Raw genomic sequence first — 57,671 nt, 5'->3', positions numbered from 1 at the left:
CGCGCATGGCGACGAGAACATCCGAATACCGAGCAGCCAGGTTGAGGTCGTGCAGCACCATGATGATGGTGGTGCCTCGGCGTTGATTGAGATCAGTTAGTAGATCCAGGACTTCTAGTTGATGTTTTAGATCTAGGTAGGTTGTAGGTTCGTCGAGAAGCAGCACATCGGTTTGTTGTGCGAGTGCCATTGCAATCCACACACGTTGACGCTGGCCGCCGGAGAGCTCTTCGACGCACCGCCCTGCGAGGTCTGCGACTCGGGTAGCTTCCATAGCTTCGGCGACGATGTCGTAGTCGGCTGAACTCCAGCGACCCAGAATTCCCTGGTAGGGGGTTCGACCACGGCCGACTAAGTCTGCGACAGTGATGCCGTCAGGAGCGATAGGGGTCTGCGGAAGCAGCCCGAGCCGCTTTGCCAATTCGCGGGAAGAATAGGAACCTAGCTCCTTGCCGTCCAGCTCGACGGATCCAGCTGATGGCCGAATCAAACGAGCTAGCGTACGTAGAAACGTTGATTTGCCACAACCATTTGGTCCGACAATCGAAGTAATCTTGCCTGCTTCGAATGACAAAGTCAGGTCTTTCACAATGGGTTTTTCCCCATATCCAGAAGTAAGGGACTGAGCATTCAGTTGTGCGGACACGGTGAGTGACTCCTTGGTTTGATGAACAAAGCGCAGCTATCGAGATGTTCTGACGAGCAGATAGATCAAAAAGGGTGCTCCGAGCGCGCCGGTAATAACTCCGACGGGATAACGCGTGCCGAAGAGGTATTGGCCGGCTAAATCTGCGACAAGCACCAAGAATGCTCCAACCAATCCAGATGGCACTATGAGGTTCGCGCCGGGCCTAAAGATTCGCATCGCGATCGGGCCTGCCATGAATGCGACAAATGAGATTGGTCCGGTTGCGGATGTCGCCACTGCGATGAGCATGACGGCGCCGACAATAAGAGCTCCGCGAAGCAGGTTCACGCGCAGTCCGAGTGAGGTGGCGATGTCGTCGCCAAGCTCCAAGATTGATAGCCTGTGCGCGCCAATCAAGAGCAGCGGTGTTACGACAAGAACGGTAATAACCAGCGGTAATCCGCGCTCCCACGAGATGTTATTCAGCGATCCAGTCAACCAACGTGTGGCCGTCGGCAGATCCCACGCGGAAGCCTTCGACAGCACGTAGGTGGTCCATGCCTGCAGCATCGCCGCAATGCCGATTCCCGTCAGGATCAGGCGAGTGCCGGCAAATCCCGATTTCAACGCCAGCAGGTAGGTCAGAGCGGCCACGCTTAACGACGCCATCAGCGCCACCGTTGACACGGCAGTCTGAGAGGCCTGAAACAGCACAATCATGGTCGAACCAGCAGCGGCCGCACCAGCGGAAATACCGATAATGTCCGGTGAGGCTAACTGGTTTCGCAGCATCGTTTGGAAGATTGTTCCTGATACGCCAAACGCGAAGCCGGCGACAATTGCAATCGTGGCGCGTGGTAGGCGTAGCTCTCCCACTGTGAAAGATGCCCCGGGGACGGTGTCACCGCGAATGACGCCGATGACATCGGCAAGGGAATAGAAGGAATCTCCAAGCATGAGACTCAGCAGCCACAGTACGGCCGTAATCGCTGCTAGAACCAATAATGTGAGCGTAAAACGAATTCGGGCGTGACCGCGTTGTTCTTGGATAGCGGTCGCTAATTCGCTGGCCCTATTCTGCGGGCGCGTTTCGGGGGCGAGGTTTGTCATAGTTCCCGCATCCTTGTCTGTCGCACGATCCAAATAAACAGTGGAGCTCCGAGGAAGGGCATGATGATGCCGACAGCAATCTCGGATTGGTCACCGACGAGGCGCCCGACGGTGTCAGCAAGCGTGAGCAATACTGCTCCTGCCAGAGCGCTTGCTGGGATGAGAACGCGGTGGTCGGTTCCAAGGATCATCCGGAGTACGTGGGGGACGATGAGACCGACGAAGGCAATCGGACCGGTGACGGCAGTGGTGGTCCCGCAGAGCAGCACCGCGCCGAGTGTTGCCAGGACTCGCGTGCGGGTTAAGTTGATGCCGAGGCTGGTGGCGACATCATCGCCAAGGGAGAGTGCGTTGAGGCCGCTGCTGGTTAAAAAGACGATGACGAACCCGAGCCCAAGTAACGGGAAAGCGACCGTCAGTGATTCCTACTGCGCACCGCTGACGGAGCCGATTTGCCAGTTGCGGAATTCGTCCATGACATCGGCGCGCGGCAACAAGATGGCGCTGGTCAAGCTAGATAGGGCGGCGGCCGTGGCAGCTCCAGCAAGAGCTAGCTTGAGTGGAGTGGCTCCGCCGTGGCCGATTGATCCCACGCAGTAGACAAACACTGCAGCTGCGAAGGCGCCCATTGACGCAACTAGCATTGTCGGCAGTGTGCGACTGATGTTGAAAAAGGTGATACCGATAACAACTGTTAGAGAAGCGCCAGCAAGAACGCCGAATATTCCGGGGTCCGCAAGCGGGTTTCGAGTAACAGCTTGAAAGGCTACGCCCGAGGTGGCGAGCGCTGCACCCGCGCACAGTGCCAGCACGGTACGCGGAATGCGTGTCCACGCTGCAGCTTCTCCCGCGGTGTCGGTAGCTCCACCTAAGGCGGAAAGCGCCTCGGTGAACGTAATACTGCGTATGCCGAACATAACCGACAGGACCACCGATACCAGTCCAAGTATCAGCAAGAGAACAAATACAGCTGACTTGGTGGTCGTCGAAGGAGGGGGAGTGGACTTTGTTGAAGCAGCATGGACTGAGGTTGGCACTATTACTTCTTCAATCCTTCGTTAAGCGCTGCGAAGTAACGGTCGATGCCCCAAGGGATGGAGAGCGGTGAGGGGTTCGAGGCGGCTCCTAGCGGGCCATCTTCAAGGAAGGCAATGTTGCCGTTCTTCACCGCCGGAATCTTGGAAAGCAGTGGATCCGCCTGCATATCCTTGACGTTTTTTCATCCTCGGCTTTATCGCCCGAGGAGTAGGAGATGATGACATCGACGTCATCGAATTGCTCCGGGTTCTCAGTGGAGACTTCAACCCAGAACTTGTCAGCAGTCTTGGACTGTTCCTCGACGATCTTCGGTGCTGCAAGACCGTGGTTTACAAGGAATCCCATGCGTGGATCTTCGGTGGAGTAGAAACCAAGCTTTGATGGGTTGGAGCTGCCACCGAAGGAGGTAAAGAGTGCTTTCTTGCCCTTGAGGTTCGGGTACTTCTCAAGAGCGTCGGCAATAGTGGTGTCCAAGTTCTCGGACAGCTTCTTGCCCTCATCGGCCTTGCCGATCGCCTTGGAGCTAATCAGAATCATGTCTTCCAATGATGTGCCCCATGCCATGTCGGGGTAGGCAATGACAGGCGCAATCTTGGAGAGCGTGTCGTAGTCCTCCTGAGAAATTCCGGAGTAAGTAGCAAGAATAATGTCAGGCTTTGTGTCTGCGACCTTTTCAAACGGGATGCCGTCGGTTTCATCGAAGAGCACCGGCTTCTTGTCGCCGGAATCTGCGCCGAGTTCCTTCAGCTTGTCTTCAACCCACGGGAGGATGCCATCGCCGTCATCGTCACCGTAGGTGGCCTTGCTCATGCCAACGGGCACTTGTCCCAGAGCAAGCGGTACTTCATGGTTCGCTCAGCCGACAGTCGCGATTCGCTGCGGTGCCTCTTTGATAGTGGTCTCGCCGAACGCGTGCTTGATGGTCACAGGGAGCTGTGTGTTGGCGTCCGAGGCGCTGACACTACTGGCGTTGTTTTCACTGCTCGTGTCGCTGCTTCCGCAGGCTGCCATGGTGAATGCGATGGCTCCGCTGGCCACCGCGATTGTCAGGGTCCTGAAGGTTTTGTTCATGTAGGTCCTTTGTTTGTGCGAAGAGTCTCGTTGAGTACTCCCGAGCCCAGCATTCTACCGAATGTCGGAAACAGTAACAAAGGGCAGGCTATCCTAAAAGCAGGGGTGGTATTGGGGGGCTAGGGTGACGGTTTGCGTTCAGGGGCTCTAAAGGCTTCCTCTATGAACCCCCTACCGCTTCCGCAGCACCAGCACCAGGTTCGACACCGCGAACTCGCGGAGCCCCGGCACGTGCACCATCCACCAGGCCCACCATGGGTGGTAGCGCGGGAAAGCGGCCAGCAGCTCGCAGTCGCCGGCCTCCGCGGCAGCGCGCGCCCACTTCAACCCTTCACCGCAACCGACCTTGAACAGGGACTCGCCAAAGTAGTTCTTCGGCCGCTTGCCATGCTTCTTCTCATACATGCGCCGCGCGCGGTCACCTCCCAGGTAATGCGTCATCCCCATCTCGTGGCCGCCGAACGGGCCGTACCAAATGGTGTACGAGTAAACGACCAAACCACCCGGCTTGGTCACACGCAGCATTTCCTCGCCCATCGTCCACGGCTCGGGCACGTGCTCGGCAACGTTCGACGAGTACGTTAGGTCAAAAGCATCATCGCGAAATGGCAGCTCCAGCCCCGATCCGCGTACCGACGACTCCAGCTTGATCCCCGCCGCCGCCATCTCACCCACATCGGGCTCGCAGGTGTAATACTCCACGCCACGCTGGGCAAATGCGCGGCCAAAGTACCCAGGGCCGCCGCCGACATCAAGGATGCGCTTGCCACGCAGTGCGGTATTCGTCGTAACGCTTGACGACGTGCCCCCTGTGTCCGTCGACCCCGCCGCACCATCCGCCCCAGCTGCGATGCCTTCCAACAGGCCGATGGTGTCCTCAGCCAGGTGCCCGTAGAAGATATCGGGATCGGTTTGCTCGTATTTGAAGTCGTTGAGCAGCCCGAATGAGCGCGACAGCGTAGCAAAGCTGCGCAGCTCTTTCAGAGCGGGCGGGACGATAAAAGCGGGAAAGCGAAAGCTGGTCACGTCAAACAATCTAATGGACTGGTTGGGTTTGGGAGTATGGATTTGAGCTAAAGCGGCAACGAAAGCCGCGCCGAGCGTTAGGCTCATATTGTTATGAAAATCTTACTGTTGTGTTGGCGCGACACTGGTCATCCCGAAGGTGGAGGTAGTGAGCGCTATTTGGAGCGCGTCGCAGGTTACCTTGCCGACCAAGGTCACACCGTGGTGTTCCGCACGGCCAGTTACCCAGACGCACCAGCCCTTTCGCGTCGTGATGGCGTGACGTTCTCCCGCGCTGGTGGAAACTTCTCCGTCTATGTGCGCTCCTGGACCGCGATGCTGGGTGCGCGATTTGGCGTGGGCCCAATTGCCAAGGTGCTCGGCGGCAAGCCGGATGTCGTGGTCGACACCCAAAACGGTGTCCCCTTTTTCGCGCGGATTTTCTCCGGCGCACCGACGGTGCTGCTAACACATCACTGCCACCGCGAACAGTGGCCAGTGGCAGGGCCGATTATTAGCAAGCTTGGGTGGTTCATCGAGTCGCGTCTGTCGCCGATGATTCACCGCCGCTGCCGCTACATCACAGTTTCCGAGCCAAGTGCCGCTGAACTGGTAGAACTTGGAGTGTCGCCGGGGCGCATCGCGGTAATCCGCAATGGTGTGGACCCGATTCCGGAGGAGTTGCAGTCGACCGAAATCATGGCGGACCTATCCGAGTGCGACGGTCCAGCACCGCATTTGGTGACGCTGTCGCGATTGGTTCCGCATAAGCAGATTGAGCACGCCATCGATGTGCTTGCAGATCTTGTACAAGATCGTCCAGGTGCGATTCTCGATGTTATTGGCTCGGGGTGGTGGCACGACAACCTCGTGGAATATGCCCGTGACAAGGGCGTTTCGGGCCACGTCGTCTTCCACGGGCAGGTCACCGAGGCGGACAAACACCGCATCCTCTCCAAGGCGTGTCTGCACCTGATGCCTTCTCGCAAGGAGGGTTGGGGGCTCGCCGTCATCGAATCAGCGCAGCACGGCGTGCCGACGGTCGGTTACCGCTCCTCGGCGGGCTTGCGCGATTCGGTCAACGACGGCGAAACTGGCCTGCTGGCCAGTGATGAAGCTGACCTGATTGCCAAGACACGACAGATTCTCGATAACGACGAACTGCATCGCGCAATGTCCAAGGCCTGCGTCGCCCGTGCCGCGGAATTTGGCTGGGACAAGACCGGTGAGGCAGTTCTGAATGTCTTGGAAAACCCAACACTGGATAAGTTGCTACCTGCGGCGGGGCAGTAGCGCTTCCATTACTCCAGTCAGTAGCCCCGCCAGCAGCCCAGCGAGTAGGCAAAGAGTCCAGATTCCAAAGGCTGTCCACGCAGCTGCATAGGCCCCCTGGCTTGGTTGTGTGGCCGGCTCGATAACGCCGGGGACATGGTATAGCTGCAGGTCAGGTGTTTCATAGACGGGGTCTAACGCTGCCACAATGTCAGCGGAGTCGCCGAAGTTGCCGGGCGAATTCTCCACTAGGACCCAGCCAACGCCTTGGTCTCGAAGCCTCTGGAGCGCAGACTCAAGCTCCTCGTGTCTCTTCGCACCACCGAGTAGCGTGCGCTCAACGGTTGTGGCTCCCTCGCCAGACACCGACTGCCCAGAGACAATCAGTTCGCCAGAGCTCACCACCGGAGCGGGCAAAATCTTCGTAGCCGGGTCGAGGACAGGACGCCCATTAATAATGCGGTAAGAACCGGCAGGTAGAACCGCAACGCGATCGTCGTCAAGCGCGACCACACCGGAAACCGCCGACCAGCCCTCCCATGACGGAATGGGGCGGAGCGGCGCGACATCGGCGGGCAGCGTGGGGACAGCGGCGATGATGATGAGCGCGCTGACGCCAGTAGCCAGCCACTGGCCGATATTGGCGGTGGCCCCGCGAGCGCGGCGTGCCAGGTACTCCGCACCGCTGGCGGCGAGGATGACATAGGCGGGGACAGCGAGAGCGATCCACTTCTGCGCATCACGAAGCAGGCCCGCGCCCGGGATGTGCTCCAGCGCCCAACCCATCATCAAAATGCCCGGCGTTGTTGCGGCGAGAGCCACGAGCATGATGGCCGTGGCGCCGGTGATAATCAGCCCCCGCCAGCGCTCTTGCGAATGCCAGACACGACGGAATCCCAGACCCATAAGCACCAGGAGTGCCAGCACCATAATCGCCGAAAAACCAACCTCGCGGGTCAGCGGCACAGCCTGCTTATTCCAGATGCCACCCAACCCCAACAGGCTGCCGAGCGTGCCGACGTGTGCCTCTGCTCTGGCCGCAAATGCGGCAGCGCCAGCCACATCGGAGGACCCAGCTGCACTCGGGTTCAGCAAAGATGCCACTAGCCACGGTGAACTGACCGCTACTGTTGTGGCCACAATCCAAGCGCGGTCGCGGTTATTGCGAGCGGTAACAATGCCGGTGATACCAGCCAAAAGGGCACCGGTCGGCGTGAGACCCGCAGCGGCAATTGCGCTGGTGCGCCACAAGGCACTACCCATCTGCGTTGCCAGAACAACTGCCGGAAGCAGCAATACGGCGATGACCAGTGACCACTGTCCCTGGAGCAAACGCTCGACCACAAACGGGTTCCAGAGCAGCATCGTCGGTGCAATCAGCTGGCTGGCTAAGCTCGGAGTCATGGGTACAAGGCCCGCACCGGATGCGCTACTGGTGCCCGAGCCGTGGCGAGTGAATCTGCGGGCGAGCTCAGCAGCTGCAAGACCACCAATCAAACAGGCGCCCACCATGCCGAAGCGCACCCAATGGCTGGCATCCACAAAGTAGCCCAGTGCCCACAGTGCGGTGTCCTGCGGAACAGCTCGTGCCGCAGCGGGGCCGAGTCCCAGGGCTGCGTCGGTAAGCGGTGGGTGATTGGGGATGACCATGTCGCGCAGCAGAAACATCGGTGCCCCAAAGCGACCATCGGCCGGGGCCTTGTGGGGCACAAAGAGCGGCCAGCACACGGCAGCGGTCAGCAGGAGAATCCACGACAACACAAAAACCCAGGCGACTCGCTCCGAATGAGAGCGAGCCGACTGGGTCAGAGTAGTGCGGAAACGTTGTGTCACGTGCCCTATATTAAATTATTTTTCGCTTTCCTCAGTGAAACTTAGGGTAAGCGAGAGCCTTGAGGCACCGTAGTTCGGCGTCTTAGGCAGACTTGCTGCGAACACGGAAGCCAATCACGATGAGAACCAGGCCGAGGATACCGAGGATCCACGGTGCGACAGTGCCACCGATAGTCAGCGACTTACGGGCTTCCTTAGCACGGTCCATCTGGCGGCCCTTGGAGCCTTCGTCCCACTGAGCGGTGTACTTCATCGCGGTACGGTTCTGCTCCTTGGCTTCCTTTTCACGGCCAGCCTTGGAAGCAATTTCTTCAGCTTCCTTGTCGTCCTTGGCGTAGAACATGAACATCTCTTCAGTACCGTTGACGATCACGCCAGAAGTCGGCTCGACGCGGACAGTACGGACGTTGGTGTAGTAACGATCCAGCTCGACGTCGTCGTCACCCTCCAGACCCCACTTGTGAGCCGGGAAGCTCAGGCGCATGGAAGCCAGCGAGGACTTGTCAGCCTCGGTGAGCTTGCGGCCGTCGCGAGTGAAGTGCTCGGTCAGGGACTCGTAGAGGTTCTGCGGCGGAATGGTCATGGAGTACTTGTAGACCTTGACGCCATCCTGAGTTTCCTCACCGACGAAGTCAATCTCGAAGTTACGCATCGCCTGGACGTCGTAGTACGGGTAGGACTTCTTCTCAGCACCAAACGGGAACTGGTACTGGATGCCCGGACGGGTGAACGTCGGCGGCTTGGTGTCCGAACCACCCTGCGGTGCGTTAATAGCAACGCTGGAGATCGGGTCATCTACCGGGTACGCAGTGCTGCGGTCGACGGTGATGCGGTCGAGGGTCGCATTGATGAGGTTCTTCGGCTCTTCGCGGTCATCGCGCAGCAGAGTGGTACCGACCTGGAGAGTTGCAATCTTGTCGTCAGCCGGCTCCTCGATCTCAACGTGGCGCTTCGACTGCATCGGAGTCTTGTCGTTGATGAAGCAGTGGACCGGGAGATCGCGCTTCTCTTCGTCCGTCTCTGCCTTGCAGCGCGGGTCATTCTTGCGGTTTGGCGTTGGCTCATTCTTGCCCAGCTGGCTGGAGTCCAACAGAGTGCCGTCGCGCACCTCCGTGATGGTATCGCTCACAGTGTCAAGTGGGATGACCCGGAGGCGAGGCACCAGGAAGGTTGGCAGAAGGACGGCAATGACAATCAATGCAGCACCGATGATAATCAGTGCATGTCCGAGAGTTCTCTTCATCAGCGGATAGTCCTTTAACTGTACGTAACTTTCTGCTGCAAAACCTAGCAGGAAGTTAGGAGTTATGTGGTGTGTTTTTTAAAAATAACTTGTCGGGAAAACAAAAGAGTTTTGGAAAAACCGGCCTGAACAGGACTTATTTCATAATAAAATACAAGTGATTTTACTCATTCCGGTATCCGTGTAAGAAAGTACTATGACGTCCAAGGCATATGCGGCAGCGCCAAACGCTGGGCAAGACACAGTGTCGAGCTCTGTGCCGAACTCTACGCCGAACACTGTATCCAGCTCGGGATCCAGCACTGCATCGAGCTCTGCCACCACATTCCGCCCAGGCTTCCTGCCTTCGCTGGAGGGCCTGCGAGCTGTGGCTTCGATGGGCATCATCGGCACGCACGTCGCATTCCAGACCGGGCATGATGTGGGAGCCCTGTGGGAGCGCATCCTCGGCCGCTTCGACTTCTTCGTGGCCGTATTCTTCGTGCTGTCCGGATTCCTGTTGTGGCGTTCTCACCGCTCGGGTTACGGCGGAATTCCCCGTCGTAAAGCATTGTCCGATGCCGACGGCGGACGGAAGAAGAGCTGGGCGAAGTACTACAAGAAGCGCGTCGCGCGCATTATGCCCGCGTACTGGGTGCTAGTGCTTATTGTGCTCATCGCACTGCCGGTGGGGCGCGGCGCGGATCTCAAGATTTGGCTAACAAATCTGACGCTGACACAGGTGTATTTCTCCGGCTCGCTGCACGGTGGGTTGACGCACCTGTGGTCGTTGTCGGTGGAGGTCGCGTTCTACATCTCGCTGCCGCTGTTTGCCATTGGGCTTAGCCGGTTGGACCCGCATCGCCAGCAGGGGCGCCGCATAGTGGCAATTTCCCTGCTTGCGATCTTGAGCTTCGGCTGGCCCTACCTGCCACTGCCGTACCCAGAAGGCGTTAACCCGCATATTCAGCCGATTGCCTACTTTTCCTGGTTCGCAGCTGGCATGATTCTCGCCGAGCTGGAATCGCTCCAGGGCGTCGATACCGATGCCGCCCGCGCGAAGGTGGAGACCATGCAGCGCTGGGCACGCCGCCGTTCGCTGTGGCTGGCGATCGCCGTTGGTGCGCTGGTTCTGGCTTCCTACCTGGGTCCCGAAGGGCTAGTCGAGCTCACCAACTGGGAATTCACCCGCCGCCTGCTGTGCGGTCTGGTCTTCGGTGCCGCCATCATCGGCCCCTGGACGATAGCGCCGGAGTCTCGCTTCCTTGAACACCCCATCATGCAGGCGCTAGGGCGCTGGTCGTACGGTATCTTCCTCTGGCACGTGGCGATGCTCTCCATTGCATTCCCGCTGCTTGGCGTGAAGCTGTTCACCGGACATCTGCTCAGTGTCACCATTGTCACGGTCGCACTGTCGATTCCGGTGGCCGCCGCCTCCTACGCGCTCGTCGAGGAACCTGCCCGCCGCTTCTTCGCACGCGTCTGGGTCAACCGCTAACGGCTTTTAATCAGCGGTGTTGTCGGTGTCGCTAGCATCTCTGTCGGTGTCGTCATCAGCACCGCCACCGGAAAGCATCGAGCAGCACGCCACGATTGTCAGCGCCGCCGTCAGCAGTAACTGAAGCGGCCAGCCGGCACCGGCGTAGTCATCCTTTGGCCATGGGTTCGCCGCCAGCACCAAGCCCGCAATCGACATCATCGCAGCAAGCGCCACAATTAGTGCATTTCGCACGTTCAGCCATGGCTTGACGACGTCCCCACGCTTCCGTGCCCAGAAAACCGCACCAAGGGTAGCGGCAACCACCACGAGGGCAACGACCACGCCAGGCCAGCTGGATACCAGGGTCACTGTCGCGGCAGCCGCAATGCCAAAAGCCGCCCGCGGCAAGTCATTGCCCAGCGAAGATGCGGAAATCGGGGCGGTGAGAGCGAATCGTCGCCAAGCGAAAGCCAGCCCCACAGCGACCAGTGCGTACACAGCTGCGAGTGCGCCGCCTGCGAGGATTCCAGTACGCCAGGTCTGCTGCGGTGGATAGGTCAGCTCGACTGCACCACCAATTCCAGCCGGAATCGTCCAACCCTGCTGCCAACCAGAGACCGTTACCGGCTTCATGGCGGCACCTCCGACACGAAGTTCGTGGCCAGCATTGACAGAGATTGGCAGCCACACGATGCGATCGTGGTCGGCAGCCTCAATGGGATTGTTCAGGTCGATTGGCGTGGCTTTCTGCTGCTCAGCTGACGGTGCGAAGTAGTCAGTCGAGGTGAGCGATACCCAATCGGACTTGGCATCGATGCGCCATGGCCCCGGCGAGAGCTCAATCTCTTCACCACAGGTCAGCCCGCGGTGATCAGAACCGTCACCGCGCTGGAGGCTGGCCCACGGGTCTCCGATGCTGCTGCGGCAGGTATCAGCATCGACCTTCACCTTTACCGGCTTCGGAACGGTGAACAGGCGCACCAGCGTGCCCTCGTGAATCTCCTGGCCAAAGACCCAACGCTGAGCCAGCGACGAGGAATTCGGTACCACCGGGACACGAACCGGCGTGAGGTCCTCCGCTATATCCTCGGCGGAAAGCTCCGCTTCTTCATCGGAATCGGGGTTGCTGGATTCGAATGCGTCGAAGCCAGTGTCCCGCTTTGGAATCACCAGTCCTAGCTCGGAGATAGCAAACCCCACAGGAGCAATCTTTGCTGTGATGAGCACAGATGTGGTCTTGCCGCCGGGCAGCGGAATGCGGGTCGTCTCACCCGGGACCAACTGTACGGAGCTGGAAGCTGTATCGGTCTGGATGCGCAGTTGCGCCGGAACGCGAGCACCGGTCAGGCTGAGCACTGCGTTATCGGTCGGTTCCTTCCACGACAGCTTGACCCACTCAGCCTGACTCTTGCCCGCCAGGGGTTCCCACCAGGTGGAGGTGTCGCCGTCGAGCATTGCGTTGACCGAGTGGTCAGCCGATGCACCACCGACGTTGTATGGCTCAGAGGCCGACGATGAAACCTCAATTGTGGCGCGACCCGTTGCTGTCTGCGTCAGTGGCAGTCCCGCGACGGGGTAGTCCGGAACGAGGTTGCGGACATATGAGTCCTCGTCTTCGGCCAGGATTGCCGACTCCGCTCCGACGACTTCACCATAGTTGCGGCCGCGGCGTGCGGGAGTGTCGGTGACAGTGCCGGCGTTCTTACCGGACAGGATGCGCACCGGGGCATCGGAATCGACCTCATCAAGCCGCGGGAGCACTTCAGGACCACCGGCGACCAGCGGTACCTGTGTAGTGTCCACCAACCGCGGCGAAAGGGCCCGATTGCGCAGCTCCTTCGGGCCCGCGCCCCAGATCTGGATAGCGGTATGGCCGTCCTCGTCCGTGAACTCCGCCACCTTTTCCATGGTCGGGGAGTCCTGCAGCGTGGAGGTGATGGCACGCAGTGAATCGCCCCTCGAGGTAACTCTCAAGTCGTGGCGGACCAGCACATAGCCGATGCCATTGTTGCGCAGGGTGGCATCCAGCGCCGGTACCTCACGGCCCCGAGTCAGCGAATTGCGCAGACCATCGAGGCCGCGAATCGCCTCTGGGGGCACTAGTGGCACGGTATCGCGGACGGCCCAGGGCACGTCGGCAAGCGGCTGGAGCGGTTCGTCGCGAGTATTGCCCCATGTCTGATCAGCAAACGGAGATGACGGCATCACCAGCGTGCGGGTGTCCTCGCCCTGCTCATTCAGCCAGTCGGCAGCTTCGTGCCAGTAGCCCGGAACCTCGGAAAAACCGCCTGCCGGAGCGAGGCGGGCGCTCCACGCAGGGGCGGTGGCACTGGCGATAACCACCAGAACCAGCATCGATGCGATAGCGCGCGGGTGCTTCTCAGGGTGCAGCCACTGCTGCCAGCCAGTGGCTGCTGAATCGCTCGCCGGCTCGTTCTTGTGCTCGTTCGCCGACTCTCGCCACGGCCATGGCAGCTGGGCTGTCGCATGAGCGAAGCCGATAACAAGTGGCAGGCGCACAATTGTGTCGAATTTGTGCAGGTTGCGTACTGCTGCGAGCGTGGAATCGAGCACCTCTCGAGCCGATTCCCACACCAGCCCGAATGGCTCCGTCCAGGCCGCCACGATGACAAGCCCGATGAGCAGCATCATCAGCCACATCCGACGCAGCGGCAGTGAGCGCATGACCAAGCCAAGCAGACCAATCGCCGCCACAGCCAGAGTGGCGTAAATGAGGATGGGCTCCGCGACCAGCGCATTTCCGCCGACTCGCTCGAAAGAGACAAACGGGGTCCACGAAGTGGAGCCGCGGAGCGTCTCGCCGAGACTCAACCAACGAGTGGTCACGCCGGAGGACTCGATGTAGTCCGTAAACGGTGGCGAGTACTTGCCCAGCAGTAGTAGCGGCACGATCCACCACATGCTGACCGCTGCACACGCAGCCAGCCAACCGCCGAGCATCGCCCACGCACGCCCGCGGCGAGGCCCCGTAAAAGCGAAGAAGAGCAGCATCAGACCTGCGGGGATGCAAGCCGCAGCTGTACTGACCGCATTGACCGCGCCAGTGCACAGTACCGCTAGACCGGACAGCAATACGGCGCGGGCAGTCGCGCGCCAGGGCAGTTCCTCGCGCCGGGCCGCGACCCGTAGGAGCGGAAGCAGAATCCACGGTGCCAGCGCTACGGGCCAGGTCTCGGACGAAATCGCGCCCAACGTCGTAATCACACGCGGCGACAACGCGTACAATAACGCCGCCAGTACGCGAGAGGTATGCGTGCCGACGCCTATAGCTTCGGCCACGCGATATGCGCCGGTAAAAGCCAAGCAGAGAGTAAGGCTCCACCACAGCGCCTGGATCAGCCAGCCGGGCGCTAGGACATCGGGCAGCAAGCTGAACAGCGCGAAGAATGCGCCCTGCGGAAAGAGATAGCCATATGCCTGGTTTTGGAGCTGTCCCAGTGTCATGGTGTCTGACCACATGTTGAGCGAGGCGGACAAAAACCCGATGGGGTCTTCTGTCAGGTCGTGCTTTGTGTCAGCGACAGTCTTGCCGGGGGACTGGATGAATGCCAGCAGGCACAGCAAAACCCACCAAGGTACAAGCACGCGCTTACGCGCTCGAACAAAGGTGGGCATAGCGTTAAAGGAGGGTTAGCGTTAAGGGCTTAACGCTGACCGTACTCGACACCGCCAAGCAGAGCGTCATCGGTGGAAACAGCCTGTGCTTCCGGAATTCGGTCTTCGGTCAGAGCCTGGCCGATGCCGAAGATAGCGGCACCACCGAGAAGGGCGCCAATGAGCGCCGAGGCCAGGGCAGGGCCAACGCTACGACGCTGCTCGGAATCAGTTTCGTATGCCATGTTGAGGACTCCTCGTGTGCATTAAGTCAATACTGTTTATAAAACTACACTCTGTGACATCTGTAAACCAGTGGAACAGCTGGGAATCTCTCCCTGCCTTGAATTTTGGGTGGTTTCAGCGGTCATTGAGTTTTCTTAGTTGAGAGATTAACCCATTTTCTATCAGCTAAGTAAGTTTTTAAAAATTTTCTAGAAATTATTCCTTTTCCCCCGGAACGACAAGGACCGGGCGGCCAGCATTCTTCAGCAACGCGTCAGAGGTCGAGGCGGTAAACAGACCACGCAAACCAGTCACACCGCGAGTGCCGGAGATAATCACGCCCGCATCGAGGTCGTGAGCTGCATCGACGATGGCCGACCAGATAGTAGTTTCGGTCTCTACCAAGTAAGGCTCGGCGACGAAGCCGGCCTCAGCGGCAATCTGCACACCCTCACGGCAAATACGAACAGCCTCGTCGTGTGCCGGATCGCCGTCTTCAGTAGTGGCATCCCAGTCGGGCTGCATCATGCCGGAGGCGCCAGCAGTGCGAGCAGCAGCACGCTGTAGAGGCTCCCAGGCAGTCAGAATGTAGGCCTTCTTAACGCGCAGCAGTTTTCCGGCGTAGGCCAGCGCCCGCTTGGCTTCGTCGGAGCCGTCATAGGCAATGAGCATGGAATCAGAAATCGGTTCAACCATTTTCAGTTCAATCCTTACGTCAGAGATAGCCGAAAGACTGTCAATAGATACAGAAAAAGAGATGTCGCTGTAGTCCAGGATAGGACAACAGCGACATCGAGTACGTCAATCTTTAAAGCTACTCCGAACGAGCGGCTTGAATCAGATAGAGAGTCATTAACAGAAAGCGGTAACGTCCACTGTTATGGCAGCAGAACAAAATCCAGGGCAACCTCAATCAAAAGTTCCTGGGTCCTCGAAGAACGCCATTGCACTCGGCGTCCCCGTCCTTGTCATAGCCGTAATCGTTGCGGCGCTGAACTTGCGACCGAGTATCGCGTCGATCGGTCCGGTGCTCGATCAGCTCCTCTCCGACCTCGGCGCATCCTCCGCCTTTGGTGGTCTGATTACGGCCATTCCGGGGCTCGCGTTTTTCGCGATTGGGTTGTCCGCGGTGTCCGTCGGCAAGCGGATGGGCTTAAGCGGCGCGCTTACACTGTCTGCGACGTTGCTATTTGTCGGCCTTGCGGTGCGCCCGTGGGTGAGCAGCATCTGGCTATTCCTGTTGTTTACCGCGTTATCGGTTGCTGGCATTGCGCTGGGAAATGTACTGCTACCTGCGTGGATTAAGGTGCACGGCGGTCGCCATACGGTCGTGCTGATGATGCTGTACTCCAGCATGCTCGCCCTCGGCGGTGGACTGGGGCCGGCGACGGCATTTTTGATTAGCGATTCTCCCGAGACATCTGCAGGTGGTATCGAAATGTGGCGCTGGGCGCTTGCCGCATGGGCAATCACCGCCCTGGTGCAGCTCGTCGTGTGGTTGCCGCTGCGTGCACGCATCGGATTCGACTACCCGAAGGCGCCGGTCAGTGCCTCGGCAAGCACACCAATCTGGAAGTCACCGACAGCCATTGCACTGGCAGTTTTCTTCGGCGTGCAGTCGATGAACGCCTACGTGCTCATGGGCTGGATGCCGAAAATGCTTATCGACGCAGGTATCAGCGTAAACATAGCCACTGCAGCGTCCATGATTGTTCAAGGGTTGGGCATCATCGGCGGACTGCTGATGCCGCCGCTGATTACACGGCTCCGCACCATGTCCTACGTTGCCTTTGTTCTCGGCTGCCTTTTCTTCCTCGGGTATGCGTTGATGATTCTGATCGACCAGCGGGGAGCGGCGGAAACTGGTGTGGGGTATGCGATTGGCGCTGCCTTCCTGCTGGGTGTGGGTGGTTTTTGTTTCCCCATGGCCATCGCACTGATTCCGGGCCGCACGCGCAGCCACGAGCTGACCGCGCGACTGTCCGGCTTCGTGCAGCCAATCGGCTACATCTTCTCCGCAGTCGGGCCATTCCTGGTGGGTGTGGCCGCTGGAACGACGGAAGCGTGGACGCCGATTCTGGTCGTGCTGCTTGGCACCACGGTGGTGCTAGCAGTGCTTGGGTTGATTGTCGGTCGGCCAACGTACATTGATGACGAACTGGCCGATCGAGGTATCGGCGAAAAGAAGCCGGGACGTATTCAGCTCGACTGAATTTAGGGGAGTTAGCTCCACTGTATTTGGACACGGGCCAACTTAGCTTTGAACCTATGACAAAGAAAACGAATTTAATCGCGCTGGCCTGGAGTTTTATTCTCGGACTGCTGTTCATTCCGGGATTGATTGTCTCCGCTTTTCTTCTGCCCTGGATTCCGCTCATTGGCCGCGGTGCCGATTGGCTCTCCCGCTGGGCAGCATCGTGGTCCGGCACCCCAATCGCCAACCGCGTGACCAATCGCTGGTTCGACATCCGCAACTTCGTCAACCTGCTTGTCCAGTTGGCCATTGGCTTTGTCACCTTCATAGCGTGGGTCGGCGGCGGGTTCACTGTTGGTGTACTTTTTGGCGCACCATTCCTGGTTGATGAAGTGGAGTTTTTCAGCTGGACTCTGACAGACCCCACACAGAAAATCGGTGTTGCCTGGGTTTTCGCCATCGTCTTTTTGGTGCTGACCATCGCCATCAACCTCGGTGCCGGCCTGCTGTCCATTTGGCTCTCTCGCGTCATCCTCGCACCATCCAGTGAGGAAGTCAGCCAGTCCCGCGATGTGCTCATCGACTCTTTCTCAGGCGAGCGCCGTCGCATTGAGCGCGAGCTTCACGACGGTCCGCAGCAGCACCTGACCGCCTTGAAACTCAACATTGCCGCTGCTCGCATGGGTAAGACTGAGGAAAAGGTAGCCGAGGCACTCTCTGCCGCCGACCGCAATGCAACGCAGGCTCTTGCGCAGCTGCGCTCCGTGGTGCTTGGCATCGCCCCGCCAGTGCTTTTCGAAAATGGCCTAGTCGCAGCAGTAGAGGAATTGGCAGCGCACTCTGGCATGGAGGTTTCTGTTCGTGAGGACGGTGTCTCCGACTTCGGCCCGATTGATGAAACCACAGCGCTGCTCGCTTACCACTGCGCAGCGGAGGGGCTGACCAACGCCACCAAGCATGGCCATGCCGATCGAGCTGATATCACTCTCGCGGTTCAGGCTCCGAAGAAGGCGCTCGTGTCCCATCTGGGTACGCTTACGGTCACTGTGCACGACAATGGCGAAGGCCTGGAAAAACCATCGAGTGCGGACGCTGTAGACGTCGTAAAGCATGACAGTGGAACCGGCATTGCGGGCCTGCGCGAACGGGCGGCGGCGCTCGGTGGAACCGTGGAACTCACCAACGCCGACGGTGGAGCCCAATTGCTGCTGGAACTGCCGATTCGCCAAGGAAGGACGCGATGAAAGTACTGCTGGCAGAGGACTCCGTACTCCTGCGCGAGGGGCTGACCGGCCTGCTGCGGGCACTGGGGCACGAGGTCGTCGCCGTCGGCGATGCAGATCAGCTGCTCGCCACCGCCGAAGAGCAGGCGTTCGATGTCATCGTCACCGATGTCCGGATGCCGCCGAACATGCGTGACGACGGACTGCTCGCGGTCTCCACACTTCGCCAGGTCAACCCCGACCAGCCGGTTGTCGTGCTCAGCCAATACGTGGCGGCCAGCTACCTGGATTGCCTGCTGCAGCATGGTGGCTTTGGGTACTTGCTGAAAGAACGTGTCTCAGATGTCGAGCACTTCGTCGCAGTACTGGAAGAGGTCCGCGGCGGCGGTACCGTGGTCGATCCTGAAGTGGTTTCGACGCTACTGGCCGCAAAGCAGGACGGCATCGCCGAGCTGACTCCACGTGAGCGCGAAGTGCTCGACCTGATGGCGCAGGGGCTCAGTAATAAGGAAATGGAAAAACGCCTGGTACTAACCGCAGGCGCTGTGAGTAAACATGTGGCGAATGTGTTTTTAAAGCTCGGCTTCCAACCGGAAGATAACAACCGTCGTGTCAAAGCAGTGTTGCGGTGGCTGAGATATACCGCGCCATCGACTTAGGCTTTGCCGTTGTCTTTGGTATAAACCGTGCCCGCGCAAAAGCCCCGCACGTAGGCAAAAGCCCCGCACCGACTCCTCCGAAACTGGAGTCGAGGCGGGGCTTATGGCTGTCTAGCTGGTGCTACTTGGCTTCAGTAGCTACCTCAGTTGTAGTGGTCACCTCAGCATTTCCGAACTGCTTATTGAGGTTCTCACCCTCCACATCCACGGATGGGAGGATCTTGTCCAACCAGCGCGGAATCTTCCAGGCGCGCTCGCCGAGCAGGAACATCATGGCCGGGATGAATGTCATGCGGACGATGAAGGCATCGAAGAGAACTGCGGCTGCCAGGGCAAAGCCCATGACCTTAATGAACGGTTCATCCATCAGGATGAAGGCGGCGAACACCGAAATCATAATCAGTGCCGCAGCGGTGACCACGCGAGCACCGTGTTTGAAACCGTTGGACGTTGCATTAGCAGCTGTCTTGCCGTGCGCCCAGCCCTCACGCATACGGGTAACCAGGAACACCTGGTAGTCCATGGCCAGGCCGAAGACGATACCAATCAGCATGATCGGCAGGAAGGAAATCAGCGGCTGCGGGTCATCGATGATGCCCAGGGCGCCCTCCTGCCACAGAGCCACCGTGACACCAAAGGTTGCGGCCACAGACAGTGCGAAGCCGAGAGCTGCCACCAGTGGTACCCAGATGGAGCGGAAGACGAGCATCAACAGCAGGAAGGCCAGGACCAGCACGATGCCGATGTAGGGCAACAGCACGTCGGAAAGCCGCTGCGAGATGTCCTCGTACATGGGCGAAACACCGGTGATGGAGTAGCGGGCGCCCGTGTCCTCGTTGTACTTGTCCTCTGTATCGCGGATGGACTGCAGCAGGTCAGCAGCGCGGTCATCGGTCGCGCTGTACGCCGGGGTGATTAGAACCTGGGCGGCATCACCGAGATCGCTCGGATCCTGCGGATTGCCATTGGTGGCGATGACCTGAGCATTTACCACACCATCGACGCTCTGCAGCTCCGTCAGGGCAGCCATCATGGCGTTCTGCTTTTCCGGTGCGGCGAGATCCTTGTAGTCCACCAGCGCAATCATCGGGGAGTTGCGGCCGGGGCCGAAAGCGTCTTCGGTCATTTCGTAGGCCGTGCGGTTAGGAGTGCCCTTGGCCATCATGCCGTCAGAAGGCATGGCCAAACGGAGGTTGGTAGCCGGGATGGCCAGCAGGATTAGGACAACTGCCGTGCCCAGGACGAACGCCAGCGGACGCTTGCGCACGATGCGGACCCACTTCAGGCCCATGGTCGGGGTGTCGTTCTCCGGGTCCGGTGCCTTCACAAATGGCGCGCGACCGGCGAAAACCTTGGTGCCGAACAGGCCGAGAATAGCCGGCAGCAACGTGATGGCAACGAGCACCGCCATAGCGACGGTAAATGCTGCGGCCAGCGCCATTGCGGTCAGGAACGGGATGTTGATGATCGACAGTGCCGCAAGAGCAATCAGCACGGTGAGGCCTGCGAATACCACTGCGGAACCAGCCTTGCCGACGGCCAGGCCCGCCAGATGTGCACGCTCCTCGCGTGGGATTTTCTTGAGCTCGGCGGCCAGTTCCTTCGGCTCAAGGTTCGAGCCATCGACGTGTGCAACCAGCTCGTTGCGGAAGCGAGCCACGATAAACAGCGCGTAGTCGATGCCGACAGCCAGACCAATCATCGACGCCAGCGTCGGTGTCATGGTGGAGATGGTGTCGGTGAAAGCGGTGGCGGCGAAGATGCCCGCCATGCCAATTCCCAGGCCGATGACAGCCGACAGCAGCGGCAGTCCAGCGGCGACGAAGCTTCCGAAGGCAACAATGAGCACGATTGCGGCCACGATGATGCCGATAATCTCCGCAGTGGCGGAAATCTCGCTCATTTGGAACGCGTTACCGGACCAGGCGACGTTCAGATCGCCCTTGTGCTTTTCGACGGTTTCCGTGAACGCATCCCGGACTCCACTTTCGATATCCATGCTGGTCGCAGCATCGAAAGTCACGGAAATGGTGCCGGTGGTCTTATCGGCACTCAGTGGGGAGACGGCCTCCAGGTTCGAATTGATCTGCTCCTCAGGGAATCCCTGAGCTTGCATTGCCGGGATGGCCTGCTGCTTCATCCCCTCAGCCGCCATGATGGGCGGGACAATTTCTTCGGTCTTCGTCAGCCCTTCGGTGCTCCGCATTGCGGCGACGAGCTCATCGACCTCGCCTGCAATAGCTGGGTCCTCGAGGGTCTTGCCTTCTGGAGCTTGAATGACCACAGTGCCCGTGGGTGCGCTTAGCTGATCTTCATCGGTGGCAAAGCGCTGCTGAATCTCTTCTTGAGTTTCAACTGACTCAAGGCCGGGAAAGGTGAAGTTCTCAGACGTGCCGCTGTACAGCGTTGCCGTCGCGGTACCCATGCCCGCGATGAGCAGCAGCCATACAATGAGGAATCGCCAGCGGTGAAGATAAGCGGATCTACCGATTTTGTACAAAAAGGAAGCCATAGCAGTAACACTTACATGATTTCAGAAGTAGTTTCTAATGGGTTTGTGCTGTGCAAGAGTGTTACTCGGATGTGCTAATCGGAGTTGTTTGGTTGTTGTGGTACCGCGGGATGTAGCTGAAAACAGCGGAAACAAAAATGAGGCTCAGCTTGACGCTGAGCCTCATTGGGCGGAGCCGATGACGGGAATCGAACCCGCGCCGCCTGCTTGGGAAGCAGGAGTTCTACCATTGAACTACATCGGCACACAGTAGGCGGAATGATTAAAAGCACGCCACGGGATTGGCACAGTAGGTGTGGCATGCAGGCAATCAGTCGCCCTCTGTAACTTCAATGTAGCACTCTCGATTCGTGTCGAAAAAATTGGTCTTGAAGACCCTCTGTCCGTCTTTTCGGGTTAATCGCTGATCTCCTTGTAGGACCTTATCCAGTCCTTCCCGGGGGATTCAGTGCGGGCATATCCTGTAACCCGCACACGCTGTGTATTACAGAGCGGTTAAGCTGGTCTATGTGTTGCTCTCAGATCGTGATATTCGTGCCGCTATCGATGCCGAAGGCTCCGGCCATCTCGGCATTGATCCTTTTGACCCGAAGATGATTCAGCCTTCGTCCATCGACGTGCGTCTGGACAAGTTCTTCCGAGTTTTTAACAACTCGCAGTACACGCACATCGATCCGAAGTTGCCGCAGGAAGAACTGACGTCCCCGCACGAGGTTCCAGAAGGGCAGCCCTTCATTCTTCACCCGGGCGAATTCGTCCTGGCATCGACCCTGGAGTACTTCACTATTCCTCCGCACCTAGCAGGCCGCCTGGAAGGTAAGTCTTCGCTGGGGCGTCTGGGCCTGGCAACGCACTCGACCGCCGGCTTTATTGACCCAGGGTTTTCAGGCCACATCACGCTGGAGCTATCCAATGTGGCGAACTTGCCTATCGCACTGTGGCCGAACATGAAGGTCGGCCAGCTGGCACTGTTCAAGATGTCCTCGCCGGCAGAGGTGCCTTACGGTTCCGGCAAGCTCGGTTCGAAGTATCAGGGGCAGCGCGGCCCGACGCCGTCGCGTGCGTACCTGAACTTCCGCGATGAGGAATAAGGCACCTGAAACTCGGGATATGAACTCGGAATATAAATGAATTGTGAATAGCCCCGAGTGAATTCTCGGTGAAGAAATGGAAACAATTGTTCAATAAAGAGTTTTCGCAGGTGAAAAGCCTAAATATGGGCCTTTAGTTCACACCATTTAAGGGTTAAATCGGCTTGATGGCCTTTTATCTTTCGATAAATAATAGCCCTTATGCGTATTACGGTTATTGGTACGGGTTACCTAGGCGCCACTCATGCCGCGGCGATGGCGGAGTTAGGCCACGAGGTTCTCGGCGTAGATGTTGATCCCGCCAAGATTGAGGCATTGTCCGCAGGCCAAGTTCCTTTCTTTGAGCCTGGCTTGCCCGAACTGCTAAAGAAGCACGTTGAGTCGGGGCGACTACGTTTCACCACTAACTACGACGAAGCCGTTGAATTTGCGAACGTCCACTTCGTAGGTGTCGGAACTCCGCAGGTTAAGGGCTCGTACGCCGCCGATGTTCGCTATGTGGACGCCGCCATTACCGAATTGGCTAAGCGCGTCGTCGGCAAGCATTTAGTGTTTGGTAAGTCCACTGTGCCCGTCGGTACCGCACCGCGCCTGCAGGAGCTGGCTGCGAAAATGATTGGTGAGCGCGCCGAAGCCGGTGATGAGCAGTTGAAGAACACCAGCCTCGAAATCGCCTGGAACCCGGAGTTCCTGCGCGAGGGCTTCGCGGTAAAGGACACCCTGGAGCCGGACCGTGTGGTGCTGGGCACCCAGAAGCCGGGCATGATCCTCAATGGTGCGGGTCAGGAGGTCGAATCGATTGCCGAGGCCAGTTTGCGCGAGTGCTTCGGCCCTATCTTCGAGCGCGAGACTCCGCTTATCGTCGCGGACACCGCCACCGCAGAGCTGGTGAAGGTGTCGGCAAACGCATTCCTCGCCACCAAGATTTCCTTCATCAACGCGGTCTCCGAAATCTGTGAGGTCACAGGTGCGGATATCACTACGCTTGCCGACGCTATCGGTATGGACGCCCGAATTGGCCGCCGCTTCCTCAACGCGGGTCTGGGCTTCGGCGGCGGTTGCCTGCCGAAGGATATCCGCGCATTCATGGCCCGCGCCGGTGAGCTGGGCGTTGACCAGGCGCTGACCTTCTTGCGCGAGGTCGATGCAATTAACATGCGTCGCCGTGAAAAGACCGTTGACCTGGTGCGCGCCAGCTTCGGCGGCTCGCTGCTCGGCCATACCGTGACGGTGCTGGGTGCGGCCTTCAAGCCGAACTCTGACGATGTGCGTGACTCCCCGGCGCTGTCGATTGCCGGTTCGCTGTCTCTGGCGGGCGCTTCGGTGATTGTTTATGACCCGCAGGCCATGGAGAACGCCAAGAAGAATTTCCCGACCTTGGAGTATGCACCGAGCATCGAAGCAGCTCTGGAAGGCTCGGAGATGGTTGTCGTCGCCACCGAGTGGCAGCAGTTCCGCGACATCGACCCGGTGGCTGCGAAGAAGCTGGTCAAGCGCGCAGCGGTGCTCGACGGCCGCAACTGCCTGCCAGCAGATCAGTGGCGTGCCGCAGGCTGGGATGTCACCTGCCTCGGCCGCGGCTAAATGCTAGCTGCCCTCGAGCGCTTCGGAAACTTCATACCCTCCGGGGCCACGGTATAGGCGGCGATGAGGGTGGTAATCGGCACTGCGAGTACCAAAGCCACCGCACCGATGGTGGAACGCAGCAGCTCTGTGGCCACGACATCGGAGGTCAACGACTGCATCAGCGGCCGGTCGGAGACGCTTAACAAAATCGATAGCGGCAGTGCGGTGCCGAGGTACGCCAGTACCAGTGTGTAGACCATCGACGCGATGTGATCGCGACCGACGCGCATTGCCGAGCGGAAGACCTCCATAGGGCGCGACCGCGGAGCTGCTTCGTAAAGCTCCTGGACGGTCGATGCCTGGGCGATGGTGACGTCGTTAAGCACGCCCAACGCGCCGATGATGAATCCCGCCAGAAGCAGACCTGTGACGGAGACGTCAGGCAGGTAAAGCTGAATGAGCAGGTTGTCCTCGTTGCCGAGACCACGTAGCTGCGACGTGGAGATAGCGAGGTTGGCCAGGCCCGCCGCCAGTACCATCGTGGTGAGTGTTCCCGCCAGTGCGGAAGCTGACTTCCAATTGATGCCATGAACGAGGAAGAGCACTGGGAAGAGAATCGCCGCGCCCGCCGTGATGGCTAAGGCCACAGGATCGCCGCCGCGTAGCAGTGCCGGAACCAGGAATCCCATCACTGCGGCCAGCGTGATGCCAAGACCAATGAGGCTCAAGACTCCGCGAGTCATGCCGACGAGGATGATGAGCAGCACCGCTGCGCCGAGCCACAACCAGATCGTCGTGGTGCGATCCATGTCCAGGAAGGTGTAGGTGTTGCCGATGCTAGCGGTGTCGACAACCTGATGAGGTGCGAGGTCGACGACATTAGTGTCGGCCGCGGGAGCAGGAGCTGCGGGGGCAGCGGGGGCTTCTGCACCGGATTCAGGTGCTGGTTCCTGCTCCGGGGCTGGAGCTGGTGCCGGAGCCTCTGCATCAGGAGCAGGCTCACCCTCTGCGCCCTCAGGGGCAGGCGCGGGAACAACGCCGGGAGCCGGTGTCATCAACCCCGGATCCGGCACGGCACCATTGTCGACAGCTCCGGTACCGGCCGCGTTTGGACGGTGAATTGCCAGGACGACCTTGTCGCCCTCCGCCAGCTCGATTTCTCCGGGCAGGCCGGATGCCTCCAGAAGCGTCTTCTTGCCCTCGTCTGGGCCCGAGGTCAGCTCAATGACCGAGAGCTGGCATTTCGGCGCCGCGGGGTCATTGAGGGAGGCCGCCAGTCCTGGCCGCGGCTGGTCATCGAAGACGCGTCCGTTGTCAGGCGAATTGCACGCGCCGACGCTGTGCTTTACGACGGTTCCCTTAACCGTCTCTGCAGCTGACGTCTGTGACTGCAGGAATCCCGGCCCTGGGCTCGGAGCTTCACCCGATGGCCAGAGACCAATCACTGCGAGGAAAGTGGCAATACCAGCAACTGTGAGAGCTGTGGCCAGTAAGCGACGTGCTCTTGTGGGGTTGTGCCGCGGTTTCTTTGGTTTTGGTTTGGCTTGTGCAGGTTCGTTTTGCCGTACCGGTGCTGGTTTTGAATGTGCGGCTGGTTCTGCATGTCGTGCTGGGGCAGCCGAGGTTGCAGAGTTGGGTTGATTCGCGGTATTGACAGCCCGGAACCGGCCGGTAGGGGAGCCGCTGTTCGAGTTCTTCAGTACGTCGAGATGCGCACCTATGTCGGAACCCGGAGCAACGCGAAAAGGTTGCTGGTTGTCAGAGTTCATTGAATCTTTTGAGTGCCTGCCCACCCTTAATAACCTAATCGCTGCACCAGCACCGGAAGGCGTACCGCCATTCCGGCGTGCCGGGCCGTGGTCATTAGCGCTATGGCCCACCTATCGATGCAATGCTCACTCATCGATGCGCTCCAGTGTGTCCATAAGTGAATAGCGCATCGATATGTGAGAAGGGCAGAACCAATAGCGTGCGCAACCCTAAGTACTGCTATTGCTTGTAGCTGACCAGGAAGTTGCCCAGGCGCTCGATAGCTTCCTTCAGGTCGCGTGCCCATGGCAGGGTGACAATTCGGAAGTGATCCGGCGTCGGGTAGTTGAAGCCAGAGCCGCCGACCATCAGGATCTTCTCTTCACGCAGGATGTCGAGCATCAGCTTCTCGTCATCGTGAATTTCGTAGACGTTCGGATCCAGCTTCGGGAATGCGTACATGGCGCCCATCGGCTTCACGCAGCTCACGCCTGGAATTGAGGTCAGTCCCTCGTAGGCGACATTGCGCTGCTCCAGCAGGCGACCGCCTGGCAAGATCAAGTCCTCGATGGACTGGTAACCGCCAAGTGCCACCTGAATGCCGTGTTGAGCAGGGACATTCGGGCACAGACGGGTGCTGGCCAGCAGGTTGATGCCCTCGATAAAGCCCTCTGCGTGGCGCTTCGGGCCAGTCAGCACCATCCAGCCCGCGCGGTAACCGGCCACACGGTAGGTCTTGGACAGGCCGTTGAAGGTGATACAGAGCAAATCCGGGGCCAAGGAGGCAGTGGAAATGTGCTCTGCATCGTCGTAGAGGATACGGTCGTAGATTTCGTCGGAAAGCAGCAGGAGCGAGTGCTCACGAGCGATATCCACGATGGCTTCGAGTGTCTGGCGTGTGTAGACCGCGCCGGTCGGATTGTTCGGGTTGATGATGACAATCGCCTTCGTGCGATCCGTCACCTTCGAGCGAATGTCTTCGACATCCGGGGCCCAGTTATTCTCCTCATCGCACGTGTAGTGGACGGCCTTGCCGCCGGCGAGGGTGGTTGCTGCAGTCCAGAGCGGGTAATCCGGAGCTGGAATGAGGACCTCATCGCCCTCGTTGAGCAGCGCCTGCGTGGTGATGGAAATCAGCTCGGAGACGCCGTTGCCCAGCCAGACGTCGTTGACGTCGAAACGGGGGAAGTCCGGGTCCATCTCATAGCGCGTGACGACGGCACGGCGTGCGGAGTAAATACCCTTGGACTCGGAATAGCCCTGTGCGTGGGGGAGAGCGCGGACCATGTCCTGCACGATGGTGTCAGGTGCATCAAAGCCGAACTTCGCCGGATTGCCAGTGTTGAGCATCATGATGCGGTGGCCGTCGGCCTCCATCTGCTCGGCGAGAGTAGTCACCGGACCGCGAATGTCGTAGAGGACGTTCTGCAGCTTGGAGGATTGGTCCAGTGTCTTCAGTGGAGTGCGGCGAGGTGCCCTGATGTTTCCACGACGGGCGGCAACACGGGCAGCACGGGACTGCTCGGCCTGAGCGGCCTGCGCAGCCTGAGCGTCCTGCGTTGTCTCGTTGGTGGTTTCGGTGCCCTGGGAAGTGTCTTTACTGGAACTCACCTGTCTAAGCATGCCACTTTTTTGCTCCCGCACCATGCTTTTCTCACAGCGGGGGCAGATTAATTGCACATTGATTGCGCAAAAGCGCCCTGCATGAGGATGCAGGACGCTTTACTGGGTTGCGGGCAGCTGGGGTTCTGGCTGCTAGTTACTGCTTAACTGCGGAGCCGTCGATCTGCAGGGAAATCTCGTTGCCAAGGAGCAGGCCGCCAGTCTTAATAGGAGCGTTGTAATCGATGCCGAAATCGGTGCGGTCAATCTTGGTGGCTGCCTCGAAGCCAACGCGAGTCTGACCCCATGGGTCTTCAGCGGAGCCGAAAATGTCGACATCCAGGGTGACCGGCTTGGTGATGCCGTTGATGGTTAGGTCGCCGGTAACGGTGGCCTTTTCTTCGCTCTGGAGCTCGATAGCGGTGGAAACGAATTCGAAGGTTGGGTTTTCGTCGGTGCCGAAGAAGTCCTTCGAGCGCAGGTGGTTGTCGCGCTCTTCATTGTTGGTGTTGATGGAGTTCGCCTGAATGGTCGCCTTTGCCGTGGAATTCTCCGGCTTGTCGGCATCAAAATTAATAACGGACTCAAACTGAGTGAACTGACCGTGGACCTTAGTGATCATTGCGTGACGAACGGTGAATCCAACGGTGGAGTGCTGTGCATCAAGAACGTAGTTGCCAGACTGAAGAGCCATAGTGAATCTCCTAAAAGTTAAAAGTATCTCGAATGTTTCGAAGTATTTTTGTCCGCCGGAACCAACTTCCGGTGTTGACGTGTCAACGATAACTCTAGATGTGATGATGTGTCAACAAAGGTCAAAGAAAATGCCGAATATTTTTTTAGAAGCGCACATCCGGTCGGGCGATCGGTTCGGGGTTTTGTCATGGCTGGGCGAGGCTCCTTTGGTTGGAGACGGTTCATATGGAGTCGTTTTAAGTGCTTATGTCCAGCATAACAGGCGTTGACATGTCAACAACTGCTATTTAGGATTGAGAATTATGCAATTCGGAATTTTTACAATTGGCGACGTCACAAAAGATCCCACGACTGGACAAATCCCTACTGAACATGAGCGAATTAAGGCAACTGTCGCGCTAGCGAAGAAGGCCGAAGAGGTCGGCCTCGATGTATTTGCTACTGGCCAGCACCACAATCCACCGTTTGTGGCACCGGCGAACCCGCCGATTTTATTAGCCAACCTCGCAGCACAGACCGAAAATCTGATTCTGTCGACCTCGACAACGCTGATTACCACCACCGACCCCGTGCGCATCGCCGAGGATTACGCCTACCTCCAGCACCTTTCCGAAGGTCGCATTGATCTCATGATGGGCCGCGGCAACACCGGGCCGGTTTATCCGTGGTTTGGCAAGGATATTCGCAAGGGAATTCCGCTGGCCATCGAGAACTATCACCTGCTGCGCACCCTTTGGCGTGAGGAGAATGTGGATTGGCAAGGTCAATTCCGCACTCCGCTGCAGTCCTTTACGTCCACACCGCGCCCGCTCGACGGTGTAGCACCTTTCGTGTGGCACGGCTCAATCCGCTCCACTGAGATTGCTGAGCAGGCCGCCTTCTATGGGGACGGCTTCTTCCATAACCACATTTTCTGGAATATCGAGCACACCACAGCCATGGTCAACCTCTACCGCCAGCGCTATGAGCACTACGGCCATGGTGCTGCTGATCAGGCAATCGTCGGGCTTGGCGGGCAGGTCTTCGCCGCTGAGACGGAGAAGAAGGCCAAGGAGATTTTCCGCCCATACTTCGACAATGCCCCGGTCTATGGACATGGGCCATCTCTGGAAGAATTCGAGAACATCACTCCACTGACCGTCGGCACGCCTGAGCAAATCATCGAACGTTACCTGGGCTATGCAGACGCCGTTGGCGACTACCAGCGTCAGCTCTTCCTTATCGATCACGCCGGCCTGCCGCTGGAAATGGCGTTGGAGCAGGTTGAAATCCTGGGAACCGAAATCGTTCCGGTCCTGCGTGAAGAGTTCGAGCGCCGCCGTCCGGCGCACGTGCCTTCCGACCCGCCGACGCATGCCTCGCTGGTTGCCGAGGGCGCAGATTCCCCGCACCTTCTCGTCCGCCCGGCTGAAAGGAATCAGTAGTGAAAAAGCTCGTCGTCGTAAGTGCCGGTGTTTCCGATCCATCAACCACGCGCATCCTTGCCGACCGCATCGCGGAGGCCGTCGAGGCGCAGGTCTCCAAGCGTGGCGAGGGGGTCCAAGTTGAGTACGTCGAGCTGCGCGAACTCGCTGTCAGCCTCGGCACTGTGATGTCCACAGGGCTTTACGACGAAAAATTGCGCGCCGCCCTCGATACTGTCAGCGGTGCTGATGGATTGATTGCCGCGACCCCGGTGTTCGCAGCGTCCTACTCTGGGTTGTTCAAGATGTTTTTCGACGCCCTGGATAAGGATGCGCTGACTTCCATGCCGGTCATTATTGCTGCGACGGCTGGCACAGCACGACATTCGTTGGTGCTGGAGTATGCGATGCGTCCGCTGTTTAGCTACCTGCGCGGCACGGTTATGCCGACTGCTGTATTTGCAGCCACTGAGGACTTTGGTGCTGGCGATGGTGCCGGAAATGGCGCCGGCGGAGTGTCCGGCGCGGAGATGAATAATCGCGTGGTGCGTGCAGCTCGTGAGCTTGCCGAGTACCTTGTCGGTGTTCGCTCGGCCGTAGTCGGTTTTGGTCCAGATTTTGGGAACGAAGCTGAAGAAAAGGGTGCGGAGCATTCAGCGGGCGGGGCCAGCGAGGGGAATCGGGGTGTTGGCGAGCCGAACCAGCGACGCAGTACAAACACGCGGGTGGATACTAATGTCACGGATTTTGCCACACTGCTAGAGGGGCTCGACGGCACCGCGAAGTAGCCGCGCTCACGTGAAGGGGCGGCAGAGGAGGGGTAGGGGGTCAGCGCTCTTTAGCGGCACCACGGGAGGTTGTAGTAGTCGCAAGAGAAGGTATCGGAAAGAGCGTATTCCTTAACCTGCAGGTCGTCGCTGCTGGTCGTAGCTGTCGGTGCTGCGGTAGCGGTCGGGGCGCCGGTCAGCGCGCCCAGGGAAAGTGCTGCGGATGCAATGGTGGTAGCAAGAACGGAAGTGCGTCGAAACATTAGGTAGTACTCCGAAAGATATCTGCCTCGGCAAAGTGTCAGGGCTTTGTGGACTGCCGGACTTCGCCAGTGATTAATAAAGAAATCATAACTATTTAATCAAGAGTGTGAAGTGTGGAGGTCTCTCTACCTGCCCGCGCCTGGGGGTGGCCATTCGGCTACTCTCTGGTGTCTTTATGTAGGTGGGCTAGTGGCCGAAATGTTGATTGTCTAGTACCAAGTGGCCGACCGAGGCATTTTTGAATTGGTTCAAAAGGCGTAGTTCTGATGCGATTGAATTGATCGCCGAAATCTTATTGTGGCGCCCATAATCGCTGGTCAAGGTCAATTAGATGTCGTATTTTCGCGTGGTAGAAATCGGTGAGATTCCATTTTTACTATGTGGATAATCGCTGCGGCCGTCGTAAAGCCAGTCGAAAATTTTCCATTACAAAACGCTGAATTTCGACTTACCTTTGCAGGTGTCAGTTCAAGTATTTCCTTACGAGTTGCTCGTCACATCCTGAAAGGATTTCGCCGTGAAGAAGACCCTGCTCTCCGGCTCCATTGCAGCCCTGGTCACCATGTCCTCGCTGGCTGTCGCCCCGATGGCTGAAGCTGCCCCAGCCCCCACCCCGGGCACTGTCGGTGGCACTTGCTCCGTTGAAGGCCAGTCCGGCCAGTCCCTGAAGATCACCGGCTCGAAGTTCGAGGTCGAAGGTACTGCGACTGTCGCTAACTACGGCGACACCGACCTGCCGCTGACTCAGACCCTGAAGGAAGGCAAGACCAAGTCCTGGAACGTCGGCGGTTCGGTCGACTTCGATTTGCTCAAGCTCTTCCACGTCACCTTCAGTGCCGGCTACCAGTCCACTCAGACCTGGGAAGTTGGCCAGACCCTCGGCCCGTACCCTGTCAAGCCCGGCTACACCGGTGTTCTGGAGTATGGCTTCCTGAATCAGTCCTTCGAAGGTACTCACCTGACCTGTAAGGGCGGAAAGTGGATTGACGCGGGTCGTCCGTACTGGGGCACCATCCCGAAGGAGCGTCACATTCGCGTTTCCATGCGCGCCAACGAAGCTGACCGCTCCGTGGACGGTGCTGCTCCGCAGGTCAAGGAGTACGCCGTTTAAGACGGCCAGAGCCCCTAAAGCCTCGAAGCAGAAGGAAGTTTCTCCATGTTGAGCCTGAAAAAGAAGGCCCTGGCCTGCGCGGTGATGGGTGCAAGTCTTCTTGCACCAGGCATCGTTGGACAGGCCGCGGCGACCCCGCTGACCCAGACCCCTGACCAGGATGAGCACCACACCGGTTTCACCAATACGGATAAATGTGACCCGGTCAAGGATGCCAAGCGTCACCCCTGGGAACAGTGGATTACCGACGAATGGGACCGCTACAATGGCACTAACTCATTCACCAACCGCACTGACCGCCCTATTCAGTACACCCTCGAGGTGACAGAGGGAGTCAACGAGTCTGTGAAGGCCATGAGCTCCGGAAATATGTGGGACGTGTTCCTCCACGGGGTGAAGAACAAGTACGGCATCGTCGAGGTCAGTCAGTGGTCGGTTGGCGACAAGCTGGGCCCGGTGACCGTCAACCCCGGTGAGACCGTTCGCGCAGACTACGGCGTGCACATGAAGTCCTTCATTGGCCGTGTTCGCACCTGTGACCAGAAGACCGGCCTGTGGCGCGGTGAGCCCTACTTCGGTGAGTACAACGGCAAGGGGCCGTCGACTCGCTTCGTGGTCTGGCACAAGACCACCAAGGAGGGCGAGCACCGTCAGCAGTGGGCGCCTGTCAGCGGTAACTCCGGTGACGGCGGCCCGGCATCCGCCACGATTAACGACTAGGAGCAGTTATGAAAAAGCGTGTTGTCGCCATGTGCTTGACGACGGTCTTTGCGCTCGGACTCGGTGCTCCGACAGCGGTGGCCGCCCCGAATCCAGGAGCCGGTGAACCGTTCGCGCCGGAGGAGTGGGTACCAGTGCCCAAGCCGGCGGCAGTTGACCGCGGTCCGGCACCGGGAACCACTTGTGAAGCTCCGGGTTCGGTGGCTGAGTTCGTGGAAATCACCGGCTCTCGCTACGACGTTGAGGGCGTTGTTTCTACGAAGAATGACATCGGTGATGAGCCGATTCCGCTGACGCAGACCATCAAGGAGTCCAAGACCAAGAAGTGGTGGACCAATATCTCTGTCAGTGTGAAGGTCAGTAAGGAGCTCAACCGCAAGTACTCCTGGGAATACTCCCGAGAGATGGTTTGGAGCCTCGGGCAGAAGATCGGACCGTACGAAGTGCGCAAGGGTGAAACTGGTCGTCTGAGCTGGGGATTCCTGGTTGACGAGTTCGCCGGACAGACTGTTCGCTGCAACGCCAACTCGAAGACGTGGGAGCCAATTGGGCGCACCTACTTCGGTGTGGCTCCGCGCGAGCGACATGTCGAGGTGACCATCCAGTAGTTACACAGTTCTCTCTCCACACTCAGCACGGGTAAAAGGGGCATATTCGCGAAAGTGAATATGCCCCTTTTTGCTATCCATCTCGGGCCTGCAAAGGCTCAATTCAGAGCCGCTAACCGGCCAAATCTCAGAGCCCCTGGTTATTCTGCGGCAGCGGATGCCGGCGGGTGGAAGCCTGCGTCTATTGCTTTCAGCGCCAGGTCCAGGCGAGAGGTAGCTCCAAACTTATTGAACATGCTGGAGAGGTGCTTCTTGATAGTGCCCGGCGACTTGCCGAGTTCCTTGGCGATGTCGTGGTTTGACTTACCGCGGCAGATCAGGCCGAGAACCTCTCGCTCGGCTTGAGTGATCTTGTACGAGGAAATGTTGCGGGACGGCAGGGTTTTAATCAGCCGAGTCGCAGAAATCGGTGAGATGACGGTGCCGCCCTGGAAAACATCTTCAACGGTGCCAATGACGGATTCCGGGCGGGCAGTTTTGAGAATGTAGCCATTTCCGCCGAGACTCAAGATTTTCAGCATTGTTTCATCGGTATCAAATGAGGTGATAGCGATGAATTTCGGTGGATTCTCCACCTTCTTAATGCGCTCAAGTAGCTCAACGCCGTCCATGTTAGGCATATGAATATCGGTCAAAACTACGTCAACGCCACCACGGGCAATAATGTTGAGAGCCTCGTGGCCATCGCTGGCTTCATCGACCACGGTGATATGCGGTGCCTTCTTGAAATAGGTTCGCAGCGTCGAGAGTACAAGTGGGTCGTCATCGACAATGAGAACCTTAATGTCAGACATCCGCGAACCTTTCATAGAAGTTATAAAAACCGAACAATATCTGTCATCGTGTGATATTACTACGCTAACCAGGACTTTTCGAGAGATATCTTCGTCACAGGCGGCTACTACATCAATCTTACGCTAGCGTAACCTACTGGTTGGTAGGTGGCATGTGGAGTTTGCAATTCCACACATTTCCTTCTCGTTCTGACGTGATGGAACCGTCCCACGGTCGCACTCGCCGATGCAGTGAGGAAAGCCCCAAACCGCTCGAGAGCATCGCCCGCGGCAGAAAATGCGGTAGCGCCTTCGATATCTGATTGCTGATGTCGAGCGTGAAGCCATCTTCCTCATTGCTCAGCGCCAGAATGTGAACGTTCGTTTGCGGTTCGCCGTACTTCTGAATGTTCGTGCAGAACTCCGACAGCGCCGGCGAGATAACCTCTGAAATCTGCGTCAAAGAGGGCTCGGTTTCAATCTTCGTGGCCAGCGAAACGTTAAACCCAGCTTCCTGCAGTTCATCCTTGGCCTGTTGGAGCACCTTGTTCATGCTGGGAACTCGCTCATCCTGGCCGATAGCTGAGGTCAAAGAACTCTCGTCGTCAGCTGATTTCAGCAATGAAAGCAACTGGCGAAGCTGTAGCAGGCCTTCTCGGGAGGTCTCTGCGATGTCCTCCAGGGATTCTTCAAGTTTTTCATCGGTCCCTTCTCGCTCGATGGCGAGCGCCTGCGCCAGCATGGTTACGCGAGTAAAGGACTTGGCAGTGGAGTCGTGCAGTACGGTCGCCAACTCAAGGCGTTGCTCTTCCAGAGCGCGGTTAGATTCAATCGTTGCCCGCCGGCGTTGTTCTTTGTAGCGACTGCGCATCATGCCGATGGCGTAGGCAATTACAAAAAGCAGTGTTGTCACAAAGGTCGCGACATGGTCACGTGCGAAAGTACTTGTGTTGACGTCGTAGTTTGAGATCACCAACAAGAGCAACGCAGTGATTCTCGCCGGCATCTTGTTGTTGTTAGCACGCATCACTTCCACGATGAGAAGCGCGCAGAAAATCTGCATTGGAGCCTGCTCTGTGGGAAGGAAAGTCAATGCCAAGAAATTCGCTGGGACAACCACCATGGCAAAAAGTGGCAGATAGGTCGCCACTGCAACAAGAATGACCTGAAGGCCACCGATAATGGTCGGCAACAACAGATCAGAGTTGCTCTCGCGGAAAATTAGCGCATCGAGAGCCGTGAGAACCAGCGCAATGACCATCTCCACTGACCCTGGAGTCCTCAGAAAGTCCCTTATCTGTGACAGCGATTTCTTAATCACTACGCCAAGACCTCTTTCCACACCACAACGCGGTCATCTCTAACGGGATGCAGTAATCAATATGCAGTAATCAATATATTGTCAGTGCGGTTGAGAGTGCCATTTGCATGATTAATGCCGTGGCGCAGGGATCGTCGTAAAGCACAAAAAATCCGCCCGGGAAGAATAACCTCTCGGGCGGATTCCTGCTTACTTAGCGAGCGCTACTTACGTCGCGCCGATCCTGGCAGCGGAACTCCGTGCTGGTTGCGCGGAAGGTTCTTAGCGCTTGCCGACGGCGCCTGCGTCTCCTCGGCTGGGGTCTCAGTGGCCTGCTCGGTGGAGGTGGCATCTTCCGCCGACTGCTGTTCGGTAACCTCTGGTTGCGCCGGAGCCTGCTCTGCCTCTGGCTGAGCAGGAGCCTCCTGAGCTTCGGTTTCCTCTGCTGCCGGGGCAGGGGTGCTAGCGACTGGCTTGGCCTTGCGTGCGCCACCCGGAATCGGAGCGCCCTTCGTTGCCTTCGGAGCCTCAGTCGGAGCTTCGGTTTCTGCAGCTGCTGGCTCTGCCTGCGCGGCCGGTTTAGCGGCCTTGGCGCCGCCCGGAACTGGAGCGCCCTTCTTAGCGCCGCCTGGAACCGGGGCACCGCCCTTGGCACCGCCTGGCTTCGGAGCGCCGCCCGGAGCTGGAGCACCCTTCTTGGCACCGCCTGGGGTCGGGGCGCCGCCCTTTGCACCACCTGGAACCGGTGCGCCGGCCTTGGCACCGCCTGGCTTCGGAGCGCCACCCGGAGCAGGAGCACCCTTCTTGGCGCCACCCGGAGTTGGTGCGCCGGCCTTGGCACCGCCTGGCTTTGGAGCACCGCCTGGAGCTGGAGCGCCCTTCTTGGCACCACCTGGGGTCGGTGCGCCGCCCTTGGCGCCACCCGGCTTCGGAGCACCACCCGGCTTCGGAGCACCACCCGGAGTCGGAGCGCCACCCTTGGCAGCAGCGCCTGCAGCAGCACCAGCAGCTGCGGCACCAGCGCCGGCAGCGGATGCCTTCTCTGCCTTCTTCTTCTCGGCAGCCTCAGCCTTCTTGCGCTTAGCTTCCTCTTCCTCGAGGCGCTGACGCTCTTCCTCTTCAGCCTTCTTTGGATCGACCCAGCCACGCTCCGGCTGCTCAATCCACTCCGGTTCGCGTGCCTGCGGCAGCTCGCCGTCGACCTTCACGGAGTCGCGGAGCATCTGGGCGATGTCCAGGACCTCCGGCTTCTTCTCGTCGTCCTCGATGACGTTGTTGACGCCATCGTTCATCATCGTCTTACAGAACGGGCAGCCGATGGCAATTGCCTCAGCGCCGGTTCCGACAGCCTCTTCGGTGCGGTTTACGTTGATGCGCTGACCGATGGTCTCTTCCATCCACATGCGAGCGCCACCAGCACCACAGCAGAAGCCGGTGTTCTTATTACGCGGCATTTCGACGAGGTTGGCGCCGGACGCGCCAATCAGTTCACGCGGAGCCTCGAATACCTTGTTGTGGCGGCCCAGGAAGCATGGGTCGTGGTAGGTGACCTGGCGGCCCTGACCCGAAGCAACCGGCTGCAGGCGGTTAGCACGAACCAGCTTGTTCAGCAGCTGGGTGTGGTGGACAACTTCGTACTGTCCGCCCAGCTCCGGGTACTCGTTCTTGAAGGTGTTGAAGCAGTGCGCACAGGTGACGACAATCTTGCGCTGCTTCGGCGGCACACCGTCGAAGACCTCGTCGAGCTGCTCGATGTTCTGCTCAGCCAACATCTGGAAGAGGAACTCGTTACCAGCACGGCGAGCGGAGTCACCAGTACAACCCTCGGCCTGGGAGAGCACAGCGTACTTCACACCGGCGGTGTAAAGCATCTCTGCAACAGCCTTGGTGGTCTTCTTCGCATTGTCGTCGTAGGCACCGGCACAACCGACCCAGAACAGGTACTCGGTGTCGTCGAAGCTCTCGACATCCTCGCCCCAAATCGGGACAACGACGCCTTCCTTGCGGACCTCATTGATCCAGTCGGCGCGAGTGGAAGCGTTCTGGCCCCACGGGTTGCCCTTGGTTTCAAGGTTCTTGAACAGGCCAGCCAATTCGGTCGGGAAGTCCGACTCGACCAGAACCTGGTAACGACGCATATCGACGATGTGGTCGATGTGCTCAATGTCAACCGGACACTGCTCGACACAGGCGCCACAGTTGGTGCAGGACCACAGGACGTCCTGGTCGATGATGCCCTCATCGCCGTCGCCAACCAGCGGCTTGGTCAGGAGTGCTGCGCCAGCGCCTTCGCCCTCGCGAGCGGTTTCGATGGTCTCGCCAGCCAACAGGTACGGGGCAGAAGCGTAAGCGTGGTCACGCAGCTGGTTAACCAGCAGCTTCGGGGACAGCGGCTTGGAAGTGTTCCAGGCCGGGCACTGCTCCTGGCAGCGACCACACTCGGTACAAGAGGTGAAGTCCAGCAGAGCCTTCCAGGAGTGGTCGGTAACCACGCCGGTGCCCATGGAGTCAACCTCCGGGTCAGCCTCTTCCAGGTTCAGGATCTCGCCGTTAGAGGTCATCGGCTTAGCCCCAGCGAGGGCGTTGTAGCCGTCAGCGTTGCGCTTGAGCAGGATGTTGGCGAACGCCAGGAAGCGGTGCCATGCGACACCCCAAGTGAGGTTGCGGCCAACAACGAAGAGCCAGACCATACCGGACAGCAGCTTAATCAGCGCGAAGATGGACACCATGACTTCGGAGGCCGGCAGAATCTGTGCGATACCACCGGTGACGAAGTTCGCCCAGGTCCAGACCTCGGCGCCAGTGTGACCGTGGTCGCCGTAAGTAGCCAGCTTGGCAGCCTTGACGAACATCATGCCCAGGCCCTCGATGAGGACGACGGCCTCAACGAAGTAGGCAGCCTTGGCGTTGGATCCGTAGAAGCGGCTCAGACGCTCCTTGCCCAGGTTGGTCTGGCGGACGAGAATCAGTGCCAGGATGCCCAGGGTGGTGCCCAGGCCGAGCAGTTCGTCGATGAAGTGCCAGGCGGTCAGATTCCTGAGGATTGGCCAACCACCGGCTGGCCAGAAGGTCTGAATGTACGCCTCGAACCACACTAGGGAACCGAGGAGGAAGCCCACCATGACGAACCAGTGAGCCACAGCAACGCCGGGCTTCTTGGCCATCTTGGTGTGACCGACGATCTCTCGGATCATGGTCCAAATACGGGTTCCCCATTCACCGGTGTGACCGTACGTCTTTTGGCCCACCATGATGGTCTTCACCATATGGGTGAATCCCTTAATAAAGATGAACCAGCAGGGCAGGGACAACAGGACGCCAATAACGCCGACTGCGACGGTGAATCCGGTAGATTCCGGAATCGCCGTGTCAGCCGTCGCCGCGGCGAGGTTGAGCACGCTCATAATGTTCCTTCTAGGCTGGCTCAGCCAGGGTGATGGCTGAGTGAAAATAGTTCTCTTGTGAGTTCTATCACGAGCCGCGGACGCTTACCTAACTAATGTGCAAAATAGTGCTGAATTCATCGATACACGGTGTAACCAGCGGTTATTTGACGAATTACGCAAAAAAATCGTTGTTTTATTCGAGAGGGTTTCGACGGGTTTTAACGCCTTCGCTTAACGACGGCGCGCGGCACTTTCGTCGTCACGCTTTTATGGGCGGAAGTGGCGGCGGCGTTGCGTGTATGTAGTTGTCGAGTGTTGCCGATTCGATGTTTTGCGGACGCATTGTGGGGGTAGTGCCGGAGTGTCGGGGCGGGACTGTGTCGCGAGACGGAGGGGGTGCTCGGTGGTGTGTTGGCCTTCGAAAATTGACTGAAGCAGACATGTATTCACATGCGTTACATTCTTAACATAAATAACAATAGTGACTTCTGTACCTGTGTTTTGGTGGATAATTTGCTATTGGATCCCGGGATTTGCTGGCAGTTAACGAAAAAGTCATTAAATGTAACTCACTTTTATGAATCCCAAGTGGATTTAAAAGCCTCTACGTCCACAATTTACCTGGTACGCGGCGTGCTATTTTGGTGGCGAAGAGAGTGCCTGGCCACCCCCGCGTAATTCTTATGTAGGCGCCATTTTGTGTAGCGCCTAGTATTAGCAGCGTGATACTGCGGATTTATCCGCCTGATTCTAAATGGCATGTGGAGTGTGGATTTCTCCGTGCCACTTTTTCTTGAGAGGGACTTTAATGGCGCGATCTTTCCGTGCAATCGCTATGGCTGGAGCAGGCCTTATTCTTACTGCGAGTGCGGTCTTTGGCTCGGGTGTAGTGGCAAACGCCAATCCGGTCAGTGCGGTCGCAGTCAAGGCGTTCAATAGCTCGCTTGTGACTCCAGTGGTGGTGTCCCCGGTCGGACGTGCAGCTGCGGAGACTGCGTTACTTGATCCTCAGGTGCCGATTATTGTGCTCGGGGCCCGTCTTAATCCCGACTGCAGTGCTCCTGCTGTTTTGACGTCCCGATTGGAAACTGCACGTTCGCTGGCGCTGCGTCATCCGCTTAACCCGGTCGTCGTCACGGGTGGTCGTACTCAGCCGGGCTGCCAGACTGAGGCTGAGTACATGCGTGATGCGCTTGCATCTATGGGAGTGTGGAAGCGACGAATCACGATGGAAACAAACTCAGACTCCACCGTTGAAAACGCGGCAGGCACTGCATACCTTGCAGGATCGGGAGCCCGTGGCGTTCGTGCTGCTGTCATTGTGACTTCTCCAACGCACACACCGCGTGCACGAGACACCTATGCTGCCGCCGACAACTCGGCTCTGTGGCTGGCAGTCCCGTCGACTGTGAACTAGCAGTTTCTAGGAATTGGTGAAGTTTGCCTCGCGCTTTTCAGTGAAAGCGGCCATGCCTTCCTTCTGGTCATTGGAGGAGAACAGGGAGTGGAAGGTGCGACGCTCAAAGAGCAGTCCCTGCGACAGCGTCATTTCGTAGGCCTGGTTGATCTGTTCCTTAATCTGAGTAGTGGCTACCAGTGACTTCGACGCAATGGTGTCGGCGACCTTCAGGGCCTCGTCGAGAAGCGCCTCCGGCTCGACGACGCGGGCGACCAGACCTGCGCACTCAGCTTCCTCGGCACCCATCATGCGGCCGGTGAGGCACATCTCCATTGCCTTAGCCTTGCCGATTGCGCGGGTGAGACGCTGCGAGCCGCCCATGCCCGGAGAGATGCCGAGGTTGACCTCAGGCTGACCGAACTTGGCCTTAGCGCCAGCGATGATGAAGTCCGCCATCATAGCGACCTCGCAGCCACCGCCCAGGGCGTAGCCGTTGACGGCGGCGATAACTGGAGTGCGGACGGAAGTCAGAACATCCCAACGTGCGAACCAGTCAGAGACATACATCTCGGTGCCGGACTTGTCCGCCATCTCCTTAATGTCCGCACCTGCGGCAAACGCCTTCTCGGAGCCGGTGATGATAATCGCGCCGATTCCCGAGTCGTTGTCGAAAGCGGTGGCTGCTGCGCCGATCTCTTCCATGGTCTTGTGGTTCAGGGCGTTCAGTGCCTTCGGGCGGTTCAGGGTGATAATGCCGACGCGACCTCGGGTTTCGGTAAGGATGTTTTCGTAGGTGGTCATTAGATACTCCTTTGGGATGGCTTGAGTTTGGTGAAAGTTGTGTATGTAGCCCGCAATTCCAAAATCTGAAGAACGTGGCTGCGGCTTGAAAAGTCTTTCCTGTATGCGAGGGTACCTGCGGTAGCGGGTGTCGTCAGGCTGTTTGAGCTGATAGGTGCAGGGTGGGGCGAGTTGGTGTCTTTTAGTGCTCGATGTGCCGGTGGCCATATTGGCTAACTAGACAGCTTTGTCTATATACTTCGCTTTATGTCGAACAAGAACACCGCAAACACGCACGAACTATGGGACATTGCTCGCAAGCTTCGGGAAAACCACACCTATGTTGACTTGACTCACGCGTTTCACGCCGGTCAGCCGAAATTCCCTGCGCTTCCCGACGAACAGCGAACACGGCTTTTCACCGTTGCTGAGCATGGATTTGAAATCGACCAGTATCAGTTTGTTGGCCAGTGGGGTACGCATGTGGATCCGCCTGTGCATTTCGTCCAAGAGACGAGAACTCTTGACAATATTGGCGTCGAGCAGATGATCCTGCCTTTGGTCGTCCTAGATTTCACTGCTGAAGTCGCTCGGGATAATGATTTCTCCCCTTCGATTGCTGATGTCGAGGCGTGGGAGGAACGCAATGGTTTGATTCCGGGCGGTGCATTTGTCGCATTTCGCAGTGACTGGTCAAAGCGGTGGCCTGACGCTGAGGCAATGGCCAATGCGGATGAAGAGGGCGTGACTCACTACCCAGGATGGAACGTTGAGGTCGTCGAATGGTTGATAGACAACCGTGGCGTTGTGGCGATTGGGCACGAGACCACTGATACGGACCCCGGCATCGTGGCTCATGGTGGCAGCTTGCCGACGGAACTCTATCTATTAGGGCGTGACCGATGGCAGATTGAACTTCTGGCTGGGCTCGACCAGGTGCCGGAAACGGGGGCTCTCGTGGTTGCCTCCTGGCCGAAGCCAAAGGATGGGACGGGGTTCCCAGCTCGAGTTTTTGCTGTTTTGCCAGTGTAATCCTCCCACTGCCTTCGAACGGTTTTCGAATACGCCATAAAGCTTCGCCTAACTCAATCCGAGCCTAGATGCGTGATTCAGCCGTCATTGTTTGAGAGCTTTGCATTGTCCGTTCACTGCGTCGACCGAAACGACGAGCCGACAGCACGGATTATCCTCCGGCGTGCATTGTCAAGATCGGCCGGCTCTATGTGCTCGCATGGGGTGAGCTCTGTGAAGGCATGGGCGGCAGTGCCGCGGTGAAGGCGGATTCCCGAGTGGCAATCCGCCTGTGGTCTTAACCTCGCTTACGCAGTGAAACTACCAATGCGGCAATACCGGTCAGCGCGCCCACGAGGCCGAGCCCCAGGCCCCAGCCGCCAAGCGTGCTGCTCGAATCCTCGCTGGTAGCAGCTGCGGAATGCTCCACGTCGTCTGAGCGGCTATCGCCGTGGTTTGTCTCGCTGGTGCCATGGTTGTGGCTGTGGTCGTGACCGTGGCTATGTTCATTGTCTTCCGACTTCTCAATCAGCTCCACAGTTGGAACCGGGTAGTCACTATCGTGGTCCTTTTCAGCCCAGTTCATCGAACCCTTTTCACAGGTTTGCAGCGTCGGCACCTCAACTGTCGACGGCTTTGCGTCATCAGCCACCTTCACGCTGAGCGTCAGAGAATCCTTCAGGTCCGACGGCAGTGGAGTCTTTGCGGTGTAGATGACCTTCTGCACCTTTTCATTCTTGCCAGAGCCGGTCGACTCCTTGGTGACATCCCAGTTCGCGTTCACGTTCGGCGTAACCTTTTCGAACTCCTCCGGGATGGTGAACTCGACCTTCGTCGTCGGCGAACCGTCGCAGCCATGGCCGACCCCGAAAGCCAGATCCGCGTAGCCGCCAATCGGGGCAGACGACGGGGTTGCATGCACATGTGCGGATGCAATGGCAGGGAAGGCGAGGGTTAGTGCGGCGCTTGCCGACGCTACTGCGAGCCCACGGAAAAAGGGGAAATGGTGTCGCTGTGCATTCTGAGGCACGAAAAACTCCTAAATAAGTGGGATGAATTCTTGGCTCAATCGCCCCGTAAATGGGGAGAATTTAGACATGTATTAGTGGAGCCGCCAGAGCTGATTCGGTGTCAGGCCATGGGGTAACAAGGGCATGGCCTGTTGATGAGCCGGTGGCTGCAAAACACGTCAGGGGATTAGTCGGTTCGCTGTGCAGGAAAGTTCCCAGGGCTAGTGCTAGGAAATTCTTTGTCCCCCTGGAGTCCAGAGGCAGGATTCTGTATAGAAAATTGCGCTGTCGGCTACCGTGAGTGGCTTTAGAGCATAGTCTTGTAAAAATCTTTTATCGCGGTGACCTGCGGTGATGACGGTTTTTTTAGAAAAGTTGAGTCGGGTTGGAATAACTTTGTCCCATAGTCCGTTGCATAGCATGACAAACATTGAGTCGGACACACTCAAGTTTGCTTGACAGATTTTCTACGGCAATGCAGACTTGAGCGCGTAAGACTTAAGGGCAATTCTTTTACTCTTCTAGAAAGGTGTTCATCATGGGACGCGCTGTTGGTATTGACTTGGGTACGACGAACTCCTGTGTCTCCGTCCTCGAGGGCGGCGAGGCTCAGGTGATTGCGAACGCTGAGGGTTCGCGCACCACTCCGTCGGTGGTTGCATTTGCAAAGAATGGTGAGGTCCTGGTTGGCCAGTCCGCTAAGAACCAGGCTGTCACTAACGTTGATCGCACTATTCGTTCGGTCAAGCGCCACATGGGTACTGACTGGAGCATCGAGATTGATGACAAGAAGTACACTCCGCAGGAGATTTCCGCTCGTACGCTGATGAAGCTGAAGCGCGACGCTGAGTCTTACCTGGGTGACGACGTCACTGATGCGGTTATTACCGTTCCGGCTTACTTCAACGACGCTGAGCGTCAGGCAACCAAGGAAGCGGGTCAGATTGCTGGCCTGAACGTCCTGCGCATTGTCAATGAGCCGACTGCTGCTGCACTTGCTTACGGTCTGGAGAAGTCCGACAAGGAGCAGACCATTCTGGTCTTCGACCTCGGTGGCGGTACCTTCGACGTCTCCCTGCTGGAGATCGGCGACGGTGTTGTTGAGGTTCGCGCAACTGCTGGTGACAACAAGCTCGGTGGCGATGACTGGGATCAGCGCATCGTTGACTGGTTGGTTGAGAAGTTCCAGTCCAGCAACGGCATTGACCTGACCAAGGACAAGATGGCTCTGCAGCGTCTGCGTGAGGCTGCTGAGAAGGCCAAGATTGAGCTGTCCTCCTCGCAGCAGGCATCTATCAACCTGCCGTACATCACCGTTGATGCTGACAAGAACCCGCTGTTCCTGGACGAGACCCTGTCCCGTACTGAGTTCCAGCGCATCACCTCTGATTTGCTTGACCGCACTCGTAAGCCGTTCCAGCAGGTCATTGCTGACGCTGATGTTTCGGTTTCCGACATTGACCACGTCGTGCTGGTCGGTGGTTCCACCCGTATGCCGGCAGTCTCCGAGCTGGTCAAGGAACTGACCGGTGGTCGTGAGCCGAACAAGGGCGTTAACCCGGACGAGGTTGTCGCAGTTGGTGCTGCTCTGCAGGCCGGCGTTCTGCGCGGTGAGGTCAAGGACGTGCTGCTGCTCGACGTCACCCCGCTGTCGCTGGGTATTGAGACCAAGGGCGGTGTCATGACCAAGCTGATCGAACGCAACACCACTATCCCGACCAAGCGTTCGGAGACCTTCACCACTGCTGAAGACAACCAGCCGAGCGTTCAGATTCAGGTCTTCCAGGGCGAGCGTGAGATGGCTGCAGCTAACAAGCTGCTGGGCTCTTTCGAGCTGGGCGGTATCGCTCCGGCACCGCGTGGTGTCCCGCAGATTGAGGTCACCTTCGACATCGACGCCAACGGCATTGTCCACGTCACCGCTAAGGACAAGGGCACTGGTAAGGAAAACACGATCACCATCCAGGACGGCTCCGGCCTCTCCAAGGAGGAGATCGACCAGATGATCAAGGACGCTGAGAAGCACGCTGACGAGGACAAGAAGCGCCGCGAGGAGCAGGAAGTCCGCAACTCGGCTGAGTCCATGGCTTACCAGACCCGCAAGTTCGCATCGGAGAACGAGGACAAGGTTTCCCAGGACATCCGCGACCGCGTTGAAGAGGCCGCCAAGGAAGTCGACGAGGCTCTGAAGGGCTCCGACATCGAGGCCATCAAGTCCGCCGTCGAGAAGCTGTCCACCGAGAGCCAGGAGATGGGTAAGGCTATCTACGAGGCTCAGGCAGCTGAGGGTGCAACCGCAGCCGAGGGTGCTGAGGCCGCTGACGCTGACGACAACGTCGTTGACGCTGAGGTCGTCGACGAGGACGAGAAGGACAAGTAAGAATGACTGACCAGGATCAGGGAAACCAGCCCACCCCGGAGGAGCCGGCCAACCTGGCCGATCAGGTCAACGAGGTCTTCGAGCAGGCCAAGCTTGACGACGACGTGGAGCCGGCGACCGAAGGTGCCGCCGGCGACACCGCCGCGGAGGAAGCTGCAGACCCAGTTGCAGCCATCCAGCGTGAGTTGGATGAGCGCACGGAGGACCTGCAGCGCCTGTCGGCGGAGTTCGCAAACTACCGTCGTCGAGTTGACCGAGACCGTGAAGCCGAGCGCGTACAGGCGAAGGCAAAGCTGGCTGGAGAACTGCTGGTTTTGGCTGATGACCTCGACCGGGCTGAAGAGCACGGCGACTTGGCAGACGGCACGCCGCTGAAGGCTTTCGCGGATAAATTCCGTGGCGTGCTGACCGCACAGGGTGTTGAGGAATTTGGTGCCGCAGGAGAGGAGTTCAACCCGGACATCCACGAGGCTGTCCAGGATCTCTCTGAAGGGGATGACAAGGTTCTAGCCAATGTGCTGCGCAAGGGCTACCGAATTAATGACCGTGTCATTCGTACGGCGATGGTAATCATCGGCGATCCGCAGTAGCGGAGACACAAGTGACGCAGATTTCTTTGAATTAGTTTTTCTGAAAGGAGGAGATGCACCATGACTCAACGGGAATGGGCAGATAAGGACTATTACGCTGACTTGGGCGTCTCTAAGTCTGCGTCACTCGACGAGATTAAAAAGGCCTACCGCAAGTTAGCCCGGGAGAACCACCCGGACAAGAACCCGGGTAACAAGGCCGCTGAAGATAAGTTCAAGCGAATCTCCGAGGCATACTCGGTGGTCGGTGACGAGGACAAGCGCCGCGAATACGATGAGCTGCGTGCAGCTCTCGCAGGTGGTTTCCGATTCCCCGGTGCCGCAGGTGCCGGCGGAGCCGGTGCTGCCGGTGCACGTGGATTCGACTTCGACGTGTCGGATCTCTTCGGCGGAGGTGCCGGATTCGGTGGCAATGCTGGTGGTGCAGGTGGCCTAGGTGATTTCCTGGGCGGCTTCGTAAACCGCAATGGTGGCGCTGGTGCTGCCGGGCGGCAGAAGGCCCGCCGTGGTGCGGATGTGGAGACAGAGATTACGCTCGATTTCCGCGAGGCTGCCCAAGGTGTCACCATCCCGCTGCAGCTCACCAACCCGTCGCCATGCACGAACTGCAATGGTTCGGGTGCAGCGCCGGGAACCTCACCGGTGACGTGTACCACCTGTCATGGTTCGGGATATGTCAAGGAGCAAAAGGGGGCCTTCGGCTTCTCCAGTCCGTGTGCGGACTGTGGTGGCCAGGGCACTCGTATCGAGAACCCTTGCTCGCAGTGTAACGGCACCGGTGTGACCACCCGCCGTCGTACCATCACCGTTCGCGTCCCCGCAGGTGTGGTGGACGGCCAGAAGGTCCGTCTTGCGGGCCAAGGTGAAGCGGGACTGCGGGGACGTCCGGCCGGTGACCTCTTTGTCACCGTTCATGTTCGCCCGGATGAAGTCTTCACCCGCAGCGGCAACGACCTTGAGGTCACGGTGCCCGTGAGCTTCGGCGAGCTCGCACTCGGCGGCACCATTACCGTGCCGACGTTGGGTGACAAGATTCGCGTGCGTGTCCCGGCTGGCACAGCCGATGGCCGAACACTGCGTGTGCGCGGTCGAGGAATCCCGAAGCGCAATGGCACTCCGGGTGACCTGCTGGTAACCGTGCGTGTGAAGGTGCCGACCAATTTGGACGACAATGCCACTTCGGCATTGCGCTCCTACGTCGAAGCGGAACGTGCCAGCGGGTTCAATCCTCGTGAGGGTTGGGCAGGTGCGAAATAATGTCCGACAACACTGAGGTCTATGTCATATCCGTAGCCGCGAATCTCGCGGGCATGCATGCGCAGACGCTGCGCAATTATGACCGACTCGGGTTGGTAACTCCGCAGCGAACCTCCGGCGGAGGTCGGCGCTACACCAAACGCGATGTGGCGCTGCTGCGTGAGATTCAGCGTCTGAGTCAGGAAGACGGCGTCAACCTGGCCGGTATTAAGGCCATCATCGACCTGACTGAGCGGGTGGATTCGCTTGAGCAGGAAAATGCAGAACTGCGAGAGCAGCTCTATCAAGCAAAGGCACAGGCTCGTCGTTCGCGAGGCGAACTGGTTCACGTCCCACGCTCTACGGCAGTGGTGATGTGGGAGCCGCGCACGCGGCGCGGGCGCAGAGGTGATCGTGGCGGGGAAGGATAACTCACACGGGTGATTGAACGGACTAAGCAGCGTCGGCTGGTTAATCCGTTTTCTCTTGGCTTGTTAATTTGGGCCGCGGATAAGCAACTGTTGATCTGAGACGCCGGTCAGCTATCAGTTAGCCACCGGTTGGTCTCGCGAGTGAAAACTTCATCGTCAAAGTAGTGTTCGATGTGTGGGTTGCCCTGAACGTGCCGATACTTTTGAGGAATATCCTGCACGGGAGTGACCATGAATTCGGCCAAGTCTCGCATGGACAGGCCACGCTCACTCAGGTTGAGTGCGTACGCGCCGAAGTCTTTATCCGCCGGGTTTTTCCCATGAATCCCCAGTTCGGCAGGAATCCGAATGGGGTCCATCGGGGACGTCGCCACCGCCACACGGTGGCTATTTTCATATTCGGGTCGGGCTGTACCGTCCGGCTTGAGCAGTTTCATGTCGTTTGCACGCTCCAGTCCAGGGCCAACACCTGGCGGAGCTATGAGCAGCACCCTATCCGCGTAGAGGCCACTACCAAGGGAGGCCTGCGAGACCACCGTCGCCCCATAGCTATAGCCGGCGACAACGTGCCGCTGAGTAGGAGACTGGGCATGGGCGGTAGCGCCACCGGCAACTGCAGTGTCACCGCTATCGACACCACCGGAACGCTCAATCAAACCGGCTTGCAAGTGCTGCAGCCGCTCTGCAGCAAAATTGTGATACTCGGTGCGTATGGCCTCACGGAGGTTGGGTGGCGCGTCATAGGAAAACAACACCACCGCCACATCCTCCGGATTTCCACCGGCGGCGTGGAAGGTCGCGGCTACACGCTCGAACTGCTTGCTAGCGTCCTCCGCGCTAGAGCTGGTACCGGGGACGAGAGTGATCACAGTCGATGCTCGCTCAACGTCACCGAACGCAATCGCAGAATGTCCAGGCGAGGACTCCAATAGTTGTCCAGGAGGCAGCCCCAAAGCCCTGGCGCGAGCGGACATGGCGGCATCTATCTCTGATAGCGGGCTACTCGAATACGCCCCAGCCCATCCGCTCCCAACTTCCAAGTCCCAACCACCGTCAATCTCTTTGTCGCTAGTGGTGCCAGTACCACGACCAGCCTGCGATGGCTGCAATCTACCCGAGCCACTAGCTCCGCTTGCCACCAGTGGTGAAAGAGCTGAGATTGCGCCCGCCGCCTTCTCATCGAGTCGGTTGAGTTCAGCCAAGGCCGACTGAATCCGAAGCTGCGAGGTTGCACGCCATTCGGCCATGGTGAAAGGCCCGGAAGGAATTTTGGGATGAACGAGGCTGCGCGCAATCGTAGACAGCATGCCCTCCGGCGGAGTCACCGCACCAGAAACCAGATTCACCTGAAACCCCAGGTTGGTTGCCTGGTTTACCGCGTCGGTAAGTTCGCGGATGACGTCGTTAAGCATGGCGGCGGTATCGCTGCAGCAGGCGGCGAGACGTTCGAGCGCTACGCTGCTCCGGCGCAGACGCGTGGAGCTGTGGGTGACAGAAGCCTCGGCGGCGCTGCGGTTGTCGCCGGCGAAGTCATCCTCTGAAAGCGCGTTGAGTGCGCCCTGGGAACTGTCGGCGGAATCGGTGAGGGCGCGCGCCCCGGAACGCAGCGCCCGGGCGAGGATCTCCAGCGAATCCACACGCCACAGCAGCGCTTCGCCTACCGTGACCATGACGGCTTTTCCAAGGCGGCGGACTGGTCATGCTCGTGCGCGAGAGCGCTGACCGCGAGGGCATCGGCAGCCTGCGCAACAACGTCGATGTTTGTGCACGCGGCAAGCAATGATTCCGACCACTTCCCACAAGTAGTGGAGGCAGCGGGGACAATCCGTGAGCCGGGCAGGGCAGAGGTGAGCCCGGCGCTTCCTGGGGCAGCTGCGACGATGGTGGAAAGAGCATCAATACGAGTGGAAATCTGCTGGTAGGAACGACTTAAGGCGGATAGTTGAGCTGGGTTGACTGTGATGTGTTCGGCCATGTTTTTGATTCTGCTGGGTGGAGTAAGGCAGCGGAAGACCATCTTCAGCGAACTGTGGATAACTCTGAGCGGAAGCAACGCAGGAAGCCGCGCTGTGGATAACTTCAGGGCGGTCAATCCGGGGTAGTCGGTAACATTTAGGCATGCGTATTGCACTGGCTCAGTTGGAATTGTCAGCGTCGGTTGAAGAGAATCTGAACGCGGTGAAGGTGACTATCGCGCGGGCAGCACAGGACAACGCCGATTTGGTGGTTTTCCCCGAAGCCACGATGAAGGCGTTCAATTCCGGTCGCCTGGATGTCGTGGCGGAGTCCAGCAGCGATAGGTTCGTAGCGGAGGTCTCGCAGGCCGCTCACGATGCCGGAATCAGCGTGGTGGTCGGCATGTTCCGGCCGGCAGATGAAGTGGAGCGCGACGGTAAGACGATGCACCGCGTCTTCAATTCGCTGCTTCTGGCTTGGCGTGATGAGGACGGCCCCGGTGTCGAGTTCTACGACAAACTCCACCTCTTCGACGCTTTTGGGTTTCGCGAATCGGATACTGTCGCGCCGGGCAACGCGCACGTGGTCTGTGATGTCCCGCTTGCCGACGGATCGTCGGTCGCCCTCGGTCTTGCGACATGCTTTGACATCAGGTTCCCGGAGCAATTCATTCAACTGGCCAACCTGGGCGCAGAGGTCATCGCGCTGCCTGCATCGTGGAATGATGGCCCGGGCAAGGTAAGGCAGTGGCAGACGCTGGTGTCGGCACGCGCACTGGATAGCACTTGTGTGATTGCGGCAGTCGATGCGGCCCGGCCTGGTGGGGCGAAGGCCGCGGGGAAGGATGAGGGGCCGACCGGCGCGGGGCATTCCATGTTGGTCAATGCGGACGGCGGAGTTATTGCCTCGGCGGGCTACGGCCCGCAGTTGCTTGTGGCCGATGTGGATATAGCGGAGGTGGAGCGGATTCGTCGCTCGATTCCGGTGCTGGAAATTCGCGATCAGGGCTAGCCGGGAAGCAATGAAGCGGGCCGAGTCGAGGGGGCGAAGATTGCGGGATATTAGCCTATAGTTCTACCGATTCGGGCGAAGTCCTTTATATTTCTTATCATGCTGCTCCACATCCTCTGGGTCATCGGAATTACGGCCGAAGGCGTCACCGGCGCACTAGCGGCCGGTCGAATGCGCATGGATCTCTTTGGAGTTTCAACAATTGCGTGCATGACTGCTATCGGCGGCGGTACCCTGCGCGATGTCATTCTCGGTCACTATCCGTTGGTGTGGGTTGCAAGCCCACAATATTTGCTGGTTATTGTCGGTGCAGCACTGATCACGGTGCTGTTGGCCGACTTCCTGATGAAGCACTTCCGGGTCGTGTTCTTGGTCGCTGACGCAATCGGTTTGTCGGCGTTTTCCATCATTGGTGCCCGCGTGGCCATGGAAATGGGGCACGGCGTCATCATCGCTATTGTCGGCGCCGTTCTTACCGGTGCGTTTGGAGGTGTGCTCCGCGACCTGATGTGTGACCGCGTCCCGCTGGTGTTTCAAAAGGAGCTCTATGCCTCCATCGCAGTCGTCGCGGCGACGCTTTACTACGTGCTCGACATGGTTGGCCTGCACGAGAACATCAACATCATCTGTGCGGTGCTGTCCGCACTGTTCATTCGACTAGCGGCGCTTTGGCGTGGCTGGTCGCTGCCGGTATTTGACTATCAGGGGCGCGATTAAAACACAGTACCCAGAAAAACTCTCAGCAAAATACTCTAATTAGCTCAGCAGAATCGATAGTTGTTGCTGAAAAGATTGCCGTTATGGATTTTTCTGGATTCCTCTCCGGTATCGGAGACCCCGAAGCTCTACTCCAGGGGTTTGGCCCTTGGGTGCTTGCGGGGCTTGGACTCATCATCTTCATTGAGTCCGGTGTGCTCTTTCCTTTTCTGCCCGGTGACTCGCTGTTGGTCACTGCTGCCGTCTTAAGGTCAGAGCTAGATGTCCACACTTGGCAGGTGCTGGTTATCGGTATTATTGCCGCGGTGCTGGGTGATCAAGTCGGTTACTTCTTAAGCCACTCCTTCGGCCGCAAACTGTTCAGCGACAATGCAAAGGTGCTGCGAACTAATCGTCTGGAAGCGGCCGAGAAGTTCTTTGCCAAGTACGGACCTCTGTCGTTGGTGCTGGGGCGATTTGTTCCCATTGTGCGCACCTACGTTCCGCTGGCTGCGGGCACTGCGAATATGCCCTACGGAAAGTTCATCGGCTGGAATGTCGCCGGTGCGATTGGCTGGGTCGCCAGTATGGTCGCTGTTGGTGTGCTGCTGGGCAACATTCCGGGAATCACCAGTTCCATCGACAAGATCATGTTACTGGTGATTGCAATTTCCGTGCTACCGGTTGTCATTGGTGGTGTGAATGCGCGTCGTAAAGCAGCTGTTGCGAAGCGCTCGGTGTAGGACGGTGCTGTCGTAAGGGCAGAGGCGCCGACAGAAAAACTCCCGCACCAGGTTTTCTTGGTGCGGGAGTTTTTAGTTGCGCTAGCGGCTACCTAGAGGCGCGCACAAGCGCAGATGCACAGCGCGGACGATTAGGAAATCGAAGCCTCGTAGATGCCCTTGACGGACTCAGCCATAGTTGCGTTGAACTCTTCGTCGGACTGCTGAGCGGACAGGCCCTCAGACAGTGCACGGGAGAAGGAAGCAATCATGCCGTGGTTGCGGGACAGGCGCTCGTTGGCGTCCTCGCGCTCGTAGCCACCGGACAGGGCGACAACGCGCATGACCTTCGGGTGCTCAATCAGCGGCTTGTACAGGTCATCCTTGGTCGGGATGGAAACCTTGATCATGACCTTCTGGTCATCAGCCAGGTCATCCAGGCCAGCGAGCAGTTCGCGCAGGACGATGTCCTCAGCCTCTGCCTTGTCAGCAGCGTTGATGTCGACCTCCGGCTCCAGGATCGGAACCAGACCGTGGGACAGAACCTGCTTGCCGAACTCGAACTGCTGGGCAATGTTGGCCTTGATGCCCTCTTCGTTTGCCTCGGCAATGAAGGAACGCATCTTGGTACCGAAGATGCCCTTAGCGACAGCGCGCTCCAGCAGCTCATCCAGGCCCGGGCACGGCTTCATAAGCTGAACGCCGTTTTCCTTGTCAGCCAGGCCCTTGTCAGTCTTCAGGAACGGGACGATGCCCTTCTTTTCCCACAGGTACTGAGCGGTCGGGATTCCCTCAATGTCGCGATCCATGGTCTGCTCGAAGAGAATCGCGCCAATAATCTGCTCAGAGTTGAAGGACGGGGAAGTGATGATGCGGGTACGCATCTCGTGAACCAGGTCGAACATTTCATCTTCGTTCGAGTACTGATCCTCGTTGATGCCGTACAGGCGCAGAGCCTTCGGGGTAGATCCACCGGACTGGTCGAGAGCGGCGATGAAGCCCTTGCCCTCAGTCATCTGACGTGCCTGCTCGATGTTCATTCGAGTCCTTTCGTGAGAATGAAGGAATGTCACCTACTAGGGTAACCAAAACAGTATGAGTGCGCTGTCCACCCATCACTCACATGGGGGAAGTTGAATCCGGCGGGAGTGTGCTGGTGAGGACGTCGGGCGGTGTGTCGGAGTGTGTTCGCACGTGGTTTCTGGAGCTTTCCAACGTTTTCTAGTGCTTTCCGGCGCGCTACTACGCTTAACGACGCTGCCGAGCTCAATCCTTTTTGCTATAGGTGTGGTGTGAATCACGGTCGGGAAATTGAAAAATTTGAAGTTGAGTGGAACAGACTCAAGGCTGAGTGCGTTATGGGTAGTGAATGACAAAGTTGAGTCAAAGGGGCGCAAGTTATGAGTTTTACACCAACAACTAAGACTGGAGAAGTTCTCCAGGAAGCTATGAAGGCCGCGACCAACGCGGGTAACCCGGATATCCGGCCTGGGCACATTCTGGTAGCACTGCTGGAGCAAAAGGAGGGTATTGCGGCTCCACTGCTTGAAGCAGCGGGCGTTAATCCTTCCGGGGTTTTGACCCGCGCTAAGGAGTTGGTCGCGGGGTACCCGTCGGCAAGCGGGGCGAATATGGCGAACCCACAGTTTAATAGGGACGCCGTTAATGCTCTGAACGCCGCCGAGGAGCTGGCGGGGGAGCTGGGAGACGAGTACGTTTCCACGGAAATTCTGCTTATCGGTGTAGCAACTGGCCAGTCGGAGGCGGCAACTGTGCTGCAGTCGGCGGGTGCTACTGCCGAGGCGTTAAAGGGTGCGCTGACTAGTGTGCGTGGATCGAGGAAGGTAACAACGGAGAATCCAGAAGAGCAGTACCAGGCTCTGGAAAAGTATGCGACGGACTTAACCGCGCGGGCACGTGAGGGCAAGATTGACCCAGTTATTGGCCGCGATGCGGAGATTCGTCGCGTGGTACAGGTCTTGAGTCGTCGTACCAAGAACAATCCGGTGCTCATTGGTGAGCCGGGCGTTGGTAAGACGGCCATTGTAGAGGGGCTGGCACGACGCATTGTTGCAGGTGATGTGCCGGAATCTCTGAAGGGCAAGACGCTGATGAGCCTGGATCTGGGCTCTATGGTCGCCGGTGCGAAGTATCGCGGTGAGTTCGAGGAGCGCCTGAAGGCGGTTCTGGACGAGATTAAGGAATCCGACGGTCAGATTATTACCTTCATCGATGAGATTCACACCATCGTTGGCGCTGGCGCCACGGGTGATGGCTCGATGGATGCGGGCAATATGATCAAGCCGATGCTGGCTCGTGGTGAGCTGCGTCTGGTCGGTGCGACGACCCTGGATGAGTACCGCAAGTACATCGAGAAGGATGCTGCGCTGGAGCGTCGTTTCCAGCAGGTCTTTGTCGGTGAGCCGAGCGTTGAGGACGCCATTGGTATTCTGCGTGGTCTGAAGGAGCGCTACGAGGTCCACCACGGTGTTCGCATCCAGGACTCCGCGCTGGTGGCTGCAGCAACGCTGTCGGACCGCTACATCACATCCCGCTTCCTGCCGGATAAGGCTATCGACCTGGTTGATGAGGCCGCATCGCGTCTGCGTATGGAGATTGACTCCTCGCCGGAGGAAATCGACTCCGCGGAACGCATCGTGCGCCGCCTCGAAATCGAGGAAATGGCCCTGGAGAAGGAAACTGACATCGCGTCGAAGGAACGCCTGGACAAGCTCCGTGAGGAACTTGCAGATGAGCGCGAGAAGCTCAACGCTCTGAAGACTCGCTGGCAGAACGAGAAGTCCTCGATTGATGATGTCCGCTCCGTCCGCGAAGAGCTCGATGCCCTGCGCACTGAGTCCGAAAAGGCTGAGCGCGAAGGTGACTACGGGCGCGTCGCAGAGCTGCGTTACGGACGCATCCCTGAGTTGGAGAAGAAGCTGGAGGCCGCCGAGGAATCGGTCGCTGACGCAGAGGAAAACTCCATGCTCAAGGAGGAGGTCACGCCTCAGGAAGTCGCTGAGGTTGTCTCCGCCTGGACGGGTATCCCGGCTGGCAAGATGATGCAGGGTGAGACCGAGAAGCTGCTCGAAATGGAGCTCAACCTCGGCCGTCGCGTTGTTGGTCAGAATGCCGCTGTGGAGGCTGTCTCCGATGCCGTCCGCCGTTCGCGTGCGGGTGTTGCCGATCCGAACCGTCCGACTGGTTCCTTCCTGTTCCTCGGTCCAACTGGCGTTGGTAAGACAGAGCTGGCCAAGGCGCTGGCGGAGTTCCTCTTCGACGATGAGCGTGCGATGGTGCGCATCGATATGTCCGAGTACGGCGAGAAGCACTCTGTCGCTCGTCTGATTGGTGCTCCTCCTGGATACGTCGGCTACGACGCTGGCGGTCAGCTCACCGAGGCTGTTCGTCGCCGTCCGTACACCGTCGTGCTTTTCGACGAGGTCGAGAAGGCTCACCCGGACGTGTTCGATGTGCTCCTGCAGGTGCTCGATGAGGGTCGCCTGACCGATGGTCAGGGCCGAACCGTGGACTTCCGAAACACGATTCTGATTCTGACCTCCAACCTCGGTGCTGGTGGTACGCATGAGCAGATCATGGATGCGGTCAAGATGGCCTTCAAGCCGGAGTTCATCAACCGTCTCGACGATGTAGTGATCTTCGATCCGCTGACCTCCGAGCAGCTGCGCGGCATTGTGGACATTCAGGTTCGCAACCTGGCAGAACGCCTGGAGGCACGTCGTCTGGTGCTGGATGTCTCCGATGAGGCACTGGATTGGCTGTCGGAGCGCGGCTACGACCCGGCCTACGGCGCCCGTCCGTTGCGTCGTCTGGTGCAGAAGGCAATCGGCGATGAGCTGGCACGTCGACTGCTCGCTGGTGATGTTCGCGATGGTGACCGCGTAGAGGTCACGGTTGCTGACGATGGCGAGTCGCTGAAGGTTGTCGGCTATGACGAGGATGGCGTAGCCCGGGGCTAGGGCGCCCAATCCTCAGGGCGATACCTGTTCAGCAGGCTGTCCGTTTGTTGGGGCGGTTTGGGAGATTTTTCTCCTGAACTGCCCCTTTTTGTGCTTTTGTTGTCCGGGCTTATGTTCCTTGCGGCCGATCGCGTGGGCTTGTTGCATTCCGGTCGGCCTGGGGTGCACCGGTATAGTGCGCAAATATGACTAACTTTCAGTGGCGACCAGCGACAGACTCCGACCGCCCCTTCATTGCCTGGATGGACGAACTAACGGAAACGTTCGGAGATGAAAGTCAGCCACTGCCGGAAGACTATGTAGTGACGAGGCGTCAATACGTCGACCAGTGGGACGCGAGTCAGGGCGGGGTTATCCTTTTCGCCACTTCGCTTGACGACGCTGACCTCGAGTCGCTCAGTGGCGACATGACCCGCACTGACCCGTTTGAACCGAGAGTTTCTCGCGAAGCTACCTATAGTGCGGCCGCCATTAAGGCGGAATGGTTGGAGCGCGGGGATTCGTCGTCAAGCGAAGAATGCGAGAGCTATGAAGTGCCGGTAGGGGCGGCCTGGCTGCGTACGTTTACGAAGGGCGATCCGGGGTACGGTTTTGTGGAAAATGGGATTCCTGAGGTAGCGATTGCGCTGCGTCCGGGTGTAGTCGGACGCAGGCTGTCGCAGCCGATGATTGCGGGGCTTCTTGAGTATGCGCGTGAGCTGGGGTACCCGGGGGTTAGTCTGGCTGTCCATGATGCCAACCCGCGGGCGGCGAAAGCTTATGTGAAGGCGGGGTTTGAGCTAGTGGGGCGCTCGAGCTTCCCGGACCACGATGTGATGGTGGTGCGGTTTTAGGCTTTCGGCGTGCAGTTTTTTTTGGGGGGGTGTCCCTATGTTTTTGTCAAGTGCCAGACCGATGTTGACGAGCACAGTCTTGGGAGTAGTTTCTTAGGCGTGCCTAGGAGCCGGCCAGCGTGTGCTGGTCGGCTTCGTCTTTGGGGCTTTATGCGGCGACGGGGCGTGGCGGGATTTCGCGGAAGAACTCCTTGTTTTTCAGCATCGCGTAGATGACATTGCATCGGCGTCGTGCCAGGCAGATGACTGCTGCGTTGTGGCGTTTTCCTTCAGCGCGTTTGCGTTCGTAATACCGCCGTGACGGTTCGTGGCTGCGGATAACTGCGAATGCGGAGTAGAACAAGGCGTTTTTCAGTCGTTTATTGCCTGACCGTGCCGGGAATTCACCTCTGATCGACGAACCGGATCGTCTAGTCACGGGTGCTATTCCAGCATAAGCAGCTAAGTGGCCAGCACTAGCGAAGTCGGAGCCATCACCGATCGCAAGAAGGATCTGCGCTGCGGTCTTGATGCCGACTCCGGGCATACTCATCAAGACCTCACAAAGAGGGAAATCAGCGAGCATCTCTTCAACCTGCTCAGCAATGGTGTTTCGTTGCTCTTTGAGGGCCTGGATGTTTGCAGCCAGTTGAGGAATTACTAACTCGGCGGCATCGCTTCCAGGCACGGTGACTGTTTGAGCTTTCAGCGCTGTAAAAATGTCGTCTACCAGCGGGGTGGGGTCTTTACGTGTGCGCTTGATCATCCAGTTCAACACTCGTTGGTATCCGGCTCTTTTTAGCCCCTGCGGTCCCTTGTAATGGATCAATAATTCCAGGATCGGCGTGCGAGTCAGGGTGCTACCAGCAAAAACTCGTTCCAGGCTGGGGTAGATCTGGGTGAGGACACTGCGAAGCCGATTGACAGTGCGAGTGCAATCGCGGGCGATGTCATCATCGAAGCCGGACAGCATCTTTAGGGCGGAGAGTACCTCATCATTGCGGTCGACGGCACGTAGCGTGTGGGGCATTGTGCGGGCGGTGTCGGCGATGATGAATGCGTCGCGTTTGTCTGTTTTTGCACGTCCCGGATAGAGATCTGCAGCTTTGCGCATCGCAAGACCTGGCAGGTATCCGACTTCGCAACCGCAGTCCCGGGCTACAGCAATCGGTAGTGCGCCGATGGTGTTGGGTTGGTCGACGATCACGAGCACGGTGCCAAGCTTCTGAAGCTGGTGAAAAACGCCTGCTAGTTCGGATTCGAGTTGAGGCAACGGTTTGTCGAAGACCTTGTTGCCATCACGGTCTAAGGCGCAGGCGTGGTGTTCAGATTTGCCGACGTCTAACCCAAGGAATATGTCGATGGAATGCTCCGGAGACATGATGAGCTCCTAGAAAACGAGATGGGTATGGCGTTGTTCCAGTCGCTGGTGTCATGACCTTCGTTGCAAGCACCCACGTTACAAAGAGACCTAGTTTAAAACTGGCCGTGTCCCTATCAGCTGTCATCGAAAGTCCTGGCACCCGGCGGCAAC

Annotated in this window: 45 protein-coding genes, 1 tRNA gene and 2 pseudogenes (1 of these 48 running past the window's edge); 23 read left to right on the top strand and 25 right to left on the bottom strand. The window is 58.4% G+C overall.

All coding sequences use genetic code 11. From position 1 onward, the window contains the following. The 5 genes and pseudogenes from ADB08_RS05950 to ADB08_RS05930 all read right to left on the bottom strand — a co-directional run. Positions 1 to 646 carry the 5' portion of an ABC transporter ATP-binding protein gene (locus ADB08_RS05950; protein ID WP_049171770.1) on the bottom strand. 161 nt of this gene lie to the left of the window's left edge, so the window shows 646 of its 807 coding nt (coding positions 1-646); its start codon is at positions 644 to 646; its stop codon lies off the left edge, out of view. Positions 647 to 682: 36 nt separating this feature from the next. After that, positions 683 to 1,738, bottom strand: coding sequence for a FecCD family ABC transporter permease (locus ADB08_RS05945; protein WP_049171768.1), 1,056 nt, complete (start codon positions 1,736 to 1,738; stop codon positions 683 to 685). Next, a pseudogene (locus ADB08_RS05940) lies at positions 1,735 to 2,655 on the bottom strand (FecCD family ABC transporter permease). The gene ADB08_RS05945 and the pseudogene ADB08_RS05940 overlap by 4 nt, the downstream one beginning before the upstream one ends. Before the next feature lie 122 nt (positions 2,656 to 2,777). After that, positions 2,778 to 3,847 (bottom strand): annotated as a pseudogene (locus tag ADB08_RS05935) (iron-siderophore ABC transporter substrate-binding protein). Positions 3,848 to 4,018: 171 nt separating this feature from the next. Further along, on the bottom strand, positions 4,019 to 4,873 hold the full coding sequence (locus ADB08_RS05930; protein ID WP_239660028.1) for a class I SAM-dependent methyltransferase: 855 nt from the start codon (positions 4,871 to 4,873) through the stop codon (positions 4,019 to 4,021). 93 nt (positions 4,874 to 4,966) lie between these two features. On the opposite strand from ADB08_RS05930, the gene ADB08_RS05925 reads away from it, so the two are divergent. Beyond that, entirely contained in the window at positions 4,967 to 6,145 is a 1,179-nt protein-coding gene (locus tag ADB08_RS05925) for a glycosyltransferase family 4 protein (RefSeq protein WP_049171766.1), read from the top strand. On the opposite strand, the gene ADB08_RS05920 is transcribed toward ADB08_RS05925, so the two are convergent. Both ADB08_RS05920 and ADB08_RS05915 read right to left on the bottom strand, forming a co-directional pair. Further along, positions 6,125 to 7,957, bottom strand: coding sequence for a hypothetical protein (locus tag ADB08_RS05920; protein WP_049171764.1), 1,833 nt, complete (start codon positions 7,955 to 7,957; stop codon positions 6,125 to 6,127). The two genes, ADB08_RS05925 and ADB08_RS05920, sit on opposite strands and share 21 nt — an antisense overlap. Before the next feature lie 82 nt (positions 7,958 to 8,039). Then, positions 8,040 to 9,200, bottom strand: coding sequence for a DUF3068 domain-containing protein (locus tag ADB08_RS05915; RefSeq protein ID WP_048734381.1), 1,161 nt, complete (start codon positions 9,198 to 9,200; stop codon positions 8,040 to 8,042). Between the two features lie 196 nt (positions 9,201 to 9,396). Between ADB08_RS05915 and ADB08_RS05910 the strand changes: the two genes are divergently transcribed. Continuing rightward, complete coding sequence (locus ADB08_RS05910) at positions 9,397 to 10,677, top strand: acyltransferase family protein (RefSeq protein ID WP_049171762.1); 1,281 nt, start codon at positions 9,397 to 9,399, stop codon at positions 10,675 to 10,677. 6 nt (positions 10,678 to 10,683) lie between these two features. Here ADB08_RS05910 and ADB08_RS05905 read toward each other — a convergent pair whose 3' ends face one another. From ADB08_RS05905 to ADB08_RS05895, 3 genes are all read right to left on the bottom strand, one after another. Beyond that, entirely contained in the window at positions 10,684 to 14,295 is a 3,612-nt protein-coding gene (locus ADB08_RS05905) for an alpha-(1->3)-arabinofuranosyltransferase domain-containing protein (protein WP_049171760.1), read from the bottom strand. Positions 14,296 to 14,324: 29 nt separating this feature from the next. Next, positions 14,325 to 14,519 (bottom strand): DUF2613 domain-containing protein, encoded by a 195-nt coding sequence (locus ADB08_RS05900; RefSeq protein ID WP_005510537.1) that lies wholly within the window; start codon positions 14,517 to 14,519, stop codon positions 14,325 to 14,327. 196 nt (positions 14,520 to 14,715) lie between these two features. Next, positions 14,716 to 15,195, bottom strand: a complete 480-nt coding sequence (locus tag ADB08_RS05895) for a universal stress protein (RefSeq protein ID WP_005510532.1) — start codon at positions 15,193 to 15,195, stop codon at positions 14,716 to 14,718. 184 nt (positions 15,196 to 15,379) lie between these two features. Here ADB08_RS05895 and ADB08_RS05890 point away from each other — a divergent pair, with 184 nt between their 5' ends. Genes ADB08_RS05890 through ADB08_RS05880 form a run of 3 tightly spaced genes read left to right on the top strand, consistent with a single transcriptional unit; the run spans position 15,380 to position 18,575 of the window. Next, positions 15,380 to 16,711, top strand: coding sequence for an MFS transporter (locus ADB08_RS05890; RefSeq protein ID WP_049171758.1), 1,332 nt, complete (start codon positions 15,380 to 15,382; stop codon positions 16,709 to 16,711). A gap of 56 nt (positions 16,712 to 16,767) precedes the next feature. Next, positions 16,768 to 17,937 (top strand): sensor histidine kinase, encoded by a 1,170-nt coding sequence (locus tag ADB08_RS05885; RefSeq protein WP_049171757.1) that lies wholly within the window; start codon positions 16,768 to 16,770, stop codon positions 17,935 to 17,937. Beyond that, on the top strand, positions 17,934 to 18,575 hold the full coding sequence (locus tag ADB08_RS05880) for a response regulator transcription factor (RefSeq protein ID WP_049171755.1): 642 nt from the start codon (positions 17,934 to 17,936) through the stop codon (positions 18,573 to 18,575). Before ADB08_RS05885 ends, ADB08_RS05880 begins: the two co-directional genes overlap by 4 nt. Before the next feature lie 121 nt (positions 18,576 to 18,696). Here the strand turns inward: ADB08_RS05880 and ADB08_RS05875 are convergent, their stop codons facing one another. Then, entirely contained in the window at positions 18,697 to 21,087 is a 2,391-nt protein-coding gene (locus tag ADB08_RS05875; protein WP_049171753.1) for an MMPL family transporter, read from the bottom strand. 173 nt (positions 21,088 to 21,260) lie between these two features. Beyond that, positions 21,261 to 21,331 (bottom strand) — tRNA-Gly (locus tag ADB08_RS05870). Positions 21,332 to 21,596: 265 nt separating this feature from the next. On the opposite strand from ADB08_RS05870, the gene dcd reads away from it, so the two are divergent. After that, positions 21,597 to 22,178: a dCTP deaminase gene (dcd, locus tag ADB08_RS05865; RefSeq protein WP_005511764.1), complete on the top strand. Its 582-nt coding sequence runs from the start codon at positions 21,597 to 21,599 to the stop codon at positions 22,176 to 22,178. A gap of 201 nt (positions 22,179 to 22,379) precedes the next feature. Continuing rightward, positions 22,380 to 23,762, top strand: a complete 1,383-nt coding sequence (locus ADB08_RS05860; protein ID WP_049171751.1) for a UDP-glucose dehydrogenase family protein — start codon at positions 22,380 to 22,382, stop codon at positions 23,760 to 23,762. Here ADB08_RS05860 and ADB08_RS05855 read toward each other — a convergent pair. The 3 genes from ADB08_RS05855 to ADB08_RS05845 form a co-directional block, all read right to left on the bottom strand. Then, positions 23,759 to 25,189, bottom strand: a complete 1,431-nt coding sequence (locus ADB08_RS05855) for a YibE/F family protein (RefSeq protein ID WP_049171749.1) — start codon at positions 25,187 to 25,189, stop codon at positions 23,759 to 23,761. The genes ADB08_RS05860 and ADB08_RS05855 overlap by 4 nt on opposite strands. A 544-nt stretch (positions 25,190 to 25,733) precedes the next feature. Continuing rightward, a complete protein-coding gene (locus ADB08_RS05850; RefSeq protein WP_275435271.1) occupies positions 25,734 to 27,116 on the bottom strand; it encodes a pyridoxal phosphate-dependent aminotransferase in 1,383 nt (460 codons plus the stop codon). Between the two features lie 136 nt (positions 27,117 to 27,252). Continuing rightward, on the bottom strand, positions 27,253 to 27,789 hold the full coding sequence (locus ADB08_RS05845; RefSeq protein WP_048734412.1) for a YceI family protein: 537 nt from the start codon (positions 27,787 to 27,789) through the stop codon (positions 27,253 to 27,255). Positions 27,790 to 28,093: 304 nt separating this feature from the next. Here ADB08_RS05845 and ADB08_RS05840 point away from each other — a divergent pair, with 304 nt between their 5' ends. Together ADB08_RS05840 and ADB08_RS05835 are read left to right on the top strand one after the other, a co-directional pair. Then, positions 28,094 to 29,215, top strand: a complete 1,122-nt coding sequence (locus ADB08_RS05840) for a CE1758 family FMN-dependent luciferase-like monooxygenase (RefSeq protein WP_049171747.1) — start codon at positions 28,094 to 28,096, stop codon at positions 29,213 to 29,215. Next, positions 29,215 to 29,982 (top strand): FMN reductase, encoded by a 768-nt coding sequence (locus ADB08_RS05835; protein WP_049171746.1) that lies wholly within the window; start codon positions 29,215 to 29,217, stop codon positions 29,980 to 29,982. The genes ADB08_RS05840 and ADB08_RS05835 overlap by 1 nt, the downstream gene beginning before the upstream one ends. Before the next feature lie 50 nt (positions 29,983 to 30,032). Here the strand turns inward: ADB08_RS05835 and ADB08_RS05830 are convergent, their stop codons facing one another. Further along, a complete protein-coding gene (locus ADB08_RS05830) occupies positions 30,033 to 30,224 on the bottom strand; it encodes a hypothetical protein (protein ID WP_049171743.1) in 192 nt (63 codons plus the stop codon). 518 nt (positions 30,225 to 30,742) lie between these two features. On the opposite strand from ADB08_RS05830, the gene ADB08_RS05825 reads away from it, so the two are divergent. Genes ADB08_RS05825 through ADB08_RS05815 form a run of 3 tightly spaced genes read left to right on the top strand, consistent with a single transcriptional unit; the run spans position 30,743 to position 32,664 of the window. Continuing rightward, positions 30,743 to 31,336, top strand: coding sequence for a hypothetical protein (locus ADB08_RS05825; protein ID WP_016421574.1), 594 nt, complete (start codon positions 30,743 to 30,745; stop codon positions 31,334 to 31,336). A 45-nt stretch (positions 31,337 to 31,381) separates the two neighbouring features. Continuing rightward, positions 31,382 to 32,056, top strand: coding sequence for a hypothetical protein (locus tag ADB08_RS05820; protein ID WP_005511744.1), 675 nt, complete (start codon positions 31,382 to 31,384; stop codon positions 32,054 to 32,056). An 8-nt stretch (positions 32,057 to 32,064) separates the two neighbouring features. Continuing rightward, on the top strand, positions 32,065 to 32,664 hold the full coding sequence (locus ADB08_RS05815; RefSeq protein ID WP_016421572.1) for a hypothetical protein: 600 nt from the start codon (positions 32,065 to 32,067) through the stop codon (positions 32,662 to 32,664). Between the two features lie 140 nt (positions 32,665 to 32,804). Here ADB08_RS05815 and ADB08_RS05810 read toward each other — a convergent pair whose 3' ends face one another. The 3 genes from ADB08_RS05810 to ADB08_RS05800 form a co-directional block, all read right to left on the bottom strand. Further along, a complete protein-coding gene (locus ADB08_RS05810; RefSeq protein WP_016421571.1) occupies positions 32,805 to 33,458 on the bottom strand; it encodes a response regulator transcription factor in 654 nt (217 codons plus the stop codon). Positions 33,459 to 33,591: 133 nt separating this feature from the next. Beyond that, a complete protein-coding gene (locus ADB08_RS05805) occupies positions 33,592 to 34,758 on the bottom strand; it encodes a histidine kinase (RefSeq protein WP_016421570.1) in 1,167 nt (388 codons plus the stop codon). A 203-nt stretch (positions 34,759 to 34,961) separates the two neighbouring features. Further along, entirely contained in the window at positions 34,962 to 38,141 is a 3,180-nt protein-coding gene (locus ADB08_RS05800) for a heterodisulfide reductase-related iron-sulfur binding cluster (RefSeq protein ID WP_049171740.1), read from the bottom strand. A gap of 790 nt (positions 38,142 to 38,931) precedes the next feature. On the opposite strand from ADB08_RS05800, the gene ADB08_RS05795 reads away from it, so the two are divergent. Beyond that, positions 38,932 to 39,540, top strand: coding sequence for a YdcF family protein (locus ADB08_RS05795; RefSeq protein WP_016421568.1), 609 nt, complete (start codon positions 38,932 to 38,934; stop codon positions 39,538 to 39,540). Positions 39,541 to 39,546: 6 nt separating this feature from the next. Here ADB08_RS05795 and ADB08_RS05790 read toward each other — a convergent pair whose 3' ends face one another. Beyond that, entirely contained in the window at positions 39,547 to 40,323 is a 777-nt protein-coding gene (locus ADB08_RS05790; protein ID WP_049171737.1) for an enoyl-CoA hydratase, read from the bottom strand. 246 nt (positions 40,324 to 40,569) lie between these two features. On the opposite strand from ADB08_RS05790, the gene ADB08_RS05785 reads away from it, so the two are divergent. Then, positions 40,570 to 41,334: a cyclase family protein gene (locus ADB08_RS05785; protein ID WP_049171735.1), complete on the top strand. Its 765-nt coding sequence runs from the start codon at positions 40,570 to 40,572 to the stop codon at positions 41,332 to 41,334. 277 nt (positions 41,335 to 41,611) lie between these two features. Here the strand turns inward: ADB08_RS05785 and ADB08_RS05780 are convergent, their stop codons facing one another. After that, entirely contained in the window at positions 41,612 to 42,343 is a 732-nt protein-coding gene (locus tag ADB08_RS05780; RefSeq protein WP_049171733.1) for a YcnI family protein, read from the bottom strand. A gap of 518 nt (positions 42,344 to 42,861) precedes the next feature. Between ADB08_RS05780 and dnaK the strand changes: the two genes are divergently transcribed. From dnaK to ADB08_RS05760, 4 genes are read left to right on the top strand one after another with little or no spacing between them, the layout of a single operon-like run. Continuing rightward, positions 42,862 to 44,703, top strand: coding sequence for a molecular chaperone DnaK (dnaK, locus tag ADB08_RS05775; RefSeq protein WP_048734453.1), 1,842 nt, complete (start codon positions 42,862 to 42,864; stop codon positions 44,701 to 44,703). Positions 44,704 to 44,705: 2 nt separating this feature from the next. After that, on the top strand, positions 44,706 to 45,293 hold the full coding sequence (grpE, locus tag ADB08_RS05770) for a nucleotide exchange factor GrpE (protein WP_016421563.1): 588 nt from the start codon (positions 44,706 to 44,708) through the stop codon (positions 45,291 to 45,293). A gap of 60 nt (positions 45,294 to 45,353) precedes the next feature. Beyond that, a complete protein-coding gene (gene dnaJ, locus ADB08_RS05765; protein ID WP_005511752.1) occupies positions 45,354 to 46,550 on the top strand; it encodes a molecular chaperone DnaJ in 1,197 nt (398 codons plus the stop codon). Beyond that, positions 46,550 to 46,960: a heat shock protein transcriptional repressor HspR gene (locus tag ADB08_RS05760; protein WP_049171730.1), complete on the top strand. Its 411-nt coding sequence runs from the start codon at positions 46,550 to 46,552 to the stop codon at positions 46,958 to 46,960. Before dnaJ ends, ADB08_RS05760 begins: the two co-directional genes overlap by 1 nt. Before the next feature lie 107 nt (positions 46,961 to 47,067). On the opposite strand, the gene ADB08_RS05755 is transcribed toward ADB08_RS05760, so the two are convergent. Then, positions 47,068 to 48,630 carry an alpha/beta hydrolase gene (locus ADB08_RS05755; RefSeq protein ID WP_049171727.1) on the bottom strand — a complete coding sequence of 521 codons (1,563 nt, stop codon included), beginning with the start codon at positions 48,628 to 48,630 and terminating at the stop codon, positions 47,068 to 47,070. Continuing rightward, positions 48,618 to 48,935, bottom strand: a complete 318-nt coding sequence (locus ADB08_RS11355; protein WP_080971495.1) for a hypothetical protein — start codon at positions 48,933 to 48,935, stop codon at positions 48,618 to 48,620. Before ADB08_RS11355 ends, ADB08_RS05755 begins: the two co-directional genes overlap by 13 nt. A 143-nt stretch (positions 48,936 to 49,078) precedes the next feature. Between ADB08_RS11355 and ADB08_RS05750 the strand changes: the two genes are divergently transcribed. The 3 genes from ADB08_RS05750 to ADB08_RS05740 all read left to right on the top strand — a co-directional run bounded on the left by ADB08_RS05750 (position 49,079) and on the right by ADB08_RS05740 (position 51,366). Beyond that, positions 49,079 to 49,927, top strand: coding sequence for a nitrilase-related carbon-nitrogen hydrolase (locus ADB08_RS05750; protein ID WP_049171725.1), 849 nt, complete (start codon positions 49,079 to 49,081; stop codon positions 49,925 to 49,927). 99 nt (positions 49,928 to 50,026) lie between these two features. Beyond that, on the top strand, positions 50,027 to 50,644 hold the full coding sequence (locus ADB08_RS05745; RefSeq protein WP_016421558.1) for a trimeric intracellular cation channel family protein: 618 nt from the start codon (positions 50,027 to 50,029) through the stop codon (positions 50,642 to 50,644). 83 nt (positions 50,645 to 50,727) lie between these two features. After that, complete coding sequence (locus ADB08_RS05740; RefSeq protein ID WP_049171723.1) at positions 50,728 to 51,366, top strand: DedA family protein; 639 nt, start codon at positions 50,728 to 50,730, stop codon at positions 51,364 to 51,366. A gap of 131 nt (positions 51,367 to 51,497) precedes the next feature. On the opposite strand, the gene ADB08_RS05735 is transcribed toward ADB08_RS05740, so the two are convergent. After that, on the bottom strand, positions 51,498 to 52,385 hold the full coding sequence (locus tag ADB08_RS05735; RefSeq protein WP_038626781.1) for a fructose bisphosphate aldolase: 888 nt from the start codon (positions 52,383 to 52,385) through the stop codon (positions 51,498 to 51,500). A 360-nt stretch (positions 52,386 to 52,745) separates the two neighbouring features. Between ADB08_RS05735 and clpB the strand changes: the two genes are divergently transcribed. Both clpB and ADB08_RS05725 read left to right on the top strand, forming a co-directional pair. Continuing rightward, positions 52,746 to 55,325: an ATP-dependent chaperone ClpB gene (gene clpB / locus ADB08_RS05730; RefSeq protein WP_049171722.1), complete on the top strand. Its 2,580-nt coding sequence runs from the start codon at positions 52,746 to 52,748 to the stop codon at positions 55,323 to 55,325. Positions 55,326 to 55,510: 185 nt separating this feature from the next. Further along, positions 55,511 to 56,158: a GNAT family N-acetyltransferase gene (locus tag ADB08_RS05725; protein WP_049171720.1), complete on the top strand. Its 648-nt coding sequence runs from the start codon at positions 55,511 to 55,513 to the stop codon at positions 56,156 to 56,158. A gap of 148 nt (positions 56,159 to 56,306) precedes the next feature. On the opposite strand, the gene ADB08_RS05720 is transcribed toward ADB08_RS05725, so the two are convergent. Beyond that, positions 56,307 to 57,518, bottom strand: a complete 1,212-nt coding sequence (locus tag ADB08_RS05720) for an IS110 family transposase (RefSeq protein ID WP_011273191.1) — start codon at positions 57,516 to 57,518, stop codon at positions 56,307 to 56,309. Between the last annotated feature and the right edge of the window lie 153 nt (positions 57,519 to 57,671).

Source organism: Corynebacterium sp. 239_CJEI (assembly GCF_001055995.1).
In the GTDB taxonomy this organism is placed as follows: domain Bacteria; phylum Actinomycetota; class Actinomycetes; order Mycobacteriales; family Mycobacteriaceae; genus Corynebacterium; species Corynebacterium jeikeium_D.
Note: the sequence above shows the minus strand (reverse complement) of the source record. Positions and strands in the feature narration are given on the sequence as shown.

Excerpts from the sequence above, each read along its gene's own strand:
- ADB08_RS05925 (WP_049171766.1), top strand. The coding sequence starts at position 4,967 with ATGAAAATCTTACTGTTGTGTTGGCGCGACACTGGTCATCCCGAAGGT.
- clpB (WP_049171722.1), top strand. The coding sequence starts at position 52,746 with ATGAGTTTTACACCAACAACTAAGACTGGAGAAGTTCTCCAGGAAGCT.
- ADB08_RS05910 (WP_049171762.1), top strand. The coding sequence starts at position 9,397 with ATGACGTCCAAGGCATATGCGGCAGCGCCAAACGCTGGGCAAGACACA.
- ADB08_RS05945 (WP_049171768.1), bottom strand. The coding sequence starts at position 1,738 with ATGACAAACCTCGCCCCCGAAACGCGCCCGCAGAATAGGGCCAGCGAA.
- ADB08_RS05720 (WP_011273191.1), bottom strand. The coding sequence starts at position 57,518 with ATGTCTCCGGAGCATTCCATCGACATATTCCTTGGGTTAGACGTCGGC.
- dnaK (WP_048734453.1), top strand. The coding sequence starts at position 42,862 with ATGGGACGCGCTGTTGGTATTGACTTGGGTACGACGAACTCCTGTGTC.
- ADB08_RS05810 (WP_016421571.1), bottom strand. The coding sequence starts at position 33,458 with ATGTCTGACATTAAGGTTCTCATTGTCGATGACGACCCACTTGTACTC.
- ADB08_RS05830 (WP_049171743.1), bottom strand. The coding sequence starts at position 30,224 with ATGTTTCGACGCACTTCCGTTCTTGCTACCACCATTGCATCCGCAGCA.
- ADB08_RS05790 (WP_049171737.1), bottom strand. The coding sequence starts at position 40,323 with ATGACCACCTACGAAAACATCCTTACCGAAACCCGAGGTCGCGTCGGC.
- ADB08_RS05795 (WP_016421568.1), top strand. The coding sequence starts at position 38,932 with ATGGCGCGATCTTTCCGTGCAATCGCTATGGCTGGAGCAGGCCTTATT.
- ADB08_RS05915 (WP_048734381.1), bottom strand. The coding sequence starts at position 9,200 with ATGAAGAGAACTCTCGGACATGCACTGATTATCATCGGTGCTGCATTG.
- ADB08_RS11355 (WP_080971495.1), bottom strand. The coding sequence starts at position 48,935 with ATGGCCGAACACATCACAGTCAACCCAGCTCAACTATCCGCCTTAAGT.
- ADB08_RS05760 (WP_049171730.1), top strand. The coding sequence starts at position 46,550 with ATGTCCGACAACACTGAGGTCTATGTCATATCCGTAGCCGCGAATCTC.
- ADB08_RS05745 (WP_016421558.1), top strand. The coding sequence starts at position 50,027 with ATGCTGCTCCACATCCTCTGGGTCATCGGAATTACGGCCGAAGGCGTC.
- ADB08_RS05890 (WP_049171758.1), top strand. The coding sequence starts at position 15,380 with ATGGCAGCAGAACAAAATCCAGGGCAACCTCAATCAAAAGTTCCTGGG.
- ADB08_RS05840 (WP_049171747.1), top strand. The coding sequence starts at position 28,094 with ATGCAATTCGGAATTTTTACAATTGGCGACGTCACAAAAGATCCCACG.
- ADB08_RS05905 (WP_049171760.1), bottom strand. The coding sequence starts at position 14,295 with ATGCCCACCTTTGTTCGAGCGCGTAAGCGCGTGCTTGTACCTTGGTGG.
- ADB08_RS05820 (WP_005511744.1), top strand. The coding sequence starts at position 31,382 with ATGTTGAGCCTGAAAAAGAAGGCCCTGGCCTGCGCGGTGATGGGTGCA.
- grpE (WP_016421563.1), top strand. The coding sequence starts at position 44,706 with ATGACTGACCAGGATCAGGGAAACCAGCCCACCCCGGAGGAGCCGGCC.
- ADB08_RS05845 (WP_048734412.1), bottom strand. The coding sequence starts at position 27,789 with ATGGCTCTTCAGTCTGGCAACTACGTTCTTGATGCACAGCACTCCACC.
- ADB08_RS05725 (WP_049171720.1), top strand. The coding sequence starts at position 55,511 with ATGACTAACTTTCAGTGGCGACCAGCGACAGACTCCGACCGCCCCTTC.
- ADB08_RS05895 (WP_005510532.1), bottom strand. The coding sequence starts at position 15,195 with ATGGTTGAACCGATTTCTGATTCCATGCTCATTGCCTATGACGGCTCC.
- ADB08_RS05900 (WP_005510537.1), bottom strand. The coding sequence starts at position 14,519 with ATGGCATACGAAACTGATTCCGAGCAGCGTCGTAGCGTTGGCCCTGCC.
- dnaJ (WP_005511752.1), top strand. The coding sequence starts at position 45,354 with ATGACTCAACGGGAATGGGCAGATAAGGACTATTACGCTGACTTGGGC.
- ADB08_RS05740 (WP_049171723.1), top strand. The coding sequence starts at position 50,728 with ATGGATTTTTCTGGATTCCTCTCCGGTATCGGAGACCCCGAAGCTCTA.
- ADB08_RS05885 (WP_049171757.1), top strand. The coding sequence starts at position 16,768 with ATGACAAAGAAAACGAATTTAATCGCGCTGGCCTGGAGTTTTATTCTC.
- ADB08_RS05880 (WP_049171755.1), top strand. The coding sequence starts at position 17,934 with ATGAAAGTACTGCTGGCAGAGGACTCCGTACTCCTGCGCGAGGGGCTG.
- ADB08_RS05875 (WP_049171753.1), bottom strand. The coding sequence starts at position 21,087 with ATGGCTTCCTTTTTGTACAAAATCGGTAGATCCGCTTATCTTCACCGC.
- ADB08_RS05850 (WP_275435271.1), bottom strand. The coding sequence starts at position 27,116 with ATGCTTAGACAGGTGAGTTCCAGTAAAGACACTTCCCAGGGCACCGAA.
- ADB08_RS05800 (WP_049171740.1), bottom strand. The coding sequence starts at position 38,141 with ATGAGCGTGCTCAACCTCGCCGCGGCGACGGCTGACACGGCGATTCCG.
- ADB08_RS05755 (WP_049171727.1), bottom strand. The coding sequence starts at position 48,630 with ATGGTCACGGTAGGCGAAGCGCTGCTGTGGCGTGTGGATTCGCTGGAG.
- ADB08_RS05860 (WP_049171751.1), top strand. The coding sequence starts at position 22,380 with ATGCGTATTACGGTTATTGGTACGGGTTACCTAGGCGCCACTCATGCC.
- ADB08_RS05735 (WP_038626781.1), bottom strand. The coding sequence starts at position 52,385 with ATGAACATCGAGCAGGCACGTCAGATGACTGAGGGCAAGGGCTTCATC.
- ADB08_RS05785 (WP_049171735.1), top strand. The coding sequence starts at position 40,570 with ATGTCGAACAAGAACACCGCAAACACGCACGAACTATGGGACATTGCT.
- ADB08_RS05815 (WP_016421572.1), top strand. The coding sequence starts at position 32,065 with ATGAAAAAGCGTGTTGTCGCCATGTGCTTGACGACGGTCTTTGCGCTC.
- ADB08_RS05750 (WP_049171725.1), top strand. The coding sequence starts at position 49,079 with ATGCGTATTGCACTGGCTCAGTTGGAATTGTCAGCGTCGGTTGAAGAG.